Consider the following 57,671-nt stretch of genomic DNA (forward strand, 5'->3'; position numbering starts at 1 on the left):
ACCAAAGTGAAAAATGCTTTTTTAAATACTTTACTTTTATATCTTTTTTTCCCCAGCTACTTATGGGCCCGATTAACAGATATGACAATTTAGGAAAACAACTAAGCCAAGTCAATTTGTATAATTTTGCAAACATAAAAAAAGGACTATTTCTTGTTCTTTTTGGAGCTATGAAAAAATACTGTATTGCAGATTTACTTTACGAAAAAATATCATGCGTTTTTGATCATCATTATGCATCAATTCCTGGTCTTCTTATTATATTTTCTATTCTTGCCTACTCAGTATATCAGTATGCAGATTTTTCAGGTGGCATAGATATTGTTACTGGTATTGCCAAAATGTTTGGTCTTGATATGGCACCTAATTTTAAGCAACCATATTTTGCTATTACCCTTGGGGACTTTTGGAGAAGGTGGCATATTTCACTTGGTGCATGGATGAAAGACTATATCTTCTATCCTTTTGCCTTTACCAAGAGAATGCAAAACCTTTCAAAAAACTTATTGAAAATTAAAAATAAAAATCTTGGTAAACATCTTGCAAGAACCATACCTGCAGGGCTTGGAAACATTATTGTATTCCTTATTGTTGGAATCTGGCATGGTCCAGAAATGCACTTTGTAATATGGGGACTTTATAATGGTTTAATTATCGCATCAAGCGACTTACTCAAACCTTACTTTGAGAAAATTTCTGACATTCTTAAAATAGATGTAAAATCTAGAGTTTTTAAAATCTTTCAAATTTTCAGGACATTCATTATAGTAAACATCGGATGGTATTTTGATAGAATTACAGATGTAAAAGAAAGTTTAATTTATTTAAAGCAATCTATCACAAACATAACACAATACGAAATTTTATTAGAAAAAGATTATTTAAAATCAATATATGGTTCACTTGGGACTTTTATGGCAGAAGTAAACCTTATTTTTATCTCTAGTATAATTGTCTTAGTAATTAGTATATTACGTGAAAATAAAATTGATGTCTACGAAGCAATACAGCAAAAGAACATTGCCATACGCTGGGGTACATATTACTTATTAATGATACTCATAATTTTAAGTATGAGTTATGCTCCAGGAACACAGACATTCATGTATGCTCAATACTAAATGGAGATTTATATGAAATACACAGTTTTAGATTATCTAGAAGATACAGCCGCTAAATATCCTGATAAAGTTGCTTTCGCAGACATTAATGAAAGCATTACATGGTCAAAATTTGTCGAAAACTCAAAAAAGCTTTCGTACTTCATCGCAGAACATTTTGACAGAGGAATGGCAGTTCCTGTAATGATGGAAAAATCAGTCAAAACTCTTGAATACTTTTTTGCAGCCCTTTATGCAGGTTGTTTCTATTCTTATTTTGATTCCACTTTTCCAGACAGCAGATTAACTTCAATGATAGAAACCCTTGGAGTAACCAAAATTATTTCGGAAAGAAAAAACGAAAAAAAACTTTCAGGTCTTCCCGTTACTGCATTGTTCACCGATGAAGTAATCATAGAAAATAAGGAATCAGTCCAAGGCTCACGTCAAAAACTTATCATCGACACTGATCCTGTTTACGCAAACTTTACATCTGGTACTACAGGAACTCCAAAAGCTGTTCTTGTCAACCATAAGAATGTAGTTGACTTCTTAACCTGCTTTACAGAAATTTTTGAGATAAAACCTGAAGAAAACATCGCAAATCAGGCACCGTTTGATTTTGACGTTTCTGTCAAAGACATATTCAGCGGAGTCTTTACAGGCGCTACAGTTCACCTCGTTCCAAAAGCATATTTTTCATTCCCAACAAAACTTCTTGACTATCTGGAAGAAAGGGAAATCACTACCCTCATTTGGGCAGTTTCCGCACTCTGCATAATCTCTACACTAAATGGTTTCAGCTACAAGATTCCAGGAAAACTTAAGAAAATTATGTTCAGCGGTGAAGTCATGCCAATAAAACAGCTTAGGAAGTGGAAAGAAAATGTTCCTGATGCTGAATACATCAATCTTTATGGTCCTACTGAAATTACCTGCAACTGTACTTACTACAGGCTTCCAAAGGATATTCCAGAAGATTATGTAACACCAATGGGAATTCCTTTTCCTAATGAACGAGTTTTCCTTCTTGATGAAAATGACAATCTCATAACAGAAAAAAATATTGAAGGTGAAATCTGTGTAAGCGGTTCCTGTGTTGCACTTGGTTACTATGACAATCCTAAAACAGAACAGGTTTTCGTACAGAATCCAAGCAACAAAAAATTCTTTGAAAGGATTTACCGAACAGGAGACCTTGGAAAATACGGTGATGATGATCTATTCTATTATGTAGGAAGAAAAGATACTCAGATCAAACATATGGGACATAGAATAGAACTTGGTGAAATAGAGGGAACAATCGAAAAGAATTGCTCAATTACCCGGGCTGTAACAATTTTTACAAACAACAAGATCTATGCCTTCTACACAACTGCAGACAACAAGCCTGTTGAAAAAAAAGACATTGTTACTTCATTAAAAACTGATTTACCTGTTTATATGGTTCCGTCTGACTTCATACATATTGAAGAATTTCCACTCACAAAAAATGGAAAAGTCGACAAAAGGGCTTTGGAGGCAAAAATAAATGGATAAAAAACCACCATATTATGTTTTTGACTTTGACAAAGCGAAGGAAAGAATAAACATAATAAAGAACATTCTTCCTTCAAATGCTGAACTTTGTTACGCAATAAAAGCAAATGCATTTCTTCTGCACGCATTAAAAGAACAAGAAATTCTTTTTGAGGTCTGTTCAGAAGGCGAACTTGAAATATGTAGAAGACTTAAAGTGGATCCAAAGAAAATTGTTTTCAGCGGGGTAATGAAAAACCTTCTTATGATAAAGAAGGCCCTTGAATATGGAGTCAAAACAGTTACATGTGAATCCATTCTTCACCTTGAATGTCTCTGCAATGCACTTGAAGAAAACCAAAAACAGGAAATAATACTTCGCCTTACAAGTGGAAACCAATTTGGCATGTGTCATGAAGACATAAAAAATGCCGTTGAAATCATAAAAAATGATAACAGACTGATTTTAAGAGGCATCCATTATTTTACAGGAACAAATAAGAAACTCAGTAAAATACAGGATGAAACTGAATTCATACAGGAGTATTGTTCATCTTTGAATGCTGATTTTTCATTGGGAATCAATTCCATTGAATACGGTCCTGGTTTTGTCTTTGATTATTTTTGTCCAGAAGACTACAGCAACAATCTTGAAGATTTAAAAGCATTTTCTGACTCCATAAAAGATTCTTCCTTTAACTGGACTATTGAACTTGGCCGCTATTTAGCAAGTCCTTGTGGAGAATATTTTACGGAAGTCTGCGACGTCAAGCATGATGCAGAAAGCAATACAAATTATGTAATAATTGACGGCGGAATAAACCACATCAATTACTATGGTCAGATGATGGCTATGAAGGTACCTCCTATGGAAGTCATTAAAAAGACTCCTTCCTCTGTAAAAGATTCGGAAGACTACATGATTTGCGGTTCCCTTTGTACTACAGCCGACCTTGTCACAAGAAAAATCAACCTTCCACAATTGGTTCCAGGCGATATAATCAAATTCAAGAATATTGGGGCCTACTCCATTACGGAGGGCATATACCTTTTCCTGAGTCATGATCTTCCTGCTGTATATGGAAAAACCAACGGAAATCTGATAGAATTAAGACCAGTTGTTGAAACAAATAAACTTAACGCTTAACGGGAGTTAATATGGATCAGTTAATTAGCATCCTTTCAGAAATCAAACCTGATGTTGATTTTACAACAGAAACAGGACTCATTGACAATGCACTTCTCGACTCATTTGACATTGTTCAGATTGTAGGTCGACTTAATGAAGAATTTGACATTGAAATTACACCAAAGGATATTGTACCAGAAAACTTTAATTCTGCAGAAGCCCTTTGGAAAATGGTTGAAAGCCTTCAGTAAATTATTTTTAGCATTTAAGGGTGGGAAGAATGAAAATCGCAGTAGCGGGAACAGGATACGTTGGACTTTCAAATGCCATTTTGCTTTCACAAAACAATACGGTAATGACCGTTGACATCGTCCAGGCAAAGGTCGATCTCATAAACAAGAAGAAATCTCCAATAGTTGACAAGGAAATCGAAGAATATCTTTCAGAAAAGAAGCTTGACCTTACAGCAACAACAGATGCCAAGTCAGCCTATGAAAATGCTGACTATGTTGTTATCTCCACTCCTACCAACTACGATCCTGACAAGAACTTTTTTGATACCTCCAGCATTGAGGCGGTTCTGGACATTCTTGCCGAAATGAATTCAAACTCAACAATTGTAATTAAATCTACAATTCCTGTTGGATACACTGAAGGACTTCAGAAACGATATCCTTCCTTGGATATCATATTCAGTCCTGAATTTCTCCGTGAAGGTCATGCATTATACGACAATCTTTATCCTAGCAGAATTGTTGTCAGCTACCCTAAAGACAAGCCACAGTTAAAGAATAAGGCTGTGGAATTTGCAGGCCTTTTAAAACAGGGTGCACTAAAAAAGGACATTACGGTCCTTCACCCAAACTGCACTGAAGCAGAGGCTATCAAACTTTTTGCAAATACATACCTTGCCCTCCGCGTTGCTTATTTCAATGAACTTGATACCTATGCAGAAAGCCGTGGTCTCAATACAAAATCAATCATTGAAGGAATTTCCCTTGATCCTAGAATTGGAGACTATTACAACAACCCTTCTTTTGGTTATGGCGGTTATTGTCTTCCAAAGGACACAAAACAGCTTAAGGCAAACTTTAAAGATGTTCCTGAAAACCTTATCAGTGCAATAGTTGCTTCAAACACAACCAGAAAGGATTTCATTGCAGAACAGATAATTGCAAAGAAACCTAAGGTTGTTGGGGTTTACCGCCTTACAATGAAAGCCAACAGTGACAATTTCCGCCAAAGTTCCATCCAGGGAATCATGAAAAGAATAAAGGCAAAGGGAATTCCTGTCATTATTTATGAGCCAACATTCGAAGGTACAGATTTCTTCAATTCAAAAGTTACAAAGGATCTTGCTTCATTTAAATCAGAATGCGATGTAATCATCGCAAACCGTCTTAGCGAAGATTTGTCAGATGTAAAAGACAAAGTTTACACAAGAGACTTGTACTCAAGAGACTAATTAGGAAAAAAAATGACACCGAATTTATTGTACATTGATCCCGGAACGGGAAGCATGCTTTTTTCAATTCTTATTGGAGCACTTGCAACAGTTTATTTTCTTTCACGTGCAGCATTTCTCAAATTGAAATTCATTCTAACAGGTAAAAAAGGCGTAATAGATAAAAGTTCCCATAAATATGTAATTTACAACGAAGATAAAAGATATTGGAACGTTTTCAAGCCAGTTCTTGATGCTTTTGAAAAACATGAAACTGAAATTACATATTTTACATCTTATAAAGAAGATCCTGTTTTTTCATGCAATTACAATTATGTTGCTCCCCAATATATCGGAGAAGGAAATACTGCATATGCAAAACTAAACCTTCTTTCTGCAGATGTAGTTGTCATGTCTACACCAGGTCTTGACGTATATCAGTTAAAGAGAAGCAAAAATGTAAAGCATTATGCCCATCTTGAACATTCTGTCGGTGACGCAACCATGTACAGAATGTTTGGACTTGATTATTTTGACAGTATCCTTGTAACAGGAATGTATAAGGAAGCTGATGTAAGATATTTGGAAACACAACGAAAAATTAACAAAAAAGAAATTGTTTCCGTCGGTTGTACATACCTTGATGTTTTCAAGGAAAGAATAGACCAATTGCCAACAGAAGAGAACCATAAATTTACAGTACTTCTTTCTCCAAGTTGGGGACCAAGTGCGATACTTTCAAGATATGGTGAAAAGCTTCTTGATCCTCTTATTGCTACTGGTTGGAACATAATCATTCGTCCTCACCCGCAGTCTAAAATAAGTGAAAAAGAAACTTTGGAAAAACTTACAGCAAAGTACATAGATAAAGAGAATCTTATCTGGGATTATGAAAGCGACAATATTTATTCCATGAAAAAAGCAGACATCATGATTTCAGACTTTTCAGGAATCATCTATGACTATACATTCCTATGCGACAAGCCTGTAATGTATGTAAATGGAGATATGGATTTAAGAATGTACGATGCATACTATGTTCCAGGCCAGAAACCTTGGCAAGTAAACGCCGTAAAAAAATTTGGAATTGAATTAAATGAAAATCAATTTCCAAACATAAAGGAAATCATACAGAATGCCAGTGATAGCAAGGAACTTGCAGCTTTAAGACATGCCGCAAAGGATGAGGCATGGGAAAATATTGGCATTGCAGGCGAAAAAGTCTATCAGTTTGTTACGAGCAAAGGAAAATAATTTATGAACTTTCTTTTTACAATGATAATTACCCCAATAATTCAAATTCTAGAATTCTTTTTTACTTTTTTTTATGAAATTACTAACAACCAAGGCATTGCTGTAATAGGTCTTAGTTTTGTAGTTACTTTGTGTACACTTCCCCTTTACATGGTTGCTGAGAAATGGGAAGAGACAGAACGTAACATACAAAAAGCGATGAAACCAACTTTGGACAACATAAAAGCCGTATTCAGAGGTGACGAGCAATATATGATCATCTCAACATATTACAGGCAGAATCATTATCATCCATTGATGACTCTTCGTTCAAGTTTCAGTCTTCTCATTCAGATTCCTTTTTTTATCTCGGCCTATACATTTCTTTCCCATCTTGAAACATTAAAAGGTGTTCATTTTCTATTCATAGATGATTTTGGAAACCCTGATGCAACTTTCCACATCGGTAATTTTGCTGTTAACATTCTTCCAATCTTGATGACCCTTATCAATATTACAAGTGGAATAATATATTCCAAAGGACACGGCATAAGAGAAAAAATTCAGATTTTCGGGTGTGCATCTGTTTTCCTAATTCTTCTTTACAACAGTCCTGCAGGTCTTGTTGTCTATTGGACAATGAACAACATCCTGTCACTTGTAAAAAATGTATTCTACAAACTCAAAAATCCACTTAAAGTCTTATATGCAACAGCTTGCTTGATTTCAATTCTTTTTATAACAAGCTTATTTACAACATTAAAAAATATAGAGACAGAATATAAACTTATAATTTTCTTTATTTCAATATTAATTCCTTCAGTTCCTATTATTGCGAAAACATGGTACAAAATACTTGATTTTACATTTTATACTGACAAGAAAGTTTCTTTTTCTTCTTTTATAATTCCTGCATTTACATTGCTCTTGCTTACTGGACTATACATTCCATCAACTCTTATGGAAAGTGAACCAGAGCAATACTGTTATGTAGAAAAATTAACATCACCTTTTGAATTCCTACGATATACCTTCTTTCAAGCAATTGGTTTTTGTATTCTCTGGCCAACGTGTTTCTTTTCACTTTTTTCAAATAAAGTAAAGAAAAGCATGGTATTAATATACTCATCTGCTGCAGTTCTTGCACTTGTAAATTGCTTCTGTTTCTCGGAAGATTATGGCCCAATTCTTCCAGAGCTTATTTTTATGACCCCCCAGAAGTTTGAATCAACAAAACTTTCTCTACTACTAAACATAACCGCAATGATTGCTGGCATTGTATTCACATGTCTATTGATAAAATACATTAACAAACTTACAAAACCGCTTCTCAGTATAGTCGTATCAGCCCTACTTATTATCAGCGTAAAAAACATTCACTCAATTAACCGTGAATTCAAAAAAATGACTCCACCTGTTCCAAAAACAGAAATTGAAAAATCCTATCATCTTTCCAAAACAGGTAAAAATGTAATTGTTATCATGCAAGATAGATTTTTTCTACCACATGCCGACTTAATCCTTAATACCCATCCGGATATCAAGGAATTTATGGATGGATTTACTTTCTATAGAAACACTGTTTCTTTAGGTCCTTTAACAATGATTGGTACCCCAGGACTTTTTGGAGGATATGACTATTCTCCATGGGAAATAATGAAAAGAAAAGATGAAACCTTGCAAAAAAAGCACAATGAAGCACTATTAACTATGCCTCGTCTTTTCCATGAAGCAGGATATTCAGTAACGGTGTCAGGACTTCCTTATGAAAATTATCTTGAATACCCCGTCACCGACATGTATAAGGATGACGACTATGTAATTCGAGCAGAGACCCGCGGAATATACAGTGACTATTGGTATAATGAAAATGGTGTTAAAAAAGCTGAATACTTAGAACATGACATCAAGCGAAATTTCATCTGGTTCAGCTTATTTAAAATTGTGCCACCTGCTCTTCGCCGTTTCATATATCACGAAAAATATTGGACCTCTTTTGATTATTACAATGATGGACTTAGCAGGTTTATAGACAATTATTCAGAAATGGAATATCTATCTCAAATGTTCGATACAAATTCTAACGCCGATTCTTTCATCATAATTGATAATGAAACAGTACATGAATCAATTCCTTTATCTTTGGATACTCATAAACCAATCGATTACAATGGACAATACGGCGGAATGGACAAAGATAATTATTCTCATTATTCGACTATGGTTGCTGTATTTAATCAATACGAAAAATTTATTTCATTCTTAAAAGAAAACAATGTATATGACAACACAAGAATTGTTATAGTTTCTGATCATGGAACTACAAAATCAACTTCTAATACATTAATAAATAACATTCCTAATCTTAACAAAAACACAGTTGTAGCTTCTCTATTTGTTAAAGACTTCAATGCATCAGGTCCAATTAGTATAGATAATTCTTTTATGTGTAATGCGGACACTCCTTGGCTTGCTACAGAAGGAATCATACCAGAAGAAAAGCAGGTAAATCCATTTACAAACAAGCCATTAAAAAAAGAAAACAAAAACGACTGGATTAAGATTGATGTTGCAAGAGCGCAATCTACCCGCAATAGATTCAAATCTGGCTGGGATGTTCCTGATGACAAGTGGTTCACAGTTCATGACGATATCTATGTAACCGAAAACTGGTCACCACTGTTTAATAAGTAAGTTTATCAGTATAATTATTCTTCCGTATGTGTTACGGCTTTTATATTTGAAAGGAGGTTCTGCAATGACAGAAAAGGAATTTGACCTGCTTTATGCAGTTCATAAAAACAAGAGCATCAGAGATTTTGACAAGGAGACTATTTCAAATTGTGAAGCAGCCGGATTACTAAAAGACGGAAAAGTAACAGTCAAAGGTTACGAAGCCCTCAAACCTTATAAAGTAGACAACGCGATCATAATGGCAGCAGGTCGTAGCCGTCGTTGCATGCCTCTTTCCAATTATCTTCCTAAAGGTCTCTTTGAAATCAAAGGCGATACCATGGTTGAGCGCCAAATTAAACAGCTTAAGGATGTTGGCGTAAATGAAATAATCATTGTAGTTGGCTATAAAAAAGAAAAATATTTTGACATGGCAAAGAAGTATCCAGGTCTTATTGTCATCGAAAATACAGAATGGGAAGAAAAAAACAATACATCATCCCTATATGCAGCAAAAGATTATCTTAAAAATTCTTACATATGTTGCAGCGACAATTGGTTTGCCCACAATGTATATAAAGAATATGTATATGACTCATACTATGCTGCAAAGTTCAGTGATGAATTCATAAATGAGGATTTTGCAAAATCATATGATGAAAACGGGTACATAAAGGAACTTAAGCGCGGTGGTGAAAATGGCTGGTATGTAATCGGAGAATCATATTGGAACAGAGATTTCTCTTCAAAATTCAAGGAGCTCATGATTAAGGAATACTATGATCCAGAAATGAAATACATGCTTTGGGATCATTTCTATGCCAAACATATCAATGAACTAAAAATGAAAGTTATGCAGCGTGAAGAAGAAGACTGCAAGGAATTTGATACCACTGAAGAAATCATAGAATTCTATCCAGGTTTCAAGGATTTTGTAGAACAGTTTATTGCTGAAGAAGAAATGGAAAACCAGACAATTCGTCTTAATTATCTCTCAAACTATGCAGATACAAAATCCTATTCAGTTGTTGCAACAGAACAGTTTACAGGCCGTCTTCATGTTAACGAAAATCTTTTCAAACCAAGCCCCAAATGCATGGAAGTTTTGCATAATGCGACTTACGAAGATGTTATGCTCTATGATCTTAGCCGTGAAGATGATTTAGCTGTAGAAGTATCCAAAAGAGAAGGAATCGGAACTGATCACATTTTAATCCATTCAGGATCTTCTGATGTAATTAAAACAATCATGACATTGGTACTGAATAAAGGAGATACAGTACTTATTTCTTCACCTGCATGGAACTATTATAAATCCGTCGTAGAACTCCGCATGGCAAAGGCTGCATATTATGATGTAAAACCAGGAGAAAGCACATACGAATTTGATGTTAATGGTCTTCGAGAAAAAGCCCGTACGATTACTCCAAGAATAATCATTCTAACAACACCACATAATCCGACAGGCGCATTTCTTGCTCAAAAAGACCTTGAAACAATCATAAAAGAAAATCCTGCATCTCTTGTAATTGTAGATGAAGCTTATCTTGGATTTGGTCCTAAAAAATATGATGTTGTACATCTTCTCAATACATACTCAAATGTTGTATTTAGCCGCACATTTTCAAAGCTATATGGATTAGCTGGAGTTCGTGTTGGATACGGAATTTGTAATCCTATGGCAAAGCAAGTATTCAGACTTGATGTTAATCCATTCCGTGTAAACAATATCAGCCGTAAAATGGCGATTGCAGCCCTTCAGGATCAGACATATTATGACCAGCTACTTTCAGACATTACCGCAAGCAGAAATTTCTTTATTGCTGAGATGAATAAGCTTCCTGGCGTAAAAGCCTTTGAAAGCAATGCAAACTTCGTTTTTATCCATTTTGTGGATATAGATACCCAGGCCTTGAAGGATTACTTGCAGAAGAACGGTTATCTTGTAAGGCTTTGGACAGAAGGAAGCCACCTTGCAATGAGAGTTACACTTGACCGTAAGGAAGTCATGGAAAAAGTAATTGAGCTTATTAAAAACTTCATTTCCAAATAATCATATATGTAAACCTGCAGTTCATCATTGATCTGCAGGTTTTTAATTAAATAAATCTATAAATGGCCATAATTGAACAGAATATTTCAATATAATATACTATTTAAATGGCAAATTTCTTTTATTCTTTAATCATCTACCCTCTTACTCAGATAATTGAACTTGTTTTTTGTTTTTGCAATAAACTCTTTGACAATGAAGGCTTTGCCTTGATTGGGGTAAGCATTGCTGTAAGTTTACTTACACTGCCGCTTTATATTGTTGCCGAGGCATGGCAGCAGGTTGAAAGAGACAAGCAAGGACTGATGAAATCCCAAATAGACAGGATTAAATCTACCTTCAAAGGCAACGAACAGTATATGATTCTTACCACCTATTACAGGGAATGTCATTATCATCCTATAATGGGACTTCGTTCAGCTTTTGGACTTTTAATCCAGATTCCATTTTTCACAGCAGCATATTCCTGTCTAAGTACAATGGAAGCATTGAAAGGACAGTCTTTTTTCTTTGTCCGTGATATGGGAGCACCTGACGCAACTTTCATGATAGGCACCTTTGCCGTAAACATACTTCCTATTGCAATGACACTTATAAATGTTATTGCAAGTGCAATATACCTCAAAGGACTTGGATTCCGGGACAAGATGCAGACCTATGGTCTTGCCCTCCTTTTCCTTGCACTCCTCTACAACAGTCCTGCAGGTCTTGTCATTTACTGGACAATGAACAATGTTTTCTCACTTGTCAAAAATGTTTTTTACAAGCTCAAGAATCCTGTAAAAGTCCTCTACTGGCTTGGCTGCGCTTTCGTATCTGCACTCATCCTTTACCTTATTTTTGGTCATCCTGTCTCTGCAAAAAGAGCCGTCCTCATTGGTGCAGTTTTTTCCATCGTCTATTTTATTCCGCTTATTGTTAAGCTCTGCAATTATATTCTTGATAATGTTTTTATATGCCTCAAGGAAGACAGAAAAATAAGAACAGTGCTTTTCATGATTTCCTCTTTTGCACTTGCAGTTCTTATTGGTCTCTATATTTCTTCAAACCTTATTTCCTCAAGTCCCATGGAATTTTCAGGCATTGATGGCTATGGCTCTCCAATGTTTTTTGTATGGAATACATTTTTCCAGGCAGTAGGTCTTTGCTTTGTCTGGCCCGTTTTGATTTATTTTCTTTTCAAAGAAAGAATTCAGTCTTTGATGAGTGCTGGATTCTTTGTTCTTCTTATTACCTGTCTTTTGAATGTTTTTGTTTTCCCAGGAAATTACGGAACGCTTTCAAAACTCTTGACTTTTACAGATGTTGCAAATGTTGACTCATCACTAACACAATATGGAATCAACATAGCAAGTCTTGCGCTCGTAGCTGCAATTATTATTGTTCTATTTAAATCCAAGCTTGCAATAATATATTCGTATATTTCAGCACTTCTACTCTTCGTTCTAGTATCAATTTCGGTTTTCAACAGTTCTACAATTTCCAAAGGATATAAAGAATACCTTGCCGTATCAGAAACTGAAAATGCAGATGAAATCAAACCTGTTTTTAACTTTTCAAAGACAGGAAGAAATGTCCTCCTGATTTTCCTTGACCGTTCACAAAATGGATATGTTGAACCTGCCTTTGAACGCTGTCCACAGTTGAATCAGCAGATGAGTGGCTTTACTCTCTATAGAAATACAGTTTCCTACAATGCTCATACACTCATAGCATCTCCTGCCTGCTACGGTGGTTATGAATATATTCCAGAAGAAATAAACAGGAAAGAAAACCAGACTCTTGTTGAAAAACAGAACGAAGCAATCTTAATGCTTCCAAGAGTTTTCTCTGAACAGTACGGATATTCTGCGACCGTTGCAGATCCTCAGTGGGCAAATTACAGCTGGATTCCTGATCTTACTATCTTCAATGGCTACCCAAAAATCAACAGCATCAATCTAGAAAAGAAATATCTTGGCCTATGGTATAAAGAACATCAAGATACGGCAAAAATTTCTGTTACTTCAGATACCCTGAAAAGAAACATTTTGTGGTATGGACTTTTCAAGTCATCTCCTCTTGTATTGAGGCCTGCCTTCTATAACGACGGAAAGTATTGGTCAACAAATACAAGAAACGGTGATTTTGATGACTATCTTGCAGGCTATTCAACTCTTGAATACCTTGAACGTCTTTCTACCTTTAGCAATGGTCAGGATTCTTTTATCACCATGTCAAATGAATGTACTCATCAGAGCATTCTTCTCCAGGCACCTGAATACAGGCCAGCTTCTAATGTAAAGATCATCGACACTGGATCTAAATGGGATGGTAATGACTCATTCCATTCTTTGGCAGGTGCATTGAACCGTCTTGGAGAATTCTTTGAAGTCTTGAAAAAGAATGGTTGCTATGACAATACAAGAATTATTATTTACGCTGATCATGGATGTACGGGCTATACTTTTGAATTCCCTGTTACTGATAAATTCAACTCATTAAACCCAGGCTGTTACAACCCTATGCTTATGGTAAAGGACTTCTACAGCGATGGTCCCCTTACTGTAAATGATAATTTCATGACAAACGCAGATGTTCCATATCTTGCAACAATGGGAATGGAAAAGGCTGTTAATCCGTTTACAGGAAATGAAATAAAAACACAGAAAGAAAATGGTGCTTTGGTATGCACAAGCAGAATGTTCATGCCTCATCACATTTCATCAAAATACATTTTTACACCCACAGAAAAAAACGAATGGTGGCGTGTGAAAAACGACATACACGATCCTGACAATTGGACACAGGAATAATATTACAGTCCAAGGAGTAAATATTTATGATTATAAATTTTCTATACATCGACCCAGGTACTGGATCAATGCTTTTTTCAGTCCTTATTGGTGCAGCAGCAACTTTATTCTTTCTTGCCCGTGCCCTTTTACTAAAGCTAAAGGTTTTAATCAGTGGCAAGAAGGATGGAATTCAACTGGATTCATCATATAAAAAATATGTAATCTATAATGAAGGCAAGCAATACTGGAATACATTCATGCCTGTAGTACAGGAATTTGAAAATAGAGGTATTGAATTGACTTATTACACTTCCGCAAAAGATGATCCTGTATTTGAAACTACATGGAACCATGTAAAGGCTGAATTCATTGGCGAAGGAAACAGTGCTTTTGCAAAGCTCAACATGCTTTCTGCAGGTTTTGTTCTTATGACCACACCAGGTCTTCAGGTATATCAGCTTAAAAGAAGCAAGAATGTAAAGCATTACAGCCATGTTCTCCACATGCCAAATGATGCGACAACATACAGACTTTTTGGACTTGACTTCTTTGATTCAGTTTTGCTTAGCGGTGACTATCAGGCAACAGACCTTAGAACTCTAGAGGAAATGCGCGGCATCAACAAAAAGGATCTTGTAACAGTCGGCTGTCCTTATCTTGATGTTTACAAGAAAAATATCGAGGAAATTCCAGAAGAAGAAAACCACCCATTTACAGTTCTTGTTTCTCCTTCATGGGGAGATGTAGGTATCCTTAAAAAGCATGGAGAAAAACTTCTTGATCCTTTGAGCAAAACAGGCTGGCGCATTATTGTTCGACCTCACCCACAGTCAAAGAAATCCGAGGCAGACATGCTTGCCCGTCTTGAAGAACGTTATAAAGATAATAGCAACATTGTTTGGGATTATGAAAGGCAGAACATCTACTCTCTTAAAAAAGCGGATATAATGATTTCGGATTTCTCTGGAATTATATTTGACTATACATTCCTTTGCGATAAACCTGTAATGTATGTTGCAGGCAACATAGATCTTAAGCCTTATGATGCTTATGATCTTAATAAAAAACTCTGGCAATATGAAGTTCTTGAAAAATTTGGAACTGAACTTGATGAAAATCAGTTTGAAAACATAAAGGAAGTAATCCAGTCTATGTCCGACAGTAAGGAGCTTGCAGAACAGAGAAAACTGGCTAAGGAAACAGCCTGGATGCACCAGGGAAATGCAGGAAAAAATATAGCCGATTACATGATAAAAATTATTGATGGTGATTGTTAATTATTCTTTATCCGCTTGATAAAGAATGAATTATATATATTTTTAAATCAAATAAGAAATGCGGAGCAAGGGTTCATGCCAAACTGCGATTTACAACCTACAACCTAGCATCCTTGCGGGAGCATTTCTTATTTATTATTAGCACTAAATTATTTTACACTTTCACTCAACTGCTGGTGCTTTTTCAACAACTCTGTTGTTAAAGGCTCGGCAAAAATCTTGCTGTTGGTAGCCCTATTTTCTTCTTCTACGCTTTCTCCATCATAAAGGACTACAGGATAATCTTTTATGATGTCGGCACGGGAATTTTCAATTATACACTTTGCAATCTCCATAGCAAAAGGATTTGTTTTCTTTCCTTTGTTAATTACGGCAACACTTTCTGTAAGGGCAAAGTTTCCTTCTTTAGGATCAATAAAATCAATTGGAAGCCCCTTCTTTTTGTCACGAACTGCCTGATGTCTAAGCCCAAAGCCTACTGCAACTTCTCCACTACGAATTTTCTTGATTGGACCTGAGCCACTCAATTCAAGATGAGGCCCTGCATTATTGTAGATTTTCTTAAGAACATCAGAAGTTCCAGCTTCACCATATTCACTGATTAAAGCCTGAACCATAAGCCATGCAGTTGTACTTCCCATAGGGTCAACAACACTTACAAGCCCGTTGTATTCCATGTTTCCGATATCTTTAATAGATGTCGGTACAGGCAGAGTATTCTTAGCAACAAGCTCAGAGTTATAGATTACAGCCCCCTGAATGGCAAGAAGAGGTGTGTAAAAATCTGGAGTTACACTTACCTGCTTTCTTTCAAACGTCAAAGGAAGGAACATGTCGTTCATTGTCTGGGCACTTTCAATGTAGAAAGAACTCATTGTTATTACATCAGCTTCAATATCGCTTCCTTCAGCAAAAAGCTTGCCTCCAAGTTCACTTGTTCCGAATGACTGGAAAATATATTTTCCTTCATATCCATTGCCGTCCAAGGCTTTCTTTACAGATACTACAGCTTCATCATCAGCATTGGAATAGATTACAATCTGCTTGTTTCCAGAATCTTTTGAACAGGCAGAAAAGAAAAACAATGCAGCCGCACAAATTCCCAAAATCTTTTTCATAAAAAACTCCTATTTATTGTTTAACTTTATATTAACAATTCCCTTTACACTTTTCAGTATTAAATTTGTAAAAAGAATGTAAATTGACAGAATGAATATTTCATTGAATTTTGCAAAATGCTGAAGCTCCTGAATCTTGGTAGTGATGACCATTGTCTTTGCTCCTGCAATGAATACAATGGCGCTGACAGTGACCATACCGTTGATGAAAAGATATACAAAAATTTCAAGCAACGTAGGTAAAGCATTTGGTGTAATGATTCTTACCACTGTTTTAATCCAGTTATCACCAAGAACGGCTGCTGTTGTTTCCCAACTAGCATTCATCTTTTCCAAAGCACCCTTCATCATCAAAAATGGGGTTGCAAAAAAGTGAATGAGATTACAGGCAACAATGATGATCAATGTGTTGTGGATTGGTGTTTTTCTGAAAGTCAAAAGAAAAGCAATACCTAAAACCATTCCAGGAATCGCATTGGATACCTGAGCTATGGCCACCAGAGTCTTTGTTCCATGTAGTTTATTTTTATTTCTTTCACAGCAAAGTGCAGAAGCAAAGACAAGACCTGTTCCAAAAACTGCCGTCAAAAGACTAATTACAAGAGAATTTGCAAAAACTCTATTCAAGGATTTGTCTCCAAGAACGCTTGTAAAATTATCAAGTGAAAAGCTGGTATCATAAGGCCATGCTTTAACAAAAGGTGAACAGATTACAACTATGAAAATTGAGATGATGGCAAAAACAACAACAAAAGAAACTAAAGAACAAGCAATATCCCTTACAGGATTCGCTTTGATAGCGTCATTGGAAAGCTTGTTGTATCTCACATTGAATCTCTGAAGATAGTTCAAGAGAAGAATGCTGAAAATGGATGGAACTAGCATGAACAGTGCAATGACAGCACCTTGATGAAAGTCAGGAAGACTTCCAAGCATGGTATTGTAAAGCATTGTAGAAATAACTGTATAGCGTCCTCCTATGGAAGCAGGAATTCCAAAGTCAGTAAAGGCAAGAAAAAAACTTTGTACAACAGAAACTGCGATTGTACCAGCAAGAGGACCCAAAATGGCAGTAAAGAAAGTTTTTATAGAATTGTCTCCCATTACACGGCACACCACAATGAACCTGCGGTCAATATATTCCATAGTATTTTTTATCAAGGTAAAACTGATGGGAAATGTATATACTACATAACCGAATATCAAACCATAAAAACCGTAGAAATCAAAAAACTGAAAACCAAGAATTTTTGTAAGAAGACCATTTTTTCCAAAAGAATAAATGATGGCAAAACCGTATGTAATGGTCGGAAGCAACATCGGAAATACGGCAAGAGTTCTGAATGTCTTCTTCAACCAGCTAGGAATGTTTGTAAAGGTTACAGTATATGCCATTACAAAAGCAAACACAGTGGTTATGACGGAACTGATTATGCTCACCTTGCAACTGTTAAAAAAAGCGGACCAAATTTTTCCACCAGAAAAGACAGCGTTGAAATTTACAAAAGAAAATGAATGCCTGTACTCAAATGCATTTTTCAATAATGTAAATGCAGGCCATGCAATAAAGATGCAGAAAAAAATCAAAACTGAATAGAAAACAGTCCTAACCTGTTTATTCTGAATTCTTGAGATCATTGATACCACCTTTTATTGCCTTTCAAAAAGCTTGTAGATGTTGTTCTTTTTTATGTTCAACTGCTTCAGGATGAAATCACTGACAAATTCGCTGGCAGGATTCTTAATGATCTCATCGGGACTTGCAAACTGTTCTACATGGCCTTTATTTATGATCAGAACCTTATCACTGATGGTAAGGGCTTCTTCTGGGTCATGGGTAACAATAATAGTAGTAAGCTTAAAGTCATTTGCAATCTTTACGATTTTTTCCTTGATTGATTCCTTGATTACACCGTCAAGAGCAGACAATGGCTCATCCAAAAGCAGAATCTGAGGTTTCATTACAAGGGTTCTTGCAAGAGCTACACGCTGCTTCTGACCACCAGAAAGCATGTCTATTTTTTTGTTGAGATGTTCACGAAGATCAAGAAGATCAATGAGGGATTCTACTTCTTCATCTGTCGAACGGTCAGGATAATTCTTCAATCCATACCTGATGTTTTTTATGGCATTCATGTTTGGGAAAAGAGCATAATCCTGAAAAACAATGTTAAAATTTCTTCTCTCCATAGGAACATTTGTGATATCGTTCTCGTTGAATACAATCTTTCCTTCTTCTGGCTTTATGAGACCAAGAATAAGGTTTAGCAAAGTTGTTTTTCCACTGCCAGAAGAACCAAGGATTGAAACAATTTCACCGTCACTGATGGAAAGACTGATATCATCAAGGATCTTCACTCCATCAAAGGACTTGCAGATTTTTTCAAGTTTAAGCATATTTTCTCCCTATAAAAGCTCACGCCATATTTTACGAATCATAAGTTGAATCGACAGCTTTAAGTTCATTGAAAGTATCAATTTCAATATAGTCGTCAAAACTGCATTTTCGAACCACAAGATTAAAATCATCCTTGCAGTAATTAAGTGGTACAGTATCCCAATATCGTTCTTTTCCGCCCGGAGCTTCATAAACCTTCTTAAGACATTCAGACAGTTTTTTGCCGTCATTTTTTGTCCAATAAGAAATTCCAACCATCTGGCAGGAATCAAGTCCACCAACCTGAACACCAGTAATTCTGTCTTTATCCATTGTAAAGCACCAGTCATCGGTTCTGTCGCATGGAACACCGCAGTAATTGGACTGATACTGATATTTTGTAATCAGGTTAGGATTTTTAAGGATGATATCAGACTCAAGGATGTAGGCGTTTTCAAGGAAATATCTTGCGCATATAAGAGATGCAATATTGTTTCCTTCATTGTACGCAGGATTTTCCAGAAATTTGATGTTGGGATATTTGTAAAGAAGCTGATCAAACTGTTCGCTTAAATAACCGCGGACGATAATGATTTCTTCTATGCCTGCCCTTACAACAGCATCAAGCAAGGTGTCTATGATTCTTGTTCCCTGAACCCTGATCAACGGCTTAGGTGTATTCAAAGTAATCGGCACAAGTCTGCTTCCGAAACCAGCGGCAACAAAAACCGCACGCTGAACTCTATAAGGCTCTAAAGCTTCTATTCCCTTAAGGGTGATTTTTTTATCCTGAACAAAACCGTTTTCCGTTAGATCTGCCATTATGGAATTTACAGTTCCGACAGAATACCCCGTACGGTTTGAAAGTTCCCTCTGAGAAAGATTTGCTTTTTCCGCTTCCAAAATGGAAAGCACATCAAATTCTTTTTTTGTAATCATAGTCCTTTCTGTTCAAAAATATAATAAAAACCAATTTTTTGAAAAAAATTGAATATTTTGTAACCTAAAACTTGATTATTTTGTTCAATAAGTATACATTTTTAACAACTTTTGAACAAGAGCAAAATTTTTTAGGGGGTAATTAAAATATATGGCTAAAACAGTATACCTTGGTCTTACAGGAGACATCATCCATCCAGGAATCATCAACATCATCAATGAGGGCGCAAAGCTTGGAGAACTTACAGTAGGTCTTTTGACAGATGCTGCCATCGTAAGCCACAAAAGGCTTCCATACCTTACATACGACCAGCGCAAGAATGTTATTGAAAACATTAAGGGAGTTGCAAAAGTTGTTCCTCAGGAAGAATGGAGCTATGTTCCTAACTTAAAAAAGATTAAACCTGACTATATCATTCATGGCGATGACTGGAAGACAAACTACCTTAACCACATCCGCGACGAAGTATTTGAAGCTATGAAGGAATGGGGAGGACAGGTTGTTGAAATTCCATACACACAGGGAATCAACTCTACAGCCCTTGCCGACAATGCAAAGTCAATCGGTACAACGCCAGATATCCGCCGTGCTACACTCCGCCGCCTGATAGCAGCAAAACCTATCGTCAGGATCATGGAAGCACACTCGGGACTAAGTGGACTCATCGTTGAGAACACAGAAGTCATGAAAGACGATGGTCTCCATACATTTGACGGAATGTGGTCTTCTTCTTTGACAGACTCTACATCAAAAGGAAAACCTGACATTGAAGCAGTTGACCTTACTACCCGTCTTCAGTCTTTGACTGATATTCTTGAATGTACAACAAAACCTATCATCTATGATGGAGACACAGGCGGAATTCCAGAGCACTTTGTATTTACAGTTCGCACCCTTGAACGCAACGGTGTTTCTGCAGTTATCGTTGAAGACAAGAAAGGACTCAAAAAGAATTCACTTTTTGGAACAGAAGCAAAACAGGTTCTTGCTACAGAGGAAGAATTCTGTGAAAAGATTTCAGCTGGAAAGAAAGCTCAGGTAACAAAGGACTTCATGATCATTGCCCGCATTGAAGAAATCATTGCAGGCTACAGTGTAGATGAAGCAATCACAAAGGCTTTTGCCGCTGTTCGTGCTGGTGCAGACGGTGTTATGATTCATTCCAAGGACAAGAGCGGTGAAGACATCAAGGAGTTCTGCCAGAAGTTCCGTGCAGAATACAAAAACATTCCTATTGTTCTCGTTCCAACAACCTACAATCAGTTTACGGAAGATGAACTTGCTTCATGGGGCGCAAACGTAATCATCTATGCAAACCACATGCTCCGCGCAAGCTACCCTGCAATGCAGAAGTGCGCAGAAGAAATTCTTAAAGCTGAACGTTCCCTCGAAGTCAACGATATCTGCATGCCTATCAAGCAGATTCTTGAACTTATACCTGGTACTAAATAAATCAGGAAGCACAAATTATAAATGGAGGAAAACACAATTACCATAATTATGAATTAATAATTGTGAATTGTTAATTAAAATGATTTCACCAAAATATTTTTATGACAGTTTAATTGCAAACGGAACAGATTTTTTTGCTGGAGTTCCTGATTCACTTCTTAAAAATTTCTGTGCATACATTACAGACAATGCTCCTGCAGACAAGCATATCATCAGTGCCAACGAAGGAAGTGCCACTGCCCTTGCAACTGGATATCACTTTGCAACAGGCAAGATTCCAATGATATACATGCAGAATTCTGGCGAAGGAAACATGATAAATCCTTTGCTTTCCATCGTAGATTCAGATGTCTATTCAGTTCCAATGATGATCATGATTGGTTGGCGCGGAGAACCTGGCGTACATGATGAACCTCAGCATGTTAAGCAGGGAAAAGTAACCTGCGATCTTCTTGATGCAATGAAGATTCCATATTCTGTTCTTGGTGCAGACAACTGCAACAAATGTCTGGACAAGGCTCTCGCAAAAGCTTATGAATACATCAAGGCTAACAATGCACCTTATGCCCTTGTCATCAAGAAAGGAACTTTTGAAGAGTATGTTCTTAAGAACAATGTCTCCGTTGAAGCTGACATGAGCCGTGAAGAAGCAATAGAAAAGATCATGCTCAGTGCTCCAGAAACAGCTGCTTTTGTTTCAACGACAGGAATGGCTAGCCGCGAACTTTATGAACTTCGCGACAAGCATAATCAGGGACACAACAAAGACTTCCTTACTGTTGGTGGAATGGGACATGCTTCCCAGATTGCACTTTCCATTGCAATGCAGAAAAAAGACCGTACGATTTACTGCATAGACGGTGATGGTGCTTCAATCATGCAGATGGGAGGAATGGCAACTATCGGAACACGCAATCCATCAAACATGATTCACATTGTCCTTAACAACGGCGCACATGACAGCGTTGGTGGACAGCCTACAGTAGGCCGCCAGATAGATCTCTGTGGCATTGCAAAGGCTTGTGGATATACAAATGTAGTAAAAGCTTCTACAAAAGAAGAACTTGATGCTATCCTTAAGGACCGCAAAACTTTTGATGAACTTACCTTTGTTGAAGTTCTTGTCCGCAAGGGTGCAAGGAAAGATCTTGGTCGTCCAAAGACAACACCTGTTCAGAATAAGCAGGCTATGATGGAATTTTTAAAATAATCAGGAGTGAACAACATGATTAAACAGGCAGTAATTGTAGCAGGCGGTCTTGGCTCACGTTTTGGAGACAGAACAAAACTCATGCCAAAAGGCTTTATTGAAATTGACGGCGTCCCAATGGTTGAACGCTCAGTACAGAAGCTCATTGCAAGCGGCATCGAAGAAATCATCATCGGAACAGGTCACTGCTCTGAATATTACGATGAACTTGCAAAAAAATACCACATCATCAAGACTGTACGCAACGACAACTATGAAAATACATCTTCCATGGGAACTCTTGAAGTCTGTGTTCCATACATCAAGGGAGACTTTCTTCTTCTTGAAAGCGATTTGATTTACGATGCAGTAGGACTTAAAGTTCTTCACAATGAAACCTTGAAGAATGTAATTCTTGCCAGCGGAAAATCAAACAGCCACGATGAAGTTTACCTCAAGACAAATGAAGATGGCATTCTCTGTGACGTTTCAAAAAACAAGGAACAGATTGGAGAGCCTGCAGGTGAACTCGTTGGCATCACAAAGATCAGTCTTGACTGCCTCAACAAGATGATGGCTTACTATAAATCAAGCCCAGACCTGATTAAGCTTGACTATGAATCAGCACTCAAGCAGGTTTCCATCGAAGGTGAACCTGTATATGTGCACAAGATTGAATACTATGCATGGACAGAAATCGATGATGAATCCATGCTTGACCGCGCATTAAATGAAATCTGGCCTCGCATAAAGGAAAACGAAAGTCTTAACAACATTCGTCGCGAAGTTCTTTTGAACCCAGGTCCATCAACAACAACTGACAGCGTTAAATACGCACAGGTTGTTTCTGACATCTGCCCTCGTGAACTTGAATTCGGAAACCTTATGGAACAGATTGCAGAAGACCTTACGGCATTTGTTGCAGATCCAAAGGAATATACAACCGTAATGTTTGGCTGTTCAGGAACAGGTGCAGATGAAGCTATGGTAAGCTCATGTATTCCGCCAGACGGAAAGCTTCTTGTAATCGACAACGGTTCTTACGGTGCTCGCCTTGCAAATATTGCATCGGTTTACAATATTAAAATGGATGTCTTCAAGTCTTCAACTTATGAGCCAATCGACATAAAAGCTGTTGAAGAGCAGATGAAAAAAGACAAGTACACAACCTTTGCCATGGTTCATCATGAAACAACAACAGGTCTTTTGAATCCTGTCGCTGAACTCTGTGGTCTTGCACATAAATACGGAATGACAACAATCGTTGATACAGTTTCATCTTACGGCGGAATGCCTATTGACCTTGCAAAAATGAACATTGACTTTGCAACATGTACTTCAAACAAGCATATTGGCGGTATGGCTGGAATCGGTTTCGTAGTCTGCAAAAAATCAGAACTTCTCAAGCAGGAAGGTTGGCCAATGAGAAACTACTACCTTAACCTTCTTGACCAGTACAAGTATTTCCAGGAAACAAAGCAGACCCGCTTTACACCTCCTGTTCAGACACTTTATGCATTGCGCCAGGCAATTACAGAAACAAAGGTTGAAACAATAGAAAAGCGCTATGCACGCTTTACTGCATGCTGGGAAATTCTTGTTTCAGCCCTTGATAAAATCGGACTTAAGATGCTTGTTGACCGTAAAAATCAAAGTCACTTCATTACAGCAATCCTTATTCCTGAGACAGACAAGTACAACTTCAACCAGCTCCATGACTATGCACGCAGCTTTGGTTTTACAATCTATCCAGGAAAGCTTGGAAACATCGATACATTCCGCATTGCAAACATGGGAGACATTCTTCCTGAAGAAATGGCAGAATTTACAGGTGTTCTTGCTGACTACATGCACTCAATTGGTGTATGCTAGGAGATATGAATAGAATACTTATTAACGGAAATTTTCTTTGCAGGAATCTTACGGGAATTGAACGCTTTGCCTTTGAAATCTGCAGACAACTTGACGCTTTGTTGGATTCAGAAGCAGATGTTTCAATTCTAGTTCCAAAAAATGCACGAACAGTTCCAGAATATAAGAACATAAAGCTCATCCATTCCCCTAAGGAAATCCACGGGTTTCCTTTCTGGGATATGGGAATTTTTGCAAAGGCCTGCAAGAAAACAAAGTCTACAGGCCTGAACTTTTCTAACACTGCCCCACTTGGAAAACTCTGCGGTCTTTCGTTCATTCACGATGTTTATGCAAAGGATTTTCCAAATGACTTTAACACATTCAAAGACAAACTCGTAAAATTGTATTGTAGGATTTCCTATTGGAACATTGCACACAACGCAAAAAAAGTACTTACGGTTTCTGAATTCAGCAAAGGAAGGATACAGCACTGGTACAAAACCCCAAGTGAAAAAATTGCTGTCATACCAAATGGCTGGGATCATTTTTTGGATATAAAATCAAACGAAGAAATCTTTGATAAATTTCCTTTACTAAAAGAAAAAGAATTTTTCTTTACACTCGGTTCCCTTCAAAAAAGGAAAAACCTTAAATGGATTCTTGAATATGCAAAATCCCATCCGGAAGATTTGTTTGCAGTTTCAGGAAAAACAATTTCCGGCATGCACAGCGAAGAGATCGGAGATTTAAGCCAGCTTAAAAATGTTATTCTGCTTGGATATGTTTCCGATGAAGAAGTAAAAGCCCTCATGGAGAAATGCAAGGCTTTTGTATTCCCAACCTATTATGAAGGATTCGGTATTCCACCTCTGGAAGCCCTGGCCGCAGGTGCAAAAATCATAGTTTCAAATGTAGCATCCCTCCCTGAAATTTATGGGGACTCTGCAGTATACATAAATCCTCAGGACACCAATGTAGAGTTAAATGATCTCATAAAAAAAGACTGCTCTTCCTCAGAAGAAGTGTTAAAAAAATATACCTACAGAAATTCAGCCCTAGAATTACTAAAAATATTAATTTCCAATTAGTTTTCTCTTTTAAAATACAAATCATTTTATTGGTTAATAACAAAAAATACCCGTAAGCAGGTTCCATCATGAAAAAAAATCTGCACAAGCGCAGCGCGGAAGCCTTTTTTTCATGACGGATTCTGCTGAAAGGGTATTTTATTTTTTAGTAATTTGCTAAAATGATTTGTATGAAAGTTGCTATTGTACACGACTGGCTTGTTAACTACGGCGGTGCTGAAAGAGTCGTTGAGCAGATGCTCAAGATTTATCCTGATGCTGATATCTTTACCCTTGTATACGATGAGAAAAAAATGGGAAAGATCTTTCCAAAAGATAAAGTACACACTTCCTTTGTTCAGAAAATACCAAAGGCAACAAGACTTTACACTAAATTTCTTTCGCTAATGCCAAAAGCATTTGAAAGCTTTGACCTTACTTCCTACGACATTGTCATTGCAAGTTCTTCAAGCTGTGCTAAAGGAGTCATCACTTCTCCAAACACAGCCTTTGTTGCATACATCCACTCTCCTATGCGTTATGCCTGGGACCTTTATTTCGATTATTTCAAGCGTTCAGGAAAAATCACAAGATTCTTCATGAAGCGCCAGATGCCTGCAATCAGACAGTGGGATTTTCTTTCTAGCCAAAGGATCAATACACTGATCGCAAATTCTTCTTACATAAAGAAACGCATAAAGAAATTCTGGAACAGGGACTCAAAAGTAATCTTTCCACCCGTTGATGTAGACAGGCTTTCTCCAAATAATTTGCCTCCAGAGGATTTCTATGTTGTCTTCAGCCGTTTTGTAAGTTACAAAAGGGTTGATCTTGCAATTAAGGCTTGTGGCCAGCTTGGAAAGAAACTTGTTGTAATTGGCAGCGGAAGTCAGGAAGCAGAACTAAAATCTCTTGCTGCTAAATACAAAAATGCAGACATCAAGTTTACAGGCAGAATAAGTGATACAGAAGTAAAAGAATACCTTCAGAAATGCCGTGCTATGATTTTCAGTGCAGAGGAAGATTTTGGCATCATTCCTGTTGAGTGTCAGGCATGCGGGCGTCCTGTTATCGCATTCGGTAAAGGTGGTGCTCTTGAAACCGTAGTAGAAAATTCCACAGGTTTATTCTTTGCAGAACAGACGGAAGAATCAGTAATAGAAGCCATCGTTAGGTTTGAAGAACTTGAAAAGAAAGGCACCTTTAAAACAAGCGAAATTGTTGACCATGCGAAAAAGTTCAGTGCAGAAAGATTCAGGAAAGAACTTCAGGCTGTAATAGACGAAACACTCAAGGAAGTAAAATAAAAATGAAAATTGCAGTAGACATGCGCATGAGCGGTAAAAGCGGCATCGGAACCTTTCTTGATGAACTTATTCCTTTCTTTAAGGAAAGCAACCATGAATTTTATTTTTCAAAGCCTGCAATAAAACCATTCACTGTAAAGGAAATGTTTTTTTTCCCAAGGGATGAACTTGAAAAGATAAATTCCTGCGATGTTTATTTTACACCTTATTGCAATATTCCCTGTGGAATCAAAATTCCCGTATACTCAACCATCCATGATGTAGTTTTTCTTGATATAAAGGATCTTGCTGGTACAGCAGGAACACTTGCGCGCAAATACTTTTACAGACGCGCCGTAAATAAATCTAAAGCTGTTTTCACAGTATCTGAATTCAGCAGAGAAAGAATCATCGCCAACCTAAACTGCAGAAAGCCTATCCATGTAGTCCACAACGGAATTCCTTCCTACTATGACAATGTGGCTCCTTGCACAAAAAAAGAAAATTACATGATTTTTATCGGAAACATAAAGAAGCACAAGGGACTTTCAATTCTTCTTGAAGCATTTGAAATGCTCCTGCAATCACGTCCTGACATAAAGCTTATGATCGTAGGAAACAATGAAAACTTCCGATCTCAAGATAATTCCATCTATTCCAGAATTGAAAAAATCAATTTCCATTATAAGGACGCAGTAGTATTTACAGGCTTTATAGAAAATGAAAAGCTCAAGGAACTTCTGTGCAAGGCAAATCTTCTTGTACAGCCTTCCCTCTACGAGGGTTTTGGAATTCCTCCCCTTCAAGCACTTAAATGTGGAACAAACGCTGTAATCTCTGACATAGAAGTCTTTAAGGAAATCTATGGCCAACTTCCTGTTACATTCTTTAAAAGTGGAGACAGCTCGGACCTTAAGGATAAAATCCTCGATTCATGGAACCTTGATTTTAAAACTGATTTCAAAGCGCCTTACAGCTACAGAAAAACTGCAGAAACTATCATCGACGTTCTTGAAAAATGCTAGAAATATAATTGAAATAAACTTAAATACAAGGCATATTTTCCATAAAAAACTTCTTAAATAGACAAATTCCTGCATATCGATTAAAATAAAGTTATGTCTAGAAAACCTGATACGCCTTTCGAAAGATCTATTAAAGCTCAATATAAATCAACAAGTTCCTTTATAAGCGGAATAGCCCTTGCTTTCATTGATGCATTTGCATTCATGCTGTCCATCTGCCTTGGTTTCTTCATAATCAATATGATAGACACAAGCTGGATCGACTTCAGTTCATTTATTAAATATGCCATCTTCATGCCTGGCATTTTTGCGGTTTTCTATGCAGCAGGTCTTTACCCAGGAATTCTTCTTGCACCAGAAGAGGAAGTAAAAAGGTTTTCAATGAGTGCTTTTTTCTCCCTCATGGGAGAAGCTTTTGCACTCATGACAATAAAATCGACCAGGGATTTCATACCAATTGCCGCAGCACTTATCATTGCATGGCCCTTCTCGACAATCCTTCTTCCTTTGGGAAGAGAATTCGGAAGGCGCATCTTCAGCCGTTTTAAATGGTGGGGAGTTCCTGCAGTGATATACAGTAAAGGAACTCAGGCATACGACATTGTTGACCGTCTGACAAAAAGAAAGCATCTTGGGTACAGACCTGTTTTGATAATAACTGATACACCGTTCCATGACGAAACCTACAACGGAATTGAAATCCGCGAAAGAACTCCAGAAACTGTCGCATCCATTGACAAGCTTAGAATCAAGGTCGCAATCATCTGCGGATATGACAGAAGTCTGGAATTCATCCAGGCAAATTACCGTTACATCATCAGAGTTCCTAAAAACCAGCTTAACACAAACATGTCCCTCCACATGAAGGATTTTGGTGGCATTCTTGGATTCTCATCGACAAACTACCTCACAAAATCAGGAGCTGTATTTGTCAAAAGATTCATAGATATTTTCCTATGCTTTATAGCAGCACCTGTCGTGCTTCCGATAGTTGGCATCATAGCGCTCGTCATCAAATTGACTTCTCCTGGTCCAGTTTTCTACGGTCACAAACGAGTGGGAAAAGACCACAAGGTATTCAAATGCTGGAAATTCCGATCCATGTGCATCGATGCGGAAGAACGGCTTAAGGACATACTTGCAAATGACCCTGTGCGTGCCGCTGAATGGGAAAAAGATAGAAAATTTACAGACGATCCTCGTATTACTAAATTTGGTAAAATTCTCCGCAAAACTTCACTTGATGAACTTCCACAGCTTTGGAATATCTTTACAGGACAGATGTCTTTTGTCGGTCCTCGGCCTGTCACGGAGCCTGAACTTGCAAAGTACAAGCAATTTTCAGAATATGTCCTTTCTGTTAAACCCGGTTTAAGCGGTATGTGGCAGATTTCAGGACGCAGTGATACAGGTTACGAGGAAAGAATCAACCTTGACACCTACTACATCCAGAACTGGTCCATTTGGCTTGACCTTTGGATCATCATCAAGACAGTTGGTGTAGTCATCGTCGGCAAGGGAGCCTACTAATTGTCTCACCGAAAATTAATATTCGAAATTCTCCTTCTTTCAGCTTCCTTTGCCTTTTCTGAAACTTTTTGTCTTTCTGACATAAGGTTCAATTCCCTTGGAAAGACAAAGCCGCAGTATCTACTACAGACTGTTCCTCCTTTACAAAGGAATCATTTTTTTGAAACTAAAGAAGAACTCGAAGAATACCTGAAACAGATAAACCAGAATCTTGAGAACACAAGACTGCTTGAAAATATCTCCTATGCATATGAAATCACCGCTATGGACGACGACATAGCTTTTGTGGAAGCAGAATACACCTTTGAAGATTCAACAAGCCTTCTGATTTTTCCAAAGCCAAGTCTGGACAGCAATAAGGGTGCAGAACTTGAAATCGCCCTAAAAGACACCAATTTTCTAGGACTTGCAAGTCCTCTTAAGGCTGGACTGACCTTTGAATTCGGAGACAAGGATGAACCTGATCGATATTCAAAATTTACACCAGGCTTCAACATAGCCTACGATTACCCTTTCCATGCAGGAAAAACAAAGAACCATTGGGACAATCTTCTTGACTTCAGATGGTGCACGGAAAAGTCCATGCCAAATTTCATCTACAGCACAGGAATCACCATTGGAGTTCCATTAGGTACAGACAATCAGCATGAATTGGATTTTACTGCAAGACAGTCCATCGTACGAAACACGGACTATTCAAAATACGATGATGAATTCTATTTCATTGAATATGGTGAAGTTGCCCTTCCTCTTACCGTTGGAAGCATAGGACTTTCTACACCAATTACATGGAAACCACTTGCTTCCATTGAAAAAAAATGGGACAAGGATGGCATAGCTGACAGAAACTGTGATTTGCATCAGAGTCCCCTCGTAAAACCTGGCAATGAGATATTCTTTGGCAATGTAGATTGGATCGGCAAGAATAATTTTAGGAATGGATATACAGTCAAATCTGGTGCCTACATGGGATTTGACCTTCATGAAAAAAGCAACGACAAGAGGCTTGTACCCTCTGCTGAAATATATGTTAAGCTTCACAAGGCTTTTGACTACGCAGGCATCAACTGCAATTTTACAGCCCTTCTCGGGAAAAACACCAGGTATGCCGCAGGAACTTTCATAAGAGGAGCCTTGGACAAGGCTTACTTTTCAAAGGGAATTTTTGTCGATGACAACAACTATGCCTTCACAACCAATTCTGCGATAATTTTGAATCTTGAAGCCCCTATCCATGTTTTTACGACCGACTGGGTTTCTTTCTTTGGCAAACATGGTGAAAAACACAGCAGACTTCTTAATGCAATGAATTTTGAACTTCAGGTAGGCCCCTTCATAGACATGGGACTTATCGACAATTGGGGAACAGGAAACACCTTCTCCATAAAGGAAGGAATCTACACTTCAGGAGTCGAAATCCTTGTCTACCCAAAAAAATGGAAGAGCTATGTCCTGAGGGGTTCTCTTGGATTTGACCTTTCAAAGAAACTTTTGGATGGACACAAGGGCTTTGACAGCTCATGGCGAGACGGCAAAGAATGGGAATGCTACATCGGTCTCGGACTACAGTTCTAAGCCTAAAAAGCTACATGTTGATCTTCATTCCATTGACGATGATTTCAGAGGCATAACGTCTCCAATATTCTTCAGGTTCATACTGTGAAAGAATACGAAGTAGATTTCTTGCAAAGACAATTTTTCCATTGGAAGCCGCAGCTTCAGCAAAATTGCAGAAAAGCTTCCATATGTTGTTTTCATTCCCCCATGTTACGATGTCTTCATAACGTTGGCATTTAATGAGCAGATCACCTATTCCATGGAATTCAAAATCATTTATTCTTTGGGAAATAATGTCCTCGAGTTTTGAGACTGCAATGATGCTGGCAAGAGACGAACATTTCAATGTCTTATCTGTTTCACCTACTGTCCTATAAATTTCTGACAAATCAATAAGAGCCTTCAAAGCAAGATCATTGTCGCATCTATATAAAAGAAAGAATTTATCAACAGCATCCTGACTATCCATATCTACAATTCTTTTTAGAGAACGCATGAAAGCATTGTCGCTGTAGTATTCATTGTCCATGACGATAGCCAGAAGATACTTTTCAAAGTCGTCGTATTTACCAAGATCAAATGAAAGAGACGCAAGATCATAAAGAAGATCATACTTTTCCATAGGAACATCAAGGTTTACTGCACAATCGTAGGCTTCCTTCATGTATCTCAAAGCAACTTCAAATTCTCCTTCAAGCCTATAAACCTTGCCAAGAAGATAATCTGCTTCCGTGTAATGGGAATATATTGAAATATAGTCGAAAACTTTTGAGTAGCTGTTGTTGAAATATCCAACACCGAGCTTTTCCGTATGCTGATCTATGATGTCTACAGCATCGTTGAAACCAAGATCCTTAAGCTCTGGAAGAACCCTATCAAGCTCATCACCAGCACGGCGAACTCTTGCTTTTTTCAAAGTGTTTTCAAGCACATAGGTCTGCCATGCAGCATCCTGCTTTCTAATGGTACGAGCTTCTTCTGCATATTCAATTGCCTTGCTATAGTCATTGGATTCATAGGCATTCTGAGCCTTTTTAAATGAACGCCAGGCTTCCTGACCTTTCTGAACCTTGCGAGGAACTGTCTGGCCAGCAACAGAATTTAACGAGAAAAGCAATACTAAAACAAATGCAAAAGACTTGAAAACACGTACTTTCATTATTTAAAGGGACTCCAATTCTTCCCCGAATACATTATCGGCATCTTTGGCATCAATTGTTCGCACTATTTTTCCTTTTTTGAAAATAATGCATTTGTCCTTTCCCCCTGCAATTCCAAGGTCTGCATGCTTTCCTTCGCCAGGGCCATTTACAACACAGCCCATGATTGCAACAGTTATTTCTTTGTCCATGGCAAGAAGTCTGTTCTGCCAACGGGAAACGAACGAATGTACGTCAAAGCCCAGTCTACCACAGCGAGGACAACTAACGATAGTTACGCCACCCTTTCTGAGTCCACACTCATGCAAAATCTCACGACCGGTAATTACTTCATTTTCTGGAGCTGAACTCAAGGAAACCCTGATGGTAGATCCAATACCTTTCTTCAAAAGATGTGTAAATGCCATGGTTGATTTTACAATGCCAGTAATCAAAGGACCTGCTTCCGTAACTCCAATATGGAGAGGAACATCACTGACCTTTGCAAATTCTTCGTTTGCCTCGATTGTTTCTTCTACAGAGCTTGCCTTCATGCTTACAACATAATTGGTAAAGCCAAGGCGTTCAAAAACTTCGGCTTCCCGCAATGCGGTTTCCGCAAGGGCCTTTGCACGGGTCATGGTTCCGTCAATTACCTTTTCTTCCAGGTCTTTTGGCAGGCTTCCGGTATTAACACCGATTCTTATAGCGGCATTTTTTTCCTTGCAGGCATCAACTACAGCCTTTACCCTTTCTTCACTTCCAATATTTCCAGGATTAATTCTGATGACAGGAACCGTCCCTTTAAGACATTCCAATGCAAGTTTATAGTCAAAGTGAATGTCAGCAACCAAAGGAACATCGGTATGAGACTGGATTACACACAATCCCCTTGCACTTTCCATGTCAGGAACGGCAAAGCGAATTATATCGCATCCGAGAGATTTCAATATATTGATTTCTTTAAGAATTGACTGAAGTTTTTCAGAGCCTTCAGTTACATCGGTGATGCCGTCTTTCCACATGGTCTGGATGGTAACGGGATTATCACCACCTACAAGAATTTTTCTGATTCCGTTTGCCCCGCCTACAGTAACAACGCGGGGACTTTTGAACAATGAAGCCATGATTCCATTATATCACTTATTTACCGCATTTGTCACAGCCATGGCAGCCTGAAGTTCCACAGCAAGAATCACCAGCTTCAGCTTGCTTTCCAAACCTGAGCTTTATAAACCTTCCAAGAACAGCGGCAACAATCAACATGAGCAATAGAGCAATGATCAAGGTAGACCAATAGCCAATATCCTTTGATGCAAAATATTTTCCCAGAACATTTACAAGCAGAGCTGCGGCATATGCAAAGGCACACTGCCAGATAATAGCAAAGGCTGTCCAGCGGCCACTGTTCATTTCACGACGAATGGCACCCATGGCAGCAAAACATGGAGCGCAGAGAAGATTAAAAACAAGGAATGCATAGGCGGAAACTGGTGTAAATACATTTCCAAGGTTACTGTAAACATTACCGTTCTGACCATAGAGAACTCCAAGGGTACTTACAATGTTTTCCTTTGCAAGGAGACCTGTAATGGAAGCAACCGTTGCCTGCCATGTACCGAATCCTAGGGGAATAAAAATCCAGCTTAGGAGATGTCCAAGGCGAGCAAGGATGGAGCAATCAATGTTAGTTTCAGAAACCATTCCAAATGAAAGTCTACCGTCCACAACAGTAAAACCAAAATTACTCAAAGCCCAAACCACAATTGTAGATACCATGATTATTGTTGAGGCTTTTACAACAAATTCCTTGCATCGATCCCATGTTGTACGGAAAACATTTTTTGCAGGAGGCAAATGATACGGTGGAAGTTCCATTACAAAAGGAGAATTTTTCCCCTTGAACATCCTGAATCTTTTTAAAATCAATCCTGAAAGAATTATGGAAAACATTCCGACAAAATAGGCACTTGTACTTACCCACGCCTTGCCGCCAAAGATACTTCCCGCAATCAAGGCAATGAAAGGAACCTTTGCTCCGCATGGAATGAAAGTAGTCGTGATTATGGTCATGCGCCTTTCACTTTCGTTTTCGATTGTTCGGCTTGCCATGATGCCAGGAACTCCGCAACCAGTTCCAACAAGAATTGGAATGAAGGATTTTCCACTGAGACCTATTTTCTTGAACAATCTGTCCAACACAAAGGCAATACGTGACATGTAACCGCAGGCTTCAAGAAATGAAAGAAAAAGAAAGAGTACGAACATCTGTGGAACAAAACCAAGTACGCTACCTACACCTGCGATGATTCCGTCCACAATGAGGGCCCTGAGCCATTCAGCTACATGCCAGGCATTGAGGGCATGACTTACAAAAGACGGAATTCCGTTCTCACCAAAAAGATTATCATTTACCCAATCTGTAGCAGGAGTACCAACGGTAACCATGGAAATGTAGTAGACAATAAACATAACAAAGGCAAATACGGGAAGCCCAGTAATTCTACCTGTAACGAGCCGGTCAATATTGTCAGAAAGGGTCAGTCCACTCTTGTTCTTTTTTATGTAGTAAGGATTTATGGCATCGCAAACATAATTGTATCTTTCATTTGTAATGATGCTTTCACTGTCATCCTCAAGGGCAGTTTCCGTTGCCTCAATATCCTTTTCAATGTGACAGAGTATTTTTGGATCTATATTAAGTTCTTCGATAACTTTCTGGTCACGTTCAAAAATCTTGATGGCATACCAGCGCTGTTTTTCATCCTCCATTTCATGAACACAGGCTTCTTCTATATGCGCAAGGGTATGCTCTACTTCACCGCTGAAGATATGCTTTGGTATGAAGCTGCCAGTAGCTGCGACTTCTACGGCAACTTCTGCAGCTTCCATAAGTCCAGTCTGCTTAAGGGCAGAAATCTCAACGATTTTACACCCTAATTTTTTTGACAGTTCATATGTTTTGATGATATCACCGCGATGACGGACAACATCCATCATGTTAAGGGCAATGACAACGGGAATACCCACTTCCACAAGCTGAGTCGTAAGGTAAAGGTTTCGTTCAAGGTTTGTAGCATCAACAATGTTGAGGATGACTTCAGGCCTATCATGAAGAAGATAATTTCTTGCAACTACTTCTTCCATGGTATAAGGACTTAAAGAATAAATGCCCGGAAGATCAGTAACTATGACATTTTCAAGGCCCTTTACGCAGCCTTCCTTTTTTTCTACAGTTACGCCCGGCCAGTTTCCAACATACTGATTTTGTCCGGTCAAGGCATTGAAAAAAGTGGTTTTACCGCAGTTAGGATTTCCAACCAGAGCTATTCGGATTTTTGAAGCTTCTTTATTGCTCATAAAATTTTACTCGACAATCTCAATCATTTCGGCATCCGCTTTTCTTAAGGAAAGTTCGTAGCCTCTTACAGACAGTTCCATAGGATCTCCCAAAGGAGCAAGTTTTCTAAGGTGAATCTCAACTCCTTTTGTAATGCCCATGTCCATGATGCGCCGGCGCAATGCTCCTTCACCGTGAACTTTTATTACCTGAGCCTTTTGACCTGTTTTCATGTCCTTGACTGTCTTCATAACACAAGAATTATACTACACTAATAGAGGTTAGATAAAGATAACTAAAACATAAAAAAAACTCCAGTAAAATCGACTGGAGTTTAATTATTAATTAATCCTCGTAGCGAGAAACAATCTGAGGCTCTTCAAAACAAAGTCGGACTCTTGGAAGTGACTTGATTTCAGTGTATGTATCCATCATCCAGTCGCCGTTTGGATCCTTGTCGTAATCCTTTGAAGGTGTGTCGTTAAGACCGCTTGCTGGTGGAGCAAAGATATTCAGCTTCATGTCGCAAGGGCCTGTCAAAGCCTTATCGTAGAACAATGTCATCATGTCCACGCATTTTGTTCCAGGAGCCTTGTAGAACCAGTAGCCTCCAAGCTCAAGCATAAGATTCTTTTCGAGAAGATCATCATCAAAATAAACTTCTGCGAATACAGGCTGCTTTTCAAAATGAAGGTCCATGGAAAGTCCTTCGCTGTCTTCTGCACTTCCCCAGCGGAGCTTGCATGGAAGTTCAACTTCTCCTGCTGCAACAATAGGCTGGCTGTAGAACGGCTTATGAAGCTGATTGCGGTACATGGCAAGCATCGGCTGCTCGATACCTACATCGCTGTTGTTAGGATCCGTAATTTCAAGTCCAAGGCGTCCGTCATCGCGAAACTGATAGAAGGTAAATGCTGTAAGCCAGTGTTCAGGATCCTTTTCAAGACGGTTCATAAAGTGCCTCATCATGTTGGACTGAACGAAAGCACCTGTAACATCACCGTCACCGTTAAGTTCAGAAAGAATGAATGGCTTGTCCATTCCTGTGATTTCACGAAGGCGATGCAAGGTAGCCTTAGCCTGATCGTAAACTTCATCTACATCGTAGCAGGCAAAGTCATCTCCGCTGCCCTTTTCACATACAGTTACAGGCCATCCCCAGTGAAGCGAAAGATAATGGTCGCCAGACCAGATGTCGCAAACCTTGTGGGCTTCAAGGAAGATGTCTTCCATTTCAACCTTGCCTTCTTCCTTCATGAACATGCCGGCACAAAGGATTGTCTTTACGTTTGGAGCATATTCCTTGAGGATTTTTGCAAAACGAACAAAAAAGTCTGCAATTGTCTGGTAGTCTGCACGGCGGTTAAAGCAGAACCAGGTACCTGTACATTCGTGGTTGATGCGAAGATACATTCTTCCATATGGACGAAGATCCTTTGCAATTCCAATAAGATACTTGTCTTCGAGAGTTGGATCAACTGTCAATGTAAGGACAACATCCTGTCCACGACGGCGGATTTCCTTCATGTAGTTGAAAGGTTCGGCTTCACGGTTTCCGTTGATACCACCAAGGTATGGAAAATAATCTTCATAAGGGAAGTTCCAGGCTCCACCAGCCTTGTTTTCAGGCAATGCAATTGAAGCACGCTGAGGCCAGATATCATCCTTTGGATAATATGTATACATGAGGCTTATGCCACGGTGAACTTTCTTCATCTTGTTGAGGATATAATCCTGATTTACATAGAAACTTCTTTCGCTTCCATCACCCATATCAAGGGCACACTGAGCGCTTTTCAGAACAACTTTTTTTGCTTTCATACGCCAAACTCCGATTATTTATTTGCTTATATTCTAATCCATTATAACCTGTTTTAATATCAGTTTTTTTCTATTTGTAGTAACAAATGCTTATTTAAATAAAAAAAGCCGCCGGATTCATTTCCAGCGGCCTTAATTTAGTCTTAAATTATACTAAATTAGCAAACGATCATTGAGAATACCATTGCGAACAAAGCAACTGTTTCACAAAGACCAACTACCATGATGTACTGAGAGAAACCCTTTCCTGTTTCACCGAGAGCATCAGAACCTGCAGCACCAGCCTTTCCCTGAGCCATAGCAGAGAATGCCATAGCAAGACCTGATGCAATGCCGAGACCAAGAAGGAATGATGGATCCTTGCTTGAAGAAATCATAGACTGCATTGTAAGGAAGCCGTAGATTGTCTGTGTAAGTGGAGCACCAGCAAAAACTGTAAGGATGAATGGAGCTGGCTTGTTGTTGAGGTAACAGCGCTTCCAAGCACCGATTGCACCCTGACCTGCAGTTCCAATACCAATTGCACTACCAATAGCAGCAATACCCATAACAATAGCAGCACCGAGCATTCCAAAATTCATAATTTAATTCTCCTATAAATAAGTTTTATGTTTACGATTCTTCAGAAACATCTGTTCCAAAGATATCTCTATAATATTAATCCCTTTCGCTGAAAGGATTATATTTGAAACCAGACCATGACATTCCCAAGTGATTGGAGAATTCCAATGTGTTAAGGCGAACACCATGAACGATAACGGAAAGAAGGTTCAAGATCATGTTCAGACCGTGTCCGAATACGATGAGTGCCAGGAATCCGACGAACAGAACTGCATGTCCAAGCAAAGGACCTGCCATGCTGTTTACAGTTCCAGAGATTGCGGCACCTGCCAAACCAACTGCCCAAAGACGGATGTAAGAAACGACATCTGAGAATACGTTTACAACACCAAGAAGTACGGAAATGATGTTCTTGCAGCTTTCGAGAACTGATTCAACAACGCTTCCTGAATAGCTTGAGAAGACAAAGCTGAGGACAAAACCTACAGCAACAAGTCCGATGGCAAGCTTTCCTACAGGAATTCCGTAGATTACTTCATTGAATGTAAATACTTCTGCACTTACAACCATGGAAAGTACAACCCAGTACATACCCACAACCTGCATAAGGGAACCGAATTCACCAATCCACTTGAGGCTCTTGAGGTTAGCTGCGATTCCCTTAAGATGTGCAACAGAAAGCTGAAGCAAAGCAAGGGTAAAGCAGAAAATCTGAAGATTCTGTGCTGTTGTAAGATAGAGGCCTGATTCTGGTTTCCAGAAAATTGGCCACTGAGTGTCACCGTATGCATTTGAAAGCTGAGGAACAGAAAGTTCCTTTAGCCAATCAGGAAGCATATCAGGTGTAAGTCCAAACCATGTACAGGTAACTGTACCCCATGCCACTGTTGCAAGCCCAAGAAGAAGAACGAGTCCTGCAAGGGATCCGCCTTTTTTCGAGGCAAGGGACTTTACAGCCATTGCAACACCGACACCTGTAAGAAGAAGTCCGTATCCACCATCTCCGAAAATCATTCCGAAGAAGACTGTGAAGAACAAAAGGAACCAGCCTGAAATATCATATTCATGGTAGCCAGGAACAGTTCCAAGGAAGTCTGTAAGCGGATAAATGAGGCTTACAAGCTTGTTGTTCTTGAGCTTTGTTGGAACCATGTCGTCTTCCTTTGGTTCGGAAGCAACATAAGCCCAGCTGTTGTCTGAACAAACCTTCTTGAACTTGTCCATTGAATCAACAGGTACATAACCTGTAACCCAGGCAAGACGAGTTTCTGCTTCAGAAAGTTCTTCGTCTTCCTTTTCCATACCGCTGGAAATGTTTTCAAATTCAATGTCAGAAAGAAGCCTGTTTTTTGATTCCTTGAGGGCTGCTTCAAATTTCTTTGCGGCAACGATCTCACGGTCAAGGCGCTCGATTTCAGCCTTAGCCTTTACGATGTCATCTTTGAGTTTTTCTGTTGAACACTCTGGGAGCGGAACAGAATATGCCTCTGCAGGAAGTCCTTCAGGGCGTTCCTCAACTTCAACATCAGAAACAAGAAGGAATCTTACAACCTTGTTGATTTTGTTTACAACAACAGTATTGATGTCCTTGCTGATTTCAGAATACTTGTCCTGAGGAATCTCAAACATGTAAAGGTAGAGGCCTTTTTCTGTAAGAGATGCAAGTTCTGCAGGATTTACGCTGCCCCACTTTTCAAGGCGAGCAAGTTCCTGCGTATTCTGGTTGATCTTGTCAAAGAGGCTTTTCTTTGTATCAGTAAAGGAAATGATTTCCTTTGCCTTTGCAACTGCATCTTCTGCTGAAAGTTTTACCTGTTCAACAGTCTGCTTCTTTCCAAGCTTAACTTCTTCAAGAATTGCAAGAGCCTTTTCAGTTTCTGAAGACTGTTCCTTGTATGCAGAAAGTTCAGCACTTCCACCTTCAATTTCTTCAAGGTGAAGAACACCAGCCTTTCTTAAAGCCTTCAGGGATTCTGTTTTTTCAGCTTCCAGTATAACAAGGGAAACTTTTTTCATTTCTACGATCATTCTTCAGTTTCCTCCTTGTCCGATACATTCTGCAGCTTTTTCTTAGAAATCTTAGAGCGAACAACTGCGGCAACCTGTTCATCACCAAGGAAAATACCGATTTTCTTGATGTTTGCCTTGGTTTCAGGAATCTTAACCTTTTCAAAAAGGTTAACGCGCTGTGTTGTTGTCCTCAATTCCTGCGACAGAAGCCTAACCTGTTCATCAAGAACTTCTGCCATAAGATCAAGCTCCAGAGCCTTTTCCATACGGTCTGCAGCCATATCAATCCACAATGGTGTTGAATAAAGGTCATAGTCCCCACGACCAAAATCTGCACCTTCGTAGACAGGGATTTTAACACCCGCAATATTGTCCCAGCCCTTCTTGATGTTCTTTACAGTAACCATGTCGGGCTTGAAAGCATCTTTTTCACCAAAGACGCTGATCCAGTTTTCAAATTCAGCCTCGAGCACCTTTTTCTGTGCGCGAACTTCCTTTGCCTTTTCGTCAATGGTGCGGATTTCTGACTGCAGCTGCTGTTTTTTGAGCGTAAGAGTTGGAAGATAGCGCTGATACATCTTAAGCGCATCTTTCTGAGTCTTCTGCTCGTTTTTAGTCAGCTTTAATTTTGCCATAAAATATCCTTATGCGAGTTCAGTTTATTTATTAGGCCAGAATTCTTCGATCAATTCTGTCTTAAGACCAGTTTCATTCTTTTCGAAACAATCGGCAAGAATTTTCCATCCATTGTCCAATGCTTCTTCAAGAGGAACATTTACAGTAAGGTCCATCATCTTTGCTTCGAACATTACACCGTACTTGAGAAGCTTTTCATCCCATGCACTCATGTTGAAACCCATGGACTTCTTTTCGAGTGTATCCTTGTAAGATGCGTAAAGACGAATCATGGCATCCATCAAAGAACGGTGGTCCTTGCGAGTCTTGTTGTTAACCTGCTGCTTGAGACGAGACAAAGAACCGAACGGTTCAATGCGTCCGCCCTTGAGGTAATACTGACCTTCAGTAATGTAACCTGTGTTATCTGGAACTGGATGAGTAACATCATCACCAGGCATTGTTGTAACAGCAAGAACTGTAATGGAACCTGAATCGTTGAAGTCAACAGCCTTTTCATAGCGTGATGCAAGCTGTGAATAAAGGTCTCCAGGGTAACCGCGGTTTGAAGGAACCTGTTCCTGTGTAATGGCGATTTCCTTCATTGAGTCTGCAAAGTTTGTCATGTCTGTAAGAAGAACGAGAACATCCTTTCCCTTAAGTGCAAACTTTTCTGCAACTGCAAGTGAAAGATCAGGAATCTTCATACATTCTACAGTTGGGTCAGCAGCTGTGTGAACGAACATAACTGTCTTTGAGAGGGCTCCACCTTCTTCCAATGTCTTCTTAAAGAAGAGGTAGTCATCATACTTGAGCCCCATTCCACCGAGAACGATTACATCTGCTTCTGCCTGCATGGCGATGCGTGCAAGGAGCTGGTTGTATGGTTCACCTGAGATAGAGAAGATTGGAATCTTCTGAGAAACAACCAATGTGTTGAAAACATCGATCATCGGAATGTTTGTACGCATCATGCGGTTAGGATTGATACGCTTTGATGGGTTTACAGAAGGTCCACCGATTGAAATGAGGTTTTCTGTAAGTGCTGGACCATGATCGCGAGGTTCTGCTGAACCGTTGAAAATACGTCCAAGAAGGTCATCACTGAAGGAAATCTTCATGTCGTGACCAAGGAAGCGGATCTGATCGTTTGTAGCAACACCACGACCACCTGCAAAAACCTGAAGTGAAACAGTCTCACCGTCGATCTTGTTTACTTCAGCAAGAGACTTACCGAAGCGTGTTGTGATTTCTGCAAGTTCATTGAGCTTTACGCCCTTTGCCTTGACAGTAATAACGCTACCGTTAATGCTTTCGATTTTGCTGTATACTTTAGCCATTATTCACCGTCCTTGAGAAGAGTCTTTACATCTTCACCGATCTGTGCATTTTTTTCTGCAAGAGTTGCGTCGATTGTCTTCTCTGCCTTTTCAAAGTCAGGAGTCTTGAATGCCTTGTAGTTCATATCGCGGAAGTTCTGTGTAAGCTTGTTGAAGAATGTACGGGCATCGTCTTTTTCTTCAAAGTCGAATGTAGATCCAAGAATGCCTACAATCTTAGCAAATACATACTGCTGGCGTTCAATTGAAGTTGCACCTTCGATTTCATCGAAAGAATCCTGCTGCATGTAGATTGCATCAAGGAATTCACTCTTAAGGTAAAGGATGAAGTCTGAAAGGCTTGTACCTTCTTCACCGACAACCTTCATCATCTGGTTAACTTCAGCACCGCGCTTGTAAACGCCACGAGCATAGTCTACCCAAGACTTTGTAATTACAGGCTTGTACTTTGACCATGAATCAAGTGGGTCGATAGCTGGGTAACGGCGTGCATCTGAACGGGCACGAGAAAGACCGTGGAATGCACCGACAACCTTAAGTGTTGCCTGTGTAACTGGTTCTTCAAAGTTACCGCCAGCAGGAGAAACTGTACCACCGATTGTTACGGATCCTGTTTCACCGTCACGGAGCTTTACGATACCAGCACGTTCATAGAATGAAGCGATTGTAGATTCAAGGTATGCTGGGAATGCTTCTTCACCTGGGATTTCCTCAAGACGACCAGACATTTCGCGCATGGCCTGTGCCCAACGAGATGTTGAGTCTGCAAGGAGGAGAACATTAAGTCCCATCTGGCGATAGTATTCAGCAAGAGTAACACCTGTATAACAAGATGCTTCGCGGGAAGCAACTGGCATTGAAGATGTGTTACAGATGATGATTGTTCTTTCCATAAGTGAACGGCCAGTTCTTGGGTCCTTCAACTCTGGAAATTCTGTAAGTGTTTCAACAACTTCACCTGCACGTTCACCACAAGCTGCGATGATAACGATGTCTACGTTTGCATTGCGGGATGTTGTGTGCTGGAGAACAGTCTTACCTGCACCGAATGGTCCTGGAATACAGTATGTACCTCCGCGGGCAACTGGGAAGAATGTATCGATAAGGCGAACCTTTGTTTCCATTGGTTCATCTGGGCTCAAGCGTTCTGCATAGCAGTTTACTGCACGCTTAACTGGCCACTTGAAGCTCATTGAAATGTTAACTGTCTTGCCTTTTTCGTCAGCAAGAGTTGCAATTGTGTCGTGGATCTTGTAAGAACCGGCCTTTGCAATCTTCTTGATTGTGTATGTTCCAAGGAATCCGAATGGAACAAGAATCTTGTGTGTGAATGGTCCTTCTGGAACTGTACCAACGCTGTCGCCAGCAAGAACTTTGTCGCCTTCCTTTGCAGTTGGTGTGAATTCCCATTTCTTTTCTTCGTTGAGGGCTGGAAGGTAAACACCGCGTTCAAGGAAGTAACCTGACTTTTCAGCAAGCAATGGAAGTGGATTCTGAAGACCGTCGTAAACCTGACCAAGAAGACCAGGACCAACTTCTACAGAAAGAAGGTCACCAGTAAATTCTACTGAACAGTCTGTAGAAATACCGTTTGTCATTTCATAAATCTGCATCTGAGCTGTATTGCCGCGGATACGGATAACCTCACCCTTAAGGCTCTGTCCGTCAACTTTAACGTAGCCTACTTCGTTGAGAGAAACCTTTCCGTCAAATTCAACAGAAACCATGTTTCCGTTTACAGCTACAACTTTGCCTTTTGTATCTGTCATTTGTTTTCTCCAAGTATTGAGTCGTAAATTTTGTGATAAGAAGCCAAACCTTCATCCCTGTTAAACTTCTTCATGCGCTCTGCAAGCATAAGCTTAAGTCCGTAATTGAAAACTGCATCCACTGAAAACATGTCCATTGGAGCAAGCTTGTCAAGAACACTCATCCTGTACTGGTTAAGGAACTGCTCGGCGCTTAAAGGACTGTCCATTCCTGTAGCTGTACGTGCAGCCTGGATAACTTCACCGTCACTTGTCGATGGAAGGTCCTTGTTGTCCTTCTTCATCTTAAGGGCGCGAAGCTGTGCCAGGGCAAGGCGAAGGTTACGTTCCTTCTCGTACCACTGGTCAAGGAATGGTGACCCAGTTGATTCTGTTTCCAACGGTGGTTCCAGTGTAAGGTTTTCTGCCATGATCTTTGCCTTGTCAGACATGAATCTTGCACAGAGGTCCTTGAAATATTCAACAGTCAGAGGAAGTTTCTGATTGCTGTCATCGTTCACTGAGAATGCTGGAAGCTGGGACACTAAATAATAGAGATGTTCCACTATTTTTTTCCTTTTGGTGCTGCCTTCTTAGCAGGTTCCTTCTTTGCAGTTTCTTTCTTAGCTGGAGCCTTTTTTGCAGGAGCAGCTTTCTTTTCAGCCTTATCTTCTGGTTCAACCTTTGGAGATTCTTCTGCAATACCTGCAGCAGCCTTCTTCATAAGCTCTGTTGTCTTTGGATTAAGGTATGCGCTGAACAGTGAAGCAACTTCCTCTGCGCTGAAGTCATAGAATGCTTCTCCGCCCTTTGTTCCGATTCTGAAACCAGCAGAAAGGGAGGCATCAGCCTTGATTTCTACACCCTTAGAAAGTTTTCCCTTAAGTGCAGTCTTGATTCCACTTTCAAGAGCCTTTACATCCTTTGCAGGAAGAAGGATTGAAACGTCTGTAGCATCATTGTTTGCAGCCCATGCTTTAACAGCATCTGGAATAATCTTCTTAAGGAGATCCTTGTCCATAGCCTTTTCTGTTTCTGCATTTACGAGGGCAGAAAGTTCCTTGTTGATGCCATCACGGAATGAAATGATAAGGTTGCGTCCTGCCTGTGCAATGGCATCTTCACTAGCCTTTTCCATACGTTCTGTTTCTGCCTTTGCAGTCTTGATAATGCTGTCTGCTTTGGCTTCAGCATCACTAACAATAGAGGCAGCCTTTTTTTCTGCTTCAGCAATGATCTTCTGTGCAGCAGATTCAGCACTTGCAACTCCGTCCTTCTTGATCTTTTCGATCAGTTCTTGTAACTGAATGTCCATTACAACCTCTCTATTAAAATATATTTCTTAAGCCTTTTGATTTAAGCCTTTAAAAACCGAATTTGTAGACCGTAACCTCATGGTATGGTTTTTCTGGTGTTACGATACATGGTGGGAAGCTTGCCTGGTTTGGTGTATCAGGGTAGCTTTCCGTTTCAAGACAAACTGCATCATGTCTCTTGTGGATGTAACCGTTCTTGCCCTGAGAACCGGCAACCCAGTTTGCAGTGTAAACCTGGCATCCAGGAAGTGTTGTTGAAACAGTCATTGACCTTCCGCTTGCAGGATCCCTGAGGACAGCAAACTGCTTGAGTCTTCCGTCATATTCATCTACACAATATGCATGGTCATAGCCATTACCTGTAGCTTCAATATCCTTTCCTAGAAGTTTTGGCTTTCTGAAGTCAAAGACAGGATTATCGTCAACTGAAAGAAGTTTTCCTGTTGGAATGAGCTTTTCGCTTACTTCCACAAACTTTGAACAATCAAGCTGAAGTTCCTGGTCGTAGATTGCACCGCCATTGTATCCCTTAAGGTTGAAGTATGCATGGTTAGTAAGGTTTACAGGTGTCGGAGCATCAGAGGATGCTGTATATTCAAGGGAAAGTTCGTTCTTTTCGTTGAGGGTGTAAACAACCTTTACGGAAAGATTTCCAGGCATTCCCTGTTCGCCGTCTGGACTGAATCTTGAAAATTCAATGCCGTGGCCACGCTTTGTAACTACCTTCTTTGCATCCCAGACTTTCTTTTCATAGCGGTCGAATCCACCGTGAAGGCAGTTTCCGCTGTCATTGTTGTCAAGGACATATTCTTTTCCGTTGAGGGAAAATTTTGCACCGCCGATTCTGTTTGCAAAACGACCTACTACAGTACCGAAACTGAGATTGTCATTGGCAAAACCTTCGAGAGTCGAGCATCCAAGAAGTGCATCGACCTTCTTTCCCTTTCCTGCAGGAAGAAGAATGCTTGTGATTGTGCATCCGTAGTTTGTAACGGAAACACTCATTTTACCATTGGAAATAGTAAAGAGAGAAACATCCTTGCCGTCGCAAAGTGTTCCGAACTTTGATTTTTTAATTCTGATTAGAGTACCCATACGATAAATTATACGACCGAATAGGCTATAATTCAAGAAAAGACGATAAAATTAAGATATTTTTAAATAAATTATTATACGATGGGACTTTGAAAGAGGCTAAAGCATCTGAAGCACAAGACGAACTTCCTGTGCCGACCTTCCTGTCAAACGTGCAATCTCCTCGGAAGGAAGACCTGCCATATGGTATTCCCTGACCTGCTGAAAGAAATCCTTCTTTGGAACTATCTGGTCATCGGTTCTGTAGACAACCGACTTTACGATAGGAATTTCCTGGAGGGTCACAGGAGGTTCAGCCACCGCAGTTTTTTCTTCGACATGCTGAACTTTAGGTACGTTCTCATTGAAAGCAAGTTCCGTCTGGGCAGAAGATTCCTTACGAGCCCCGTAAGAAGCAGAGGATTTCTTTGCAGACTTTCCCGAAGCATTCACAGCGGCACGGAATTCCATTTCCCGCTGCTGAGTCTCAAGTTCCCGCCTAAGTACAGCAAGCCTTCTGTCAGCCTCGGCTTTTACCTTGTTGAGTTCCTGAATTTTTGCATCCATGAGGTCCATATTGCGTTCTGCGGCCCTGTTTGCATCGCGGATGCTATCGTTGATCGCATCCCGATAATCATCAAGGATCTTTTCCGTAGAAAACCGTGAATTAAACTTGAGAAGGAAAATGAACCACATGAGGATATTGAAAAGTACAAGGAGACCTGCAGTGACGGCAATGACAGACATTTTTACAACCTTTGGAAATTGATGAACATCCAATCAACCTATGAGATCTATATGCTGACCAAGATTTGGATCACGGATTTCATACAGTTTTGGGGCGGGTTTTGCAGCTTCTTCAGTCTGCTCCATAACCTTTTTCTCAGCCTCTCCACTGTCTTCAAGCAGCCCTTGGCCCGCTCCTCCGCCTTGGTTGACATCAGCCTTGATATCGTTGGATTCCTTGTTCTTTGAGCTTTCTTGAACGGTCTTAGCTTTTTCCGTATCCTGCTGGGCAGTCTTTTCCATATGGGCTCGATTAGCCATATGCGAGTTCTGAACCTGAGAAGCATTGAACTGTCCCATTTTGTCCATCTGCGAATATACAGTGGACAAATCAATTGGCTGAATAGCCATCAGGAGCTCCTACATCGCTGACCTGCGATGGATCGAATTTACCACGCTTGACGAAGCCGTTGTCATAGAAGAATGTAACCGCCTTTGCCTCTGTGCGAACCTCGTCAAGCTCATCACGAACATAGATCTTTACACCTGGATAAACGGTTCCGCTTGCGTTTACACAACCGACGACCTTGAGTTCACGAAGTCTTTCGTTGATTTCGTCGATTTCCTTTGTCATTTCTTCGTTCTGAGCCACAAGGTCTGACTTCTGTGCTATGAAATTATTGAGGCTTTCTTCCTTTTCCTTTGGAAGAGAACGACGGACCTTCTTGTTGTTTTCGAGGGTCTGGATGTTGAGGTCAATTTCCTCAAGTTCCTTCACGAGAGTTGCCTGCATCTCCTGAAGCTCCGTAAGCCTCTGCTTCTTTCTTGGATCATATCCGACGGAAAGAATGGTCTCTATGCCACCACCAGACGAACCGATGTTCTTTGCAGATATTTCCTCAGTGGCAAATACCTTTCCACCGATGATGGAAGCACGTTTTCCCTTTAGGACTATTTTCTTCATCGCAGTGACATCACTGTTCATGATGTTGTCATTTACGACAATATATTGCTCTGCTGTAACCTTTGCATTCTGGATAAAGCGAGCCCATACCGACTTGCTTGTAGTGATCTCACATTCATCGCGGCCCATGACTCCCTGTGAAATAACGATGTCACCCCCCGCCTCGATATTGCAGCGTCCTACAGAACCGTATATTTCAACGTTACCGTCAGCCTTGATGTTGAAGCCGTCCTCGACGTCGCCACGGCAGAGAACAGTACCCATATATGTGATGTTACCTGTCTTGATGTTTACGCCCTGAACTTCGTAGATTTCCTCAACGTTGATCTTGTCCGAAACAAGGGAAACATGACCGTTCTTCTCAGCAAGAATGGTACATCCATCCTTGTCGAGAACCGTATTCTGTCCAAGAGGAAGGGAAATGTCCTTGCCGTTCCTTGCTTCAAGATAGCGTCCCATGATGGTCTTTCCGCCCTTTCCGCGTGTAGGAAGTATTTTCTTGGCAAGAGGCTGCCCCGCAACGACGTTCTGGATAAGATTGAGCTCCTTGAAGTCAACCTGTCCGTTCTCTGTTTCCTTGAGCTTTAGCCTTGACCTGTCAGTTTCGAATTTATATTCAATATAGGCGTCTGTTCCGTGCTGAGGCTGAACTGCAGCGGCAACCTCATATGGAACATTGTAGACAGGTGTATCAACGAACGCCTTGATCTTATCTTCTTCAATACCAGCAACTACACCCTGAGTCGTAAGGGCATTGATGATCCTATCGGCAGAGATGTCGGAACCACCCGCCGTAGGTGCAGAAACAGTGATGGTAGCCTGCATCTCGTCCTTAGAGATATCGACTGCCATTACGGCATCTCCTACAGAAACATGGTTATATTGACCAACCTCAACATAGTCATCGCCAGTACCTTCCTTAGCAAGCTTTCTGAGAAGATCCTCATCCAGCTTGACATTATCTGGTCTTCTTGCCTCATTGATAAGGTCATCTCCATCAACTGGAGAACCTTCTCCCACAGGCATCGTTACCTTGACGAAAATGCCCGATCCAAACCTGCGGATATAGAACATTCCATCCGTATTGATTACCTGAACTTCGACAACTTCCTCTGAGCTGCTTTCTGCAGACACTGCGTTGATGTTCTTCTTTTTCTTGATGAGATCTGGATTTTCATAAACCTTGATGCGCCAAGGCTTCTTCATGAGACCGATTACACCAGCGGAACCTTTCTCTATAACCTCATATTCAAGGTTCTGGATCTTTGATTCAAGCTGAACAGCCGCATCGGCAAGGCACTCATCAAGGGTGTCGCCTATAACCTCTACTGCCGTTATCTCCTTGTCAATCTGGAGCTGTTTTTCCATGTCGATACGAAGTCTGTCAAGCGTGACCATAGGAACCTCTTAGAAAATACCCTTTCTTACGCTTGTAAGCTTAGCCCTAAGACGCAGATTTGCCTTGGAATGAAGCTGACTAACTCGGCTTTCACTTACATTGAGTACGGCACCGATTTCTCGGAAGGAAAGATCTTCATGGTAATAGAGAACGATGACTTTCTTTTCATTCTCAGGAAGCTCCGTGATTGCCTGTATTATTACACGGCGGATTTCCTCACGTTCTACGATCACATCAGGATTAAGGCTTGATGGAGCTTCAATGCTGTCACCGATGGAGATATGCTCGCTGTCATCTCCAGAATACCACACGTCATTGAGGGAAAGAACACTTGTGCCGCTCACCTTCATGACGGTACTTTGGTATTCAGCTTCCGTCATGTTCATAGCCTGAGCTATCTCGGAATCTGTGGCTGTCCTACCGAGCTTTGACTCAAGCTCTACGATAGTATCTTCGATTTCTCTTGATTTCTGACGAACAGAACGTGGAACCCAATCCAATTCACGGAGTTCGTCGAAAATAGCACCACGAATACGAGTGGTAGCATATGTCTTGAATTTTACGTTCTTGTCTGGATCATATTTGTTGATGGCATCAAGCAATCCAAACTGTCCAAACCCAACAAGGTCGTCGAATTCAACACTGTCTGGCATGCCTGTAGACACACGTCCTGCCACCCATTTTACCAGCGGCATATACTGTTTTATAAGCTTGTCACGAATTGCAACGGATTTTGTCTTCTTGAACTCTCTCCAGAGCTCAAGTTCTTCATTCTCGTCTAGAACTTCTACTGCCATTTATCCCAACCCTTTTTTAATCCCATGTATAAGGCGCTTAATCTTCCTTCTTGAGCAAGGTGCGTATTGCACTTGCTATTATCTTGGAGTCCTGCTTCATCATGTCTCCGCCCTCAGTCATCGCAGCGCTGGCTTTCATGTCTCCAGACTGTGCAAATTCTGAATCGCTGATGACAGGCGCAACAGAACCGTTGTCACCAACATCATTATCCTGAGCGGAGAATTCCCCGATGTCAGGCAACGCATCTATTTCCTTGACCCCAGAGCTTTTCTTTGCAGAGGCACTTTCCTGGGATTGAGGAGAATCATTCTTTACCACCTCGCCGCTTTCAATAGGCTTGCCAAGCTCCATAGGCTTGAACTGCGCACCATCAGCCGTGGCAGGAGCTTCCTCCACTGGAGCATTTTCGGCTAGAGCACCAGAAGACGATGCAGGAGCCTGTGGCTGCACAGCAGGGGGAACTGTTTTTTCCTGAGGTCTGGATTCAGGCCTGTAAGAGAAAACCTGTCTACCAGATGAAACATCAAAGGCGGGAGCCTGATCATCTTCTGTAAGGTTCTCATCATCTATGGTTATGTTTACAATCGAACCAGAGCCTGTCCCTGCTCCAGCTGAAGCTTTTCTTGAAACATCATCCCCTGAATCAACTCCAATACCGCCGTCTACATCAAGAAACCTTGAATTCAAAAAATCTATGGCAAAAGCAAGGGCGGCAAACACAAGGGCAAATATCACCCCACGCAGCAACGAGACACCAGCTTTATGTGTTGAAATAATACTGATAAGGAAAGAAAGCACAAAACCGCAGATCGCCGCAGTAGCAATATTTTTTACCTTGAACAAGTGCATCCTCCCACAGATATAATCACTATATTTTAGGGCAAAAATCCGATGTGGTCAATGAAAAACTTAAATCATAAGGCAAAAGTACAGCACGAAAGCTCGCTTACCCCAAAAAAAGCCTACGTCCAATCACTTTATCCATCGAGAAAAACTTTCCAACGGCGAATAAAAAAAGGGACATCCACAATGGACATCCCTCTGTATGAAAGCCACGATCGACAGTCCACGCAGGAAGCCTGGCGTCAATCTCTCTGACCTGATAAAACCACGATTTATTTCTTCTTTCCGATGAACTTCTTAAGGAAGTTAGATACACCAGCATCTGTCGGAACCTCGGTCTTCTCAATCCTACCGACAATATGCTTAAGGCACACGGCTGGCTTCGAAGTAGGACTGATGGCCATGAATGGCTTCTGGCGGATGACACTAGCCTGGACAACAGGGTCATCATAGACAAATCCGATATATTCAACCTTATAGTTGAGGAACTGACCTACGATATTGATGATAAGGTCAGAAATCCTCTTTCCTTCGTCAGCTGAATGGACACGGTTTACGAGAAGCTTAAGGTTTATCGGTCTCTGGTCAGAGAATTCAGTGGTGATGATCTTGATGATACCGTATGCATCCGTAATGGCGGTCGGCTCTGGCGTAGTGATTACGTAAACTTCATCGGAGGCGGCCAGGAACTGAAGGACATTGTTCGAGATACCAGCACCTGTATCGATGATGATGATGTCGGCGTTTCCAAGGGAAGCGAATTCATTGGCAAAATAGTCCAGTTCATCATTTGAAAGATTTGCGATCTTAGCAAAACCATTGGCACCTGCAATGAACTTAAAGCCGAATTCAGTATCAATGATGATATCCTTCATAGTCTTCTTGTGGTTAAGCACATGCATAAGGTTGTACTGTGGAACAACGCTCAAAAGGACATTGACGTTTGCCATGCCAAGGTCACCATCAATCAGGATAACCTTCTTTCCAAGCTGGGCATAGGCAATAGCCGTATTTACGGCGATATTCGTCTTTCCTACACCGCCTTTTCCACTCGTGATGGCAATGATCCTTGTCTTATGATCCTTTCCAGCCTTGCCGAAATTGCTCTCACCCATTATATTGCGAAGTTCTTTTGCCTGATCTTCCATTGAAATTCTCCCTAGATATTGAAGCCGCTATCTTTCTTATCGGCATTTCCAATACGTTTTTCAACATCTTTCTCGTTAAATTTGAATCCCTTGAGGCGGGAAACAAACCACATAGGATCAGCACGCTGAATTGTATAAAGAACCTCCTGTCCTGTAGTTATCCACGAAACAGGCTTTTTCCTTTCGGAAAGAACACTTATTACCCTGCCGAAAGTCTGGGTCTCATCGCACTTTGTTATGATAATGCTCTTGAAATTGAAGGATTCAAAGTTACGGATGATGTTCTCGAAATCCTCGACGCTCACACCTGCGGTAACCGTAAGATAGACGCTTTCGTTCATGTTCTTGACATCAAGTATGGTGTGCATGTTAGCAATATTGTGATAGTCGTTTGGGCTATATCCAGAAGTATCTATGAAGATGTAGTCTGAATTCGAAGCGTAGCTTTCAAAAAGCTCCTTTATCCTCGTAGAATCCTCAGCCTTGTCCACCTCTACATTTATGATCTCAGCCCATCTTTTAAGCTGCTCTGCGGCGGCGACACGCATTGTGTCAGTCGTAATCATACGGATTCTTGGCGCAAAGGTGTATTTTTCCTTGTTGTTCTTGAAATCAACCGCAATATGGGCCCCCATCTTGGCAAGTGTCGTGGTCTTTCCAACGCCAGTTGGACCTACAAGGATGATGACCTTTGGCTGACCTTCAGACTCAACAGGAGCCACAGGAATGCTTTCCGCAATCCACTCTACGACCCTCTGCTGGACGAAATCATAATCGTCCAATTCTTCAAGGGAAAAATCGCTCTTCATCCTTTTGCATATGTCATTTCTATAGGATTTGGAAAAACCGTTGTCTTCAAGAAGATCACGGATCATGGAAATTGATTTATGCTCGTTTTCCGTCGATGTCGCCTGAAGGACCGCCGCCATCTGGTCGGACATGGTCTCCTTCCACTCCTCAAGAAATTTAGTCATCTGGGCGATCTGAAGAGTATTAGTAATGTTGGTGCCAGAATTCTTGAGCAGAACATCCCTCTTTTCAATGAATTCTGGGTCGACGGAAGGATTTCCTCTTGGAGGAATCACAGGCTGGGGCATAGTACCAAAGGATCCAAACCTGCCCTGCATTTCAGGAACAACAGGTTTTGAAGGATTGCTGACAACCTGGTAGGTGACGTCAAGAAAATCCTTCTGAAAAAAGCCAAAGAAACCAGGCTTCAGCTTTCTTTCAACTCCAAGGACACGGAAGCCCGTCCCATGCATATCCCTGATTTTGGATAGACATTCCTGCCTGTTTGCACCAGTCACGTGCAGTATCTCATCGTTTTTTACTGCTTCGTTATACATTTATTTCTCCAATAATTTCCGTCTGGATGTTTGTACCCGCATTTACGATTTCCGAGAAAGAAAGGACTATTAGACCTGGGATTTCCCTTTCTGTCGCTGACTTTACAAGACGTCGCACTTCCGTAGGACAGATGATGATAGGTGGAACTCCAGGATATTTTTCCCTCATCTGGGCAAAAGCACTGCTTACGGCGCTTATGAAATTCCTTCCGTCATCAAGTTCAAAGACAACCATAGGAGCACCGCCAAGAGGAGTAGCGGCATGCTCAAGGATCTTCTGACACAAAGGCTGGGAAATGCTCAAGCCACGAAGAACCTTGTTCTCGTCAACAAACTGCTGGCATATCTGAGATCCAAGGGCCTCGCGGACCTTTTCCGTAAGTTCCCATGGATTACGGGTGATTTTTCCATAATCACCCAAGGTCTCAAGAATAGTGACCATATTGCGGATGCTGACCCGTTCACTAAGAAGATTTCTGAGGACTGCCTCAATATCACCGTAAGTGAATTTTTCAGGACCTGTCGTAACTTCATCAACGACAACATTATTCTGCTTCTTGATTTCCTCAAGAATGGCGCTAACACTCTGACGGCTAAGAATCTTTGCTGCATTACCACGAATAAGCTCCGTAAGATGCGTTGCAATGATTGTAGGAGCATCGATGATGGCATATCCGGCCTTTTCCGCCTCAAGGCTCTTTGATTCAGGAAGCCAGATTGCATCCATTCCGAAGGCAGGATCCTTTGTCTTTTCTCCGACCATTTCACGGTCCTTAGGAACACCACCTGTATTTAGGCACATGAAATGGTTCATCTTGAGCTTGCCCTTGCCCACTTCGATTCCACGGATTTTAAATGAATATTCCTCAGGCTGAAGCGCCATCTGGTCCATGATATGGATAGGAGGAATCACAAGTCCAAGATCAAGGGCACATTCATGGCGTATCCTCTTAACACGGGACATGAGTTCCGCTCCCTTTTCATTGTCGACAAGAGGAATAAGTGCATAACCGATTTCAAGAGAAAGATCATCAAGCTTGGCGACAGGAGATATTTCCCCTTCAGAACCGCCTTCTCCCTTTTGCGGGGCGCTCTGAGCCTGTTGAGACTGAATTAGGGCAGCCTCTTCCTTTGCTTTCTTAGCCCTCGTAAGATTGAAGCCGACAAAAACAAGAAGACCACCCACAGGAACAAGAATAAAGCTTGATCCGTTATGGAATGCAAGGCCAAGAAGAATGAAAGCGACTCCGACGACAATGTAAATGGCACCGTTAAGGCTGAGCTCATTCCTGAAGCGTTCAGAAAGAAGCTCTTCTTCCTCAGTACCGGTAATAAGCATACCTGTGGCAAAGGAAACCAGGAGCGCCGGAACCTGAGACATAAGACCGTCACCAATAGTAAGCGTTGAATAGGTAGTAAAAGCCTCCCCGATACCCAGGTTGTATTTGACCATGCCGGAAATGACTCCACCGATGATGTTTGCAAAGGTTACAAAAATACCAAATTTAACGTTTCCGCTTACAAACTTGGAAGCACCATCCATAGTCGAGAAGAAGCCGATTTCCTGACCAAGCCTCTTTATCTTTAGATTGCCTTCATCTTCTGTCAAAGCACCGGAATTGACCTGGTTCTGAATGTTGAACATCTTGTTGTTCATGCTGTCCAAGGTAAAACGAGCAGATACTTCAGATACACGGTCAGCACCTTTCGTGATGACTATGACCTGAAGGACCGTTATGATTATGAAGATGAAAAAACCGACAATGGTATTGTTCCCAGCCACAATCTTTGCAAAGGCCTGAACCAGTTCACTTTGACCGGAAAGATGGCCAGAACCAGAAACAGGATTGGTAAGGATCAATCTTGTGGATGACACATTGATGGCAGCACCAAAAAGAGTCATAAGAAGAACAAGTCTTGGGAACGTGGTAAAATCCGCAGGTCTCGTAAGATAAGTAACAGAAAGAAGAATGATGAAAGCCATGGCAAGATTGATAGCCATGGCAATATCGACTGCAACCTTACCAAGCGGAAGGAATATTAAAAAGGCAATAAGAATGATTATGACGGCAACAAAATTCTCGCCAATGATATTAACAATAGATCTACCAGTATTCTGCTTTTCCGGCATTGAGTCCCCACCCTTAACTTACAAAGCTTCTTCTGAACAAAAAAGAGAAATTTATAGTTCTATTATTGTACAATAGGTTTGAAATTTTTGAAACACTATATGTAGAAATTTTAGAAAATTTTTAGTGTCGAAGGCTACCTAACGCTAGTTAGTAAGATATTGTTGGCCCACAGCTCAAGAAAGACTCCTTACCCCCACGACAGATCCATTTTCCTTTCACTAGAACCTGTTTCTTTCCTTTTCCATGTAACCGATGTGGGCATAGATATCGGCGATCATGCGCAGATAAAAATCAGGAACGATGGTTCCAACATCGAATTTATCATAAAGATCACGGGCAAGAGGCCTGTTTTCCACTATCGGAACATCATTCTCCTTTGCTATATCCTTGATTCGCTGGGCGGTTTCATCGACACCTTTTGCATTGATCATAGGTGCGGACTGGGTTTCACTATCCCATTTTAAGGCAACGGCAAAGTGGGTCGGGTTCGTGATTACTACATCGGATTCACGGACAGCCTTAGGCATGTTGGCCTTGAGAAGATCCTTCTGAGCCTGCTCAAGCCTTCCTTTGACCTCAGGATCTCCTTCAGCCTCCTTGAATTCTTCCTTGACTTCCTGTTTGGTCATCTTGTTCTGCTGAAGGAATTCTCTGCGCTGCATGACATAGTCTATTACGCCTATGACCACAAGAAGGACCGCACAGGTGATAAGAAGCTTCGCAACCATTTTTGCGATGGTCACAACAGCCATATAGACACCGCCTGTATGAAGGAAATCCATGGTCGTAGGAAGGTCGGCCTTAATCTGAACATAGGCAACACTGCCGATGATCACAAGCTTAAGGATGGACTTAAGTATGTTGAAAAGCCCAAGCACAGAGCCAAGGTTTCTTCTGAAATATTCTCCGAATTTTGGAACGATCTTGGAGAATTTCATCTCGATAGGCTTTGTGGTAAAAAAATATCCCTTGTTCTGGACAAGGTTCACTATGACCGCGGCAACCACACCAATGGCACAAAGGACAATCACTATAGGCAACAGGGTAACAACAAAAAGATGGAAGAATTTGCTGTCCATCAGATCAGAAAAAGCAACATTGTTGAAATAGAAGATCATCATACCGATGAGCTTTCTGTAAATCCATGGACCCAGAAAAACCAGTCCAATGCTTACAAAAAGAAGGACAATTGAACCGTTAAGCTCCTGGCTTTTTGCAACGCGGCCTTCTTCCCTTGCCTTGCGAAGTTTTGATTGTGTTGCTTCTTCTGTCTTGCCTTCTTCCTCAGGACCAAACCACTGGAGATCTATCTGACTCATCTAGTAATACCTCCAGAAAGCTTGGTTAACATGGACTGAATCTCCTTGAAACCGCCGTAGATGCTTTCTTCAAAGAACTGGCAGAAATGAGGAACAAGAACCGCTATGAGGAAAAACGAAACCAGCATAAGAATCGGAAATCCTTCTGAAAGAAGGTTCATCTGTGGAGCAGCCTTGGTGAAAATACCCATGGTAACGTTTATGAGGAAAAGGGAGCCCATGATAGGCAGTGCGATTATGAGTGCATCCTTAAAAAGCATTGAAAGTGAGGTCATCATGAATCTGGCAAAGAAGTCGGTGTTGTTGACGATGGAAAAAGCATTCATTGCCTTGAAGCTTGCCGCAAGTCCCTCACAGAACATGGTCTGAAACCAATGGTGCTGAAGGAAAACAATCATGGCAAGAAAATTGAAGAATTGTCCCATAAGAGGATTTTCTACCTGACTCAAGGAATCGTAGACTTCACTGGCGCTGAGCCCCATCTGGAAAGCAAAGAACTGACCAGCCGTAGAAAAGGCCGCAAAAATGATCTGAATGTAGAATCCAAGGATTATTCCTATCATGCCTTCTCCAACCAGAAGAAATATGTATTCGAGGTTGAAATTGCCTTCAGGTGAGACATACGAACGATAGTCACCATAGGGCGATCCTGACTGACTAACGGTCGGGAATATGAAATATGCCATATATAGTGCAAGAGCAATCTTTGCCATTCTTGGAACAGTCTTGGAAGAAAGCAAAGGAAGAGTCATCATGGTTGTAAAGCACCTGAATAGGACGAGAAGAAATATCGGTGCATTAAAAACAATCTGCTCAAGCATCAGGTCACACCGTCAATCTATTTTGCGAAGGCTGGAATGAGTTCAAGGATTCTCTTGAAATATGCTGCGGTCGAGCTGAACATCCATCCTCCAAGAAGAGCAATGACTAAAAGAATCGTAAGAAACTTAGGGAGAAAAGTAAGTGTCTGCTCCTGGATTGAAGTTGTTGCCTGAAGGATTGCGACGACAAGGCCAACGATAAGTGCAGAACCGAGAATCGGCGCACACATCTTGAAAACCTGGAAGACACCAGACTGCATAAGGAACTGTATATCAAGAATATTCATACGCTACCCCTATTTAATCACGCTGAGGAACAGTTGCTGGGTAAGAAGGTTCCAGCCATCCACAAGGACAAAAAGCATTAGCTTGAAAGGCATGGAAATCTGCACTGGAGGCAGCATCATCATACCCATGCTCATAAGGATACTTGCAACCACCATGTCTATTACGATGAAAGGAATGTATAGCAAGACGCCGATTTTAAATGCAACCGTAAGTTCGTGGAGGATATAGGCCGGAACAAGAACGAATGTTGGAATGTCAGAAAGATCCCTAGGTCGGTTGTCAACTCCACTCTGATCATTCTGGGTGATCATTCTGTTGTAGAGC

The 57,671-nt window shown here is 40.4% G+C and carries 46 protein-coding genes and 1 pseudogene (1 of these 47 running past the window's edge); 18 read left to right on the forward strand and 29 right to left on the reverse strand.

Going from position 1 to position 57,671, the window contains the following annotated elements:
* The 10 genes from ACKI39_RS11870 to ACKI39_RS11915 form a co-directional block, all read left to right on the forward strand.
* On the forward strand, positions 1–1,121 hold a 1,121-nt coding region (locus tag ACKI39_RS11870; protein WP_407400799.1), incomplete at its 5' end, for an MBOAT family O-acyltransferase.
* Between the two features lie 12 nt (positions 1,122–1,133).
* On the forward strand, positions 1,134–2,639 hold the full coding sequence (locus ACKI39_RS11875) for an amino acid adenylation domain-containing protein (protein ID WP_407400801.1): 1,506 nt from the start codon (positions 1,134–1,136) through the stop codon (positions 2,637–2,639).
* On the forward strand, positions 2,632–3,765 hold the full coding sequence (locus ACKI39_RS11880; protein WP_407400803.1) for a diaminopimelate decarboxylase family protein: 1,134 nt from the start codon (positions 2,632–2,634) through the stop codon (positions 3,763–3,765). The genes ACKI39_RS11875 and ACKI39_RS11880 overlap by 8 nt, the downstream gene beginning before the upstream one ends.
* Before the next feature lie 11 nt (positions 3,766–3,776).
* The gene (locus ACKI39_RS11885; RefSeq protein WP_407400805.1) at positions 3,777–3,998 is read left to right on the forward strand and encodes an acyl carrier protein; all 222 of its coding nucleotides are present in this window, start codon (positions 3,777–3,779) and stop codon (positions 3,996–3,998) included.
* Positions 3,999–4,027: 29 nt separating this feature from the next.
* Complete coding sequence (locus ACKI39_RS11890; RefSeq protein WP_407400807.1) at positions 4,028–5,212, forward strand: nucleotide sugar dehydrogenase; 1,185 nt, start codon at positions 4,028–4,030, stop codon at positions 5,210–5,212.
* Between the two features lie 54 nt (positions 5,213–5,266).
* Complete coding sequence (locus tag ACKI39_RS11895) at positions 5,267–6,445, forward strand: CDP-glycerol glycerophosphotransferase family protein (protein WP_407400809.1); 1,179 nt, start codon at positions 5,267–5,269, stop codon at positions 6,443–6,445.
* Positions 6,446–6,448: 3 nt separating this feature from the next.
* Positions 6,449–9,118: a YidC/Oxa1 family membrane protein insertase gene (locus ACKI39_RS11900; RefSeq protein ID WP_407400811.1), complete on the forward strand. Its 2,670-nt coding sequence runs from the start codon at positions 6,449–6,451 to the stop codon at positions 9,116–9,118.
* Between the two features lie 64 nt (positions 9,119–9,182).
* The gene (locus ACKI39_RS11905; RefSeq protein WP_407400813.1) at positions 9,183–11,150 is read left to right on the forward strand and encodes an aminotransferase class I/II-fold pyridoxal phosphate-dependent enzyme; all 1,968 of its coding nucleotides are present in this window, start codon (positions 9,183–9,185) and stop codon (positions 11,148–11,150) included.
* Between the two features lie 107 nt (positions 11,151–11,257).
* Positions 11,258–13,945, forward strand: a complete 2,688-nt coding sequence (locus ACKI39_RS11910) for a YidC/Oxa1 family membrane protein insertase (protein WP_407400815.1) — start codon at positions 11,258–11,260, stop codon at positions 13,943–13,945.
* 26 nt (positions 13,946–13,971) lie between these two features.
* Entirely contained in the window at positions 13,972–15,204 is a 1,233-nt protein-coding gene (locus tag ACKI39_RS11915; RefSeq protein WP_407400817.1) for a CDP-glycerol glycerophosphotransferase family protein, read from the forward strand.
* 149 nt (positions 15,205–15,353) lie between these two features.
* Here ACKI39_RS11915 and ACKI39_RS11920 read toward each other — a convergent pair whose 3' ends face one another.
* The 4 genes from ACKI39_RS11920 to ACKI39_RS11935 are packed head-to-tail and all read right to left on the reverse strand — an operon-like array spanning position 15,354 to position 19,638.
* Positions 15,354–16,322 carry an extracellular solute-binding protein gene (locus ACKI39_RS11920; RefSeq protein ID WP_407400819.1) on the reverse strand — a complete coding sequence of 323 codons (969 nt, stop codon included), beginning with the start codon at positions 16,320–16,322 and terminating at the stop codon, positions 15,354–15,356.
* A 9-nt stretch (positions 16,323–16,331) separates the two neighbouring features.
* Entirely contained in the window at positions 16,332–17,960 is a 1,629-nt protein-coding gene (locus ACKI39_RS11925; protein WP_407400821.1) for an ABC transporter permease, read from the reverse strand.
* Between the two features lie 12 nt (positions 17,961–17,972).
* A complete protein-coding gene (locus tag ACKI39_RS11930; protein WP_407400823.1) occupies positions 17,973–18,719 on the reverse strand; it encodes an ABC transporter ATP-binding protein in 747 nt (248 codons plus the stop codon).
* Positions 18,720–18,750: 31 nt separating this feature from the next.
* Positions 18,751–19,638 (reverse strand): sugar phosphate nucleotidyltransferase, encoded by an 888-nt coding sequence (locus ACKI39_RS11935; RefSeq protein WP_407400825.1) that lies wholly within the window; start codon positions 19,636–19,638, stop codon positions 18,751–18,753.
* A gap of 151 nt (positions 19,639–19,789) precedes the next feature.
* Between ACKI39_RS11935 and aepX the strand changes: the two genes are divergently transcribed.
* The 8 genes from aepX to ACKI39_RS11975 all read left to right on the forward strand — a co-directional run bounded on the left by aepX (position 19,790) and on the right by ACKI39_RS11975 (position 30,617).
* Entirely contained in the window at positions 19,790–21,091 is a 1,302-nt protein-coding gene (gene aepX / locus ACKI39_RS11940; protein ID WP_407400827.1) for a phosphoenolpyruvate mutase, read from the forward strand.
* A gap of 79 nt (positions 21,092–21,170) precedes the next feature.
* The gene (aepY, locus tag ACKI39_RS11945; protein WP_407400829.1) at positions 21,171–22,301 is read left to right on the forward strand and encodes a phosphonopyruvate decarboxylase; all 1,131 of its coding nucleotides are present in this window, start codon (positions 21,171–21,173) and stop codon (positions 22,299–22,301) included.
* A gap of 15 nt (positions 22,302–22,316) precedes the next feature.
* On the forward strand, positions 22,317–24,152 hold the full coding sequence (locus ACKI39_RS11950) for a 2-aminoethylphosphonate aminotransferase (protein ID WP_407400831.1): 1,836 nt from the start codon (positions 22,317–22,319) through the stop codon (positions 24,150–24,152).
* 5 nt (positions 24,153–24,157) lie between these two features.
* The gene (locus ACKI39_RS11955; RefSeq protein ID WP_407400833.1) at positions 24,158–25,222 is read left to right on the forward strand and encodes a glycosyltransferase family 4 protein; all 1,065 of its coding nucleotides are present in this window, start codon (positions 24,158–24,160) and stop codon (positions 25,220–25,222) included.
* Between the two features lie 170 nt (positions 25,223–25,392).
* Entirely contained in the window at positions 25,393–26,508 is a 1,116-nt protein-coding gene (locus tag ACKI39_RS11960) for a glycosyltransferase (protein WP_407400835.1), read from the forward strand.
* Between the two features lie 2 nt (positions 26,509–26,510).
* The gene (locus ACKI39_RS11965) at positions 26,511–27,512 is read left to right on the forward strand and encodes a glycosyltransferase family 4 protein (RefSeq protein WP_407400837.1); all 1,002 of its coding nucleotides are present in this window, start codon (positions 26,511–26,513) and stop codon (positions 27,510–27,512) included.
* A 93-nt stretch (positions 27,513–27,605) separates the two neighbouring features.
* Positions 27,606–29,042: an undecaprenyl-phosphate galactose phosphotransferase WbaP gene (wbaP, locus tag ACKI39_RS11970; RefSeq protein WP_407400839.1), complete on the forward strand. Its 1,437-nt coding sequence runs from the start codon at positions 27,606–27,608 to the stop codon at positions 29,040–29,042.
* Complete coding sequence (locus ACKI39_RS11975; protein WP_407400841.1) at positions 29,043–30,617, forward strand: BamA/TamA family outer membrane protein; 1,575 nt, start codon at positions 29,043–29,045, stop codon at positions 30,615–30,617.
* A 10-nt stretch (positions 30,618–30,627) separates the two neighbouring features.
* Here the strand turns inward: ACKI39_RS11975 and ACKI39_RS11980 are convergent, their stop codons facing one another.
* From ACKI39_RS11980 to fliP, 25 genes and pseudogenes are all read right to left on the reverse strand, one after another.
* Positions 30,628–31,758: a tetratricopeptide repeat protein gene (locus tag ACKI39_RS11980; protein WP_407400843.1), complete on the reverse strand. Its 1,131-nt coding sequence runs from the start codon at positions 31,756–31,758 to the stop codon at positions 30,628–30,630.
* A gap of 3 nt (positions 31,759–31,761) precedes the next feature.
* Positions 31,762–32,865 carry a flavodoxin-dependent (E)-4-hydroxy-3-methylbut-2-enyl-diphosphate synthase gene (gene ispG / locus ACKI39_RS11985; RefSeq protein ID WP_407400845.1) on the reverse strand — a complete coding sequence of 368 codons (1,104 nt, stop codon included), beginning with the start codon at positions 32,863–32,865 and terminating at the stop codon, positions 31,762–31,764.
* Between the two features lie 16 nt (positions 32,866–32,881).
* A complete protein-coding gene (gene feoB / locus ACKI39_RS11990) occupies positions 32,882–35,098 on the reverse strand; it encodes a ferrous iron transport protein B (RefSeq protein WP_407400847.1) in 2,217 nt (738 codons plus the stop codon).
* Between the two features lie 6 nt (positions 35,099–35,104).
* Positions 35,105–35,329 (reverse strand): FeoA family protein, encoded by a 225-nt coding sequence (locus ACKI39_RS11995; RefSeq protein WP_318691819.1) that lies wholly within the window; start codon positions 35,327–35,329, stop codon positions 35,105–35,107.
* 94 nt (positions 35,330–35,423) lie between these two features.
* On the reverse strand, positions 35,424–36,899 hold the full coding sequence (locus tag ACKI39_RS12000) for a hypothetical protein (RefSeq protein WP_407400849.1): 1,476 nt from the start codon (positions 36,897–36,899) through the stop codon (positions 35,424–35,426).
* A gap of 158 nt (positions 36,900–37,057) precedes the next feature.
* Complete coding sequence (locus tag ACKI39_RS12005) at positions 37,058–37,480, reverse strand: V-type ATP synthase subunit K (RefSeq protein WP_318689222.1); 423 nt, start codon at positions 37,478–37,480, stop codon at positions 37,058–37,060.
* Positions 37,481–37,556: 76 nt separating this feature from the next.
* Entirely contained in the window at positions 37,557–39,488 is a 1,932-nt protein-coding gene (locus tag ACKI39_RS12010) for a V-type ATP synthase subunit I (RefSeq protein WP_407400851.1), read from the reverse strand.
* Positions 39,485–40,105, reverse strand: coding sequence for a V-type ATP synthase subunit D (locus ACKI39_RS12015; protein WP_407400853.1), 621 nt, complete (start codon positions 40,103–40,105; stop codon positions 39,485–39,487). Before ACKI39_RS12015 ends, ACKI39_RS12010 begins: the two co-directional genes overlap by 4 nt.
* Positions 40,106–40,129: 24 nt before the next feature.
* A complete protein-coding gene (locus tag ACKI39_RS12020; RefSeq protein ID WP_318691815.1) occupies positions 40,130–41,425 on the reverse strand; it encodes a V-type ATP synthase subunit B in 1,296 nt (431 codons plus the stop codon).
* Positions 41,425–43,194: a V-type ATP synthase subunit A gene (locus tag ACKI39_RS12025; RefSeq protein WP_318691814.1), complete on the reverse strand. Its 1,770-nt coding sequence runs from the start codon at positions 43,192–43,194 to the stop codon at positions 41,425–41,427. Before ACKI39_RS12025 ends, ACKI39_RS12020 begins: the two co-directional genes overlap by 1 nt.
* Positions 43,191–43,739 (reverse strand): DUF2764 family protein, encoded by a 549-nt coding sequence (locus tag ACKI39_RS12030; protein WP_318711675.1) that lies wholly within the window; start codon positions 43,737–43,739, stop codon positions 43,191–43,193. The genes ACKI39_RS12025 and ACKI39_RS12030 overlap by 4 nt, the downstream gene beginning before the upstream one ends.
* Before the next feature lie 143 nt (positions 43,740–43,882).
* Positions 43,883–44,488, reverse strand: a pseudogene (locus ACKI39_RS12035) (V-type ATP synthase subunit E); the annotation flags it as partial.
* 49 nt (positions 44,489–44,537) lie between these two features.
* Positions 44,538–45,584 carry an aldose epimerase family protein gene (locus ACKI39_RS12040; protein WP_407400856.1) on the reverse strand — a complete coding sequence of 349 codons (1,047 nt, stop codon included), beginning with the start codon at positions 45,582–45,584 and terminating at the stop codon, positions 44,538–44,540.
* Between the two features lie 99 nt (positions 45,585–45,683).
* Positions 45,684–46,310, reverse strand: coding sequence for a hypothetical protein (locus ACKI39_RS12045; protein ID WP_407400857.1), 627 nt, complete (start codon positions 46,308–46,310; stop codon positions 45,684–45,686).
* A gap of 33 nt (positions 46,311–46,343) precedes the next feature.
* On the reverse strand, positions 46,344–46,700 hold the full coding sequence (locus ACKI39_RS12050) for a hypothetical protein (RefSeq protein ID WP_407400859.1): 357 nt from the start codon (positions 46,698–46,700) through the stop codon (positions 46,344–46,346).
* Positions 46,681–48,651, reverse strand: a complete 1,971-nt coding sequence (locus tag ACKI39_RS12055) for a FapA family protein (protein WP_407400861.1) — start codon at positions 48,649–48,651, stop codon at positions 46,681–46,683. The genes ACKI39_RS12050 and ACKI39_RS12055 overlap by 20 nt, the downstream gene beginning before the upstream one ends.
* 9 nt (positions 48,652–48,660) lie before the next feature.
* The gene (gene whiG, locus ACKI39_RS12060) at positions 48,661–49,449 is read right to left on the reverse strand and encodes an RNA polymerase sigma factor WhiG (protein ID WP_407400863.1); all 789 of its coding nucleotides are present in this window, start codon (positions 49,447–49,449) and stop codon (positions 48,661–48,663) included.
* A gap of 37 nt (positions 49,450–49,486) precedes the next feature.
* The gene (locus ACKI39_RS12065) at positions 49,487–50,293 is read right to left on the reverse strand and encodes a hypothetical protein (protein WP_407400865.1); all 807 of its coding nucleotides are present in this window, start codon (positions 50,291–50,293) and stop codon (positions 49,487–49,489) included.
* Between the two features lie 272 nt (positions 50,294–50,565).
* On the reverse strand, positions 50,566–51,441 hold the full coding sequence (locus ACKI39_RS12070) for a MinD/ParA family protein (protein ID WP_407400867.1): 876 nt from the start codon (positions 51,439–51,441) through the stop codon (positions 50,566–50,568).
* A gap of 11 nt (positions 51,442–51,452) precedes the next feature.
* Positions 51,453–52,787, reverse strand: coding sequence for a hypothetical protein (locus ACKI39_RS12075; RefSeq protein WP_407400869.1), 1,335 nt, complete (start codon positions 52,785–52,787; stop codon positions 51,453–51,455).
* Positions 52,780–54,918, reverse strand: coding sequence for a flagellar biosynthesis protein FlhA (locus tag ACKI39_RS12080; protein ID WP_407400871.1), 2,139 nt, complete (start codon positions 54,916–54,918; stop codon positions 52,780–52,782). Before ACKI39_RS12080 ends, ACKI39_RS12075 begins: the two co-directional genes overlap by 8 nt.
* 219 nt (positions 54,919–55,137) lie before the next feature.
* A complete protein-coding gene (locus ACKI39_RS12085; RefSeq protein ID WP_407400873.1) occupies positions 55,138–56,238 on the reverse strand; it encodes an EscU/YscU/HrcU family type III secretion system export apparatus switch protein in 1,101 nt (366 codons plus the stop codon).
* The gene (gene fliR, locus ACKI39_RS12090) at positions 56,235–57,059 is read right to left on the reverse strand and encodes a flagellar biosynthetic protein FliR (RefSeq protein WP_407400875.1); all 825 of its coding nucleotides are present in this window, start codon (positions 57,057–57,059) and stop codon (positions 56,235–56,237) included. The genes ACKI39_RS12085 and fliR overlap by 4 nt, the downstream gene beginning before the upstream one ends.
* A 17-nt stretch (positions 57,060–57,076) precedes the next feature.
* On the reverse strand, positions 57,077–57,346 hold the full coding sequence (gene fliQ / locus ACKI39_RS12095; RefSeq protein WP_407400877.1) for a flagellar biosynthesis protein FliQ: 270 nt from the start codon (positions 57,344–57,346) through the stop codon (positions 57,077–57,079).
* A gap of 9 nt (positions 57,347–57,355) precedes the next feature.
* On the reverse strand, positions 57,356–57,671 hold the 3' end of the coding sequence (gene fliP, locus ACKI39_RS12100) for a flagellar type III secretion system pore protein FliP (RefSeq protein WP_407400879.1). It continues 539 nt past the right edge of the window; only the last 316 of its 855 coding nucleotides appear in the window; the start codon falls outside the window, past its right edge; it ends in the stop codon at positions 57,356–57,358.

The sequence above is a fragment of the Treponema sp. genome (genome assembly GCF_045641405.1).
GTDB lineage: Bacteria > Spirochaetota > Spirochaetia > Treponematales > Treponemataceae > Treponema_D.

Excerpts from the sequence above, each read along its gene's own strand:
- ACKI39_RS11905 (WP_407400813.1), top strand. The coding sequence starts at position 9,183 with ATGACAGAAAAGGAATTTGACCTGCTTTATGCAGTTCATAAAAACAAG.
- ACKI39_RS12070 (WP_407400867.1), bottom strand. The coding sequence starts at position 51,441 with ATGGAAGATCAGGCAAAAGAACTTCGCAATATAATGGGTGAGAGCAAT.
- ACKI39_RS11950 (WP_407400831.1), top strand. The coding sequence starts at position 22,317 with ATGATTAAACAGGCAGTAATTGTAGCAGGCGGTCTTGGCTCACGTTTT.
- ACKI39_RS11875 (WP_407400801.1), top strand. The coding sequence starts at position 1,134 with ATGAAATACACAGTTTTAGATTATCTAGAAGATACAGCCGCTAAATAT.
- wbaP (WP_407400839.1), top strand. The coding sequence starts at position 27,606 with ATGTCTAGAAAACCTGATACGCCTTTCGAAAGATCTATTAAAGCTCAA.
- ACKI39_RS11925 (WP_407400821.1), bottom strand. The coding sequence starts at position 17,960 with ATGATCTCAAGAATTCAGAATAAACAGGTTAGGACTGTTTTCTATTCA.
- ACKI39_RS12080 (WP_407400871.1), bottom strand. The coding sequence starts at position 54,918 with ATGCCGGAAAAGCAGAATACTGGTAGATCTATTGTTAATATCATTGGC.
- ACKI39_RS11960 (WP_407400835.1), top strand. The coding sequence starts at position 25,393 with ATGAAAGTTGCTATTGTACACGACTGGCTTGTTAACTACGGCGGTGCT.
- ACKI39_RS12000 (WP_407400849.1), bottom strand. The coding sequence starts at position 36,899 with ATGAAAGCAAAAAAAGTTGTTCTGAAAAGCGCTCAGTGTGCCCTTGAT.
- ACKI39_RS12055 (WP_407400861.1), bottom strand. The coding sequence starts at position 48,651 with ATGGTCACGCTTGACAGACTTCGTATCGACATGGAAAAACAGCTCCAG.
- fliQ (WP_407400877.1), bottom strand. The coding sequence starts at position 57,346 with ATGAATATTCTTGATATACAGTTCCTTATGCAGTCTGGTGTCTTCCAG.
- ACKI39_RS12010 (WP_407400851.1), bottom strand. The coding sequence starts at position 39,488 with ATGATCGTAGAAATGAAAAAAGTTTCCCTTGTTATACTGGAAGCTGAA.
- ACKI39_RS11965 (WP_407400837.1), top strand. The coding sequence starts at position 26,511 with ATGAAAATTGCAGTAGACATGCGCATGAGCGGTAAAAGCGGCATCGGA.
- ACKI39_RS11885 (WP_407400805.1), top strand. The coding sequence starts at position 3,777 with ATGGATCAGTTAATTAGCATCCTTTCAGAAATCAAACCTGATGTTGAT.
- ACKI39_RS11980 (WP_407400843.1), bottom strand. The coding sequence starts at position 31,758 with ATGAAAGTACGTGTTTTCAAGTCTTTTGCATTTGTTTTAGTATTGCTT.
- ACKI39_RS12040 (WP_407400856.1), bottom strand. The coding sequence starts at position 45,584 with ATGGGTACTCTAATCAGAATTAAAAAATCAAAGTTCGGAACACTTTGC.
- ACKI39_RS12045 (WP_407400857.1), bottom strand. The coding sequence starts at position 46,310 with ATGTCTGTCATTGCCGTCACTGCAGGTCTCCTTGTACTTTTCAATATC.
- ACKI39_RS11995 (WP_318691819.1), bottom strand. The coding sequence starts at position 35,329 with ATGAAGACAGTCAAGGACATGAAAACAGGTCAAAAGGCTCAGGTAATA.
- fliR (WP_407400875.1), bottom strand. The coding sequence starts at position 57,059 with ATGCTTGAGCAGATTGTTTTTAATGCACCGATATTTCTTCTCGTCCTA.
- aepX (WP_407400827.1), top strand. The coding sequence starts at position 19,790 with ATGGCTAAAACAGTATACCTTGGTCTTACAGGAGACATCATCCATCCA.
- ACKI39_RS11890 (WP_407400807.1), top strand. The coding sequence starts at position 4,028 with ATGAAAATCGCAGTAGCGGGAACAGGATACGTTGGACTTTCAAATGCC.
- ACKI39_RS12085 (WP_407400873.1), bottom strand. The coding sequence starts at position 56,238 with ATGAGTCAGATAGATCTCCAGTGGTTTGGTCCTGAGGAAGAAGGCAAG.
- ACKI39_RS11910 (WP_407400815.1), top strand. The coding sequence starts at position 11,258 with ATGGCAAATTTCTTTTATTCTTTAATCATCTACCCTCTTACTCAGATA.
- feoB (WP_407400847.1), bottom strand. The coding sequence starts at position 35,098 with ATGAGCAATAAAGAAGCTTCAAAAATCCGAATAGCTCTGGTTGGAAAT.
- ACKI39_RS11935 (WP_407400825.1), bottom strand. The coding sequence starts at position 19,638 with ATGATTACAAAAAAAGAATTTGATGTGCTTTCCATTTTGGAAGCGGAA.
- ACKI39_RS11900 (WP_407400811.1), top strand. The coding sequence starts at position 6,449 with ATGAACTTTCTTTTTACAATGATAATTACCCCAATAATTCAAATTCTA.
- ACKI39_RS11955 (WP_407400833.1), top strand. The coding sequence starts at position 24,158 with ATGAATAGAATACTTATTAACGGAAATTTTCTTTGCAGGAATCTTACG.
- ACKI39_RS11930 (WP_407400823.1), bottom strand. The coding sequence starts at position 18,719 with ATGCTTAAACTTGAAAAAATCTGCAAGTCCTTTGATGGAGTGAAGATC.
- ACKI39_RS12020 (WP_318691815.1), bottom strand. The coding sequence starts at position 41,425 with ATGGCTAAAGTATACAGCAAAATCGAAAGCATTAACGGTAGCGTTATT.
- ACKI39_RS12075 (WP_407400869.1), bottom strand. The coding sequence starts at position 52,787 with ATGTATAACGAAGCAGTAAAAAACGATGAGATACTGCACGTGACTGGT.
- ispG (WP_407400845.1), bottom strand. The coding sequence starts at position 32,865 with ATGGCTTCATTGTTCAAAAGTCCCCGCGTTGTTACTGTAGGCGGGGCA.
- ACKI39_RS11915 (WP_407400817.1), top strand. The coding sequence starts at position 13,972 with ATGATTATAAATTTTCTATACATCGACCCAGGTACTGGATCAATGCTT.
- ACKI39_RS12050 (WP_407400859.1), bottom strand. The coding sequence starts at position 46,700 with ATGGCTATTCAGCCAATTGATTTGTCCACTGTATATTCGCAGATGGAC.
- ACKI39_RS11880 (WP_407400803.1), top strand. The coding sequence starts at position 2,632 with ATGGATAAAAAACCACCATATTATGTTTTTGACTTTGACAAAGCGAAG.
- aepY (WP_407400829.1), top strand. The coding sequence starts at position 21,171 with ATGATTTCACCAAAATATTTTTATGACAGTTTAATTGCAAACGGAACA.
- whiG (WP_407400863.1), bottom strand. The coding sequence starts at position 49,449 with ATGGCAGTAGAAGTTCTAGACGAGAATGAAGAACTTGAGCTCTGGAGA.
- ACKI39_RS11895 (WP_407400809.1), top strand. The coding sequence starts at position 5,267 with ATGCTTTTTTCAATTCTTATTGGAGCACTTGCAACAGTTTATTTTCTT.
- ACKI39_RS11920 (WP_407400819.1), bottom strand. The coding sequence starts at position 16,322 with ATGAAAAAGATTTTGGGAATTTGTGCGGCTGCATTGTTTTTCTTTTCT.
- ACKI39_RS12025 (WP_318691814.1), bottom strand. The coding sequence starts at position 43,194 with ATGACAGATACAAAAGGCAAAGTTGTAGCTGTAAACGGAAACATGGTT.
- ACKI39_RS12015 (WP_407400853.1), bottom strand. The coding sequence starts at position 40,105 with ATGGCAAAATTAAAGCTGACTAAAAACGAGCAGAAGACTCAGAAAGAT.
- ACKI39_RS12005 (WP_318689222.1), bottom strand. The coding sequence starts at position 37,480 with ATGAATTTTGGAATGCTCGGTGCTGCTATTGTTATGGGTATTGCTGCT.